Genomic DNA, 56445 nt, shown 5'->3' on the forward strand with positions numbered 1-56445 from the left:
GCCATCCAGGGCCTCCCGCTTCCCCGTGCCCCGCTGGGCGGAACACGAAAGAGCGGAATTCTAGCGGGACCGGATACGACTTGCAAGTACGAATTCAGGGTTTTCCTTAGCGACCCTTGCCGAGGCCAACTGCTTCGTCGAAACAGCCGGCGTCCTCCTCAAAAATCAGTACCCGCTCAGCCGCGCACTCATATAAACGACATCGCTCAACTCACGCCGCCACATGCCTACGCATTACCCGCTCGACCAGATTCAGATAGTGATCGAGATCGGGTGTCGCGCGATCTTTCACCTTTGCGCGATCGTCCCAACGACGCAGCCTCAACGCATCTTCCGCGTAGGGCTTTTGCAGAAATGCCTCGGCATCCTCCCTGCTGAAGATGCCGCCCTGCAACTCGAGACTGCGTACCGAATCAGCGGAAAGCTGGCCGAAGTAGGTAGCATCGATTGCGCAGAGGCAGCGCTTCGCGTCGACGTGCAGGCGAATCGGCTCCAGCACCGCGTCCGACAACACCGGCCGCAAAAAAGGCAGCGCGTAATACTGATGCAGATCGTCGATGCCGTGCTGCGTCGGCGTCTCCCCCTGCAGGTTCAGCAGATGTCCAAGATCATGCAAAAACGCCGCCGCGACCAGTTCCTCGCTCGCGCGCTCTTCCTCGGCAAGCGCGCCGCTCTGCAACGCGTGCTCGAGTTGCGTCACCGGCTCGCCGCTATATGCGAGGCGGCCGTGTCGCTCGAACAGCGAACGGATATCGTCCAGATTCAATGCCATCCGTCACTCCCACGGTAATGAATACGTCTTCTGATTGGTAAAGCGCTTCGTTGCTTCCTGCCCTCCTTGTGGCCAGGCTCCGAGTCCCTGATGCTGCCGAACAGCATCAGCTCGATCCGGCAACCCGGCAGGCTCCATACGTTGACTGCCCGCGCACTTCGTTGACGATGAAACACGTGATCGCGTCCTGCCGGTTCGCACAATACGCACGACGACAAACCGAGTGGCATCCCGTTGCTGATTCCGATCGCTTCGTCGAGCGTATCGAATGCGATGACCAGCGACGCCGGGCCAAATGGTTCCTCCCGCACGAGCCTCATCGACCAATAGACGTTGTCGCGCAGGGTCGACGCGTATACCGCGCCGCTACGTTCGTTGCTGATGTGCAAACGCGCGCCTTGCCTTGCACCACCGCTTCCATGCCCACACGCCCCGAGCAGCTACGCGGCAGCAGCGGTGGCATCGATCACCGTACCGATCCTAAATCGACGCCTCGAACGGATCGCCCTACGCCCAGGCACACGCTACCCCGACGACCGACGCCCGCAACTCCACCGCGCCGCGCTCACGACAACGACGCCACCCCATTCAGCGCGACATCGAAAACATCGAAGTTGCGCAGCCTCGCCGCACCGCGGCCGTCATCGGAAACCGGCCTCCCGATGCGCCGGTTGAACAGCAACGGCACCTCCTGCTCCGAGATCCCGCCATGCGAGCGCAACGGCACGGTCAACCCGGACAGATCGTGCTCGTCGCGGCGCGTGCCGAACACAACGTGCTTCGCGCCGATCACCACGAGGTCGCCGACACGATCCTCCGGCAATTCGAAGCGCGCGCATGCGGCGCGCCGGTCGAGCACGACGTCGATTCCCGGCAGACGGCCAATCCGCGCCATCACGGACTCAACCTCGACATCGCGCGGCAGATAAACCGTCGCGAACGAACCGAGCGCGCCATGATGCACGACGTACGGATCGGTAATCGGCAGAATCACGCGCGCCGTATTCGCGCCGAACCAGTCGTCGAGCAGGTCCTGCAGATAAATCACGTTCGGCTCGCCGGTTTGCGAATCGTGCTTGGCGTTCATGCCGTGATCGGCAGTGAGGCCGATCACCCAGCCAAGCGCGTCGAGCTGCGCGAGATAGCGGTCCATCATCGCGTAGAACGCGTTCGCGCCCTCGGTGCCGGGCGCGCATTTGTGCTGGATGTAATCGGTGGTCGACAGATACATGAGGTCGAGCCTGCGCGTCTGCGCGAGCCGCACACCGGCCGCGAACACGAATTCCGACAAGCCGGCGCTATACACGTCGGGCAACGGCAAGCCGACCAGATCGAGCACGTCCTCGATGCCGTTTTCCTCGCGCGTCACCTTGTCGGCCTTTTCGGCCGAAAAGCAGATGCCCTTCAGTTGCCAGCCGAGCAGGCCGCGCAACTTGTCCTTCGCGGTAACGACCGCCACCGCGGCGCCTGCCTCGGCGGCCGCCGCGAGCAGCGTGGGCGCGCGCAGGTACGCGGGGTCGTTCATCATCACCGCCGCGCCCGCGCCGCCGTCGGCGTCCGGGTTCCAGAAGTAATTGCCGCAGATGCCGTGCACGGACGGCGGCACGCCGGTCACGATCGAGAGGTTGTTCGGGTTCGTGAACGACGGAATCACGCAGTCGCCGCGAAAAGCCGCGCCGCCTTCGAGCATCGAGCCGATAAACGGCGCGACGCCGGCGGCGACCGCGGCTTCCAGATACGCGAACTCGCAGCCGTCGACGCAGACGACGACGGTCGGTTGCGAAGGCAGCCGATAGCGGCGCCCATTGACGTCGATCGTACGTTGTCCGGAATGTGTCATTGCAGGGATTTCCATCGGCGGGGATTTCGTTGTGGGTCAATCGTTGCAAGAACCGGCATGGCCGCTGTGCCGCTACCGCTTCGCCATCATTTTCCGCGTGCACCGGACTCGCACCCGGCCGCCATGCTCCCGGCCGTGCGAACCTCGCCCGCTCCACACGCCGCATGCGCACGCAGCCGCCCGTCATGCACATGAGCATGCATCAACGCAGCCGCGCGCCCGGCGTCGCGCGATGCGAGCGCGTTCAGAATCGCGCGATGCTCGGCGAGCGAGCGCTCCATCGCGTCGGCTTCCACCGCGAGCGCCGCGCGGCGAAACAGGCTCAATTCGCTGACCAGCCGCCGATACGTCTCGTACAGCTTCGCGTTACCGGCCGCCGCGACGATCGCGTCGTGAAACGCGACGTTCGCGCGGCCATACGCGTCGCGATCGTGCGACGCAAGCGCGGCGCGCATCGCATCGAGCCAGTCGCGCAGCACCGCGAGCCTGCCCGCGTCGATGCAGGTCGCCAGCATCCGGCATGCGGCCTCTTCGAGCAGCGCGCGCACAGCGTAGATCTCGTCCGCCTCGGCGAGCGACACCGTGCGCACGAACACGCCGCGATTCTTCTCCGTGCGCACGAGGCCCGCCTGTTCGAGCGCGCGAAAGGCTTCGCGCACCGGTCCGCGCGACACCTGCAGCCGCGCCGCCCAGTCCGCCTCGTTGAGCTTGTCGCCCGGCGCCAGCGTGCCATCGACGATATGCCGCTCGATTTCGTCGCGCACCAGCGCCGTCAGCGAATGCCGGCGCACGACCTCGATGGGATCGACGGAAGCAGACTGCATATTTTCGGTCATTTTGACAAAATTTGCCGCCTCACCTGGGCGCTGCGCTACGCTAGTCGGCATACCGCACGGGCTCGCCTCCGTCAGATCACGACTACGGCCGCCGGCCAGTCCAATCAGCCTCCGAGCCGAACCGGCAATCAGCCGCCCCGCCGACGCGGCGCACGCGCCGCGATCAGCAGCAACGCAACCAGCGAAACCAGCAGCAGGATCAGCGACAACGCCGAAGCCGGCAGGTAGTAGCCGCGCTCGACCTGCCCGACCACGACGATCGGCACCGTCGCGAAACCCGGCGGATACACGGTCAGCGTCGCGCCGAGTTCGCCGAGCGACAGCGCGAAGCCGAGCGCGAGGCTCGCGCGGATCGCCGGCACCAGTTGCGGCAACACGACGCGGCGCAGCACCATCGACGGCGGCGCACCGAGGCTCGCCGCCGCTTCGCGCAGCACCGTCAACTCCGGGCGCAGCGCCGCCGCGGCGCAGCGGTAGCAGAACGGCAGCACCAGCGCGAGCTGCACGAACACGACGATCGCCGCCGAACTCGACAGATCGATCGGCCGCTTGTGATACGCGATCAGCACCGCGAGGCCGAGCACCACGCTCGGCACGCCGTTGGGCATCATCGCGATCGTGTCGACGAGCGCGCCGAGCCCGCGCCGGTCGCGGCCCTCGAGCGCGAGCGCAAGCCACAAACCGAGAATCGTGCCGAGCACCGCGACGCCCATGCCGACTTCGAGACTCGTCGTCAGCGCGTCGAAGTCGCTCGAACCGAGGCGTTCGAACCAGCGCATGCTGAAGCCGTCGGGCAGGATCGTGCCGGACCAGTGCGAGGCGACGCTCGACAGCGCGACCACCAGTACCGGCAGCACGAACAGCCAGAAGCACAGCAGCGCGGCGAAGCCGAGGAACAGACTGCCCAGCACGCGCACCGCGAGGTTGTGACGCACCGGCCGCGCCTTCTTGTGCATGACCGGCAGCACGGTCGGATCGAGTTCAACGGCCATGACCGGCTCCTTTCTCCTTGCGGCTATTGACGCGCCGGTACAACGCGTAGAGCGACAACGACATCAGCAGCATCACCACGGCGCCGGCGGCGGCGGTCGGCAGATCGAGATCGACGGTGGCGGCGCTGTAGATCGCGACCGGCAGCGTAATCAGATGCGCGCTGCCGAGCACGAGCAGAATGCCGAACTCGTTCAGGGTCAGCAGAAAGCACAGGATCGTGCCGGCCGCGATGCCGGGCCACGCGAGCGGCAGGATCACCCTGAACGCCACCATCATGCCGTTCGCACCGAGGCTGCGCGCGGCCTCGATCAGACGCTGGTCGAGCAGCGCGAACGACGCCAAAGTAGGACGCACGACGAACGGCGTATAGAACACCACTTCCGCGAGCACCACGCCGCCGATGCCGAACAGGAAATCGAGCGGCGGCGCCTGCAGATTGAAGAGCCGCTGCAAGCCGATGCTGACCGAACCCTGCGAGCCGTACAGAAAGATCAGCGTGAACGCGACGAGAAACGACGGAAACGCGACGAACAGTTCGAGAAACCGCGTGACCATGCGTGCGCCCGGAAACGGCTTGAAGAACAGCAGCGCCGCGAGCGCCACGCCGAGCAGCGAGGCGAGGCTCGCGCTCGCGAACAGGATGCCGAGCGTCGTGCCGATCACGCCGCGCGTATCGGGATTGCCGAAGAACGTCGCATAGGCCTGCCCCGAAAAGCCATGCGCACCGCTCAGGCTCAGCAGCACGAGTCGCACGAGCGGATAGATGACGAGCGGGCCGAGCACCACCACGACGATAAACAGCAGATGCCATTGCGCGAGGCGTTCGCGCCGCTTCACCGCAGCCGCGTGTGCCGCCGCGCTCGCGAGACGGCGCGCGGCGGCGGCGTCGTTCGGGACACCGAGCGAATTGGGCGTATCAGGGCTTGATAAGGACGACATCGTCAGCCTCGTAACGCAGGGAAACACGCGCGCCCTTCTCCGGCATCATGCCGTGACCGCGCTGCATCGTGACGAGCACGGGTTCGTTCGGCAACGCATCGAGCACGACCGACACCGACACCACCGCGCCATACCACTCGACCGACGCGATCGCGCCGTGCAACTGCCCTTCGCCGAGCGGCACGATGCGCAGCGCCTCGGGACGCAGACAGGCGACCCGCTCGCGCTCGTTGTGGCGCGCGTCGTCCATGCCGAACGCAACCTGCGGCGGCAGCAGATTGGCCGCGCCGAGATAACGCGCGACGAAGCCGTCGGCGGGCGTGTCGTACAACTGCTGCGGCGTGCCGAGCTGCGCGATGCGGCCCTCGCGCATCAGCAGCGTGCGGTCGGACAGCACGAGCGCGTCGTCCTGATCGTGCGTCACGCAGACGATCGTCAGATTCGGCAGGCGCTCATGCAGCGCCTTCAGTTCGGAGCGCACCGAGGCGCGCAGATTGGCGTCGAGCGCGGAGAGCGGTTCGTCGAGCAGCAGCACATCGGGCTCGATCACGAGCGCGCGGGCCAGCGCCACGCGCTGCTGCATGCCGCCCGACAGTTGCGCGGGCATCACGTGGCCGGCGTCGCCGAGCTGCACGAGCTTGAGCGCATCGGCGACGCGGCGCGCGACGTCGCGCGCTGGAACCCTGCGCGCGCGCAGGCCGAACGCGACGTTCTCGAACACCGTCAGATGCGGAAACAGCGCATAGCTCTGGAACAGCAGACCGAGATTGCGCTTGTGCGGCGGCACGTGCGTGAGGTCGTGGCCCGCCACGGTCAGCGTGCCGGCAAGGCCGTCCGCCTCGATGAAGCCCGCGATGAAACGCAACAGGGTCGTCTTGCCGCAGCCGCTGCGGCCGAGCACGGTGAGCAGCTCGCCGCGCTGGATGGTCAACGACAGATCGTCGAGCACCGTGCGCGTGCCGAAGCGCACCGTCAGATGATCGATCTGCACGCCGCCGGACGCATCGGAACGCGCGGCGTCGAGCGCATCCGATGAAGCGCCAGGCGCATTGGGGTGAGCGAGACTGGCCGTATTCACCGGGTCTTCCTCCAACAAGATTAAAGCTGATGCGGCGCCACGCGCGACACCCGGGCCATTGCATCGGCCCGGCCGCCGGCACGGCGCCGCCTGAATCCAGGCAAGTCCGGCTGCGCCGAGCACGGCGCGCGACCGGACGTACTTCAAACGCGGCCCGCTTCGGCCGCTTATTGCGAGCGACTCTTTCAGCCGCCCGGTTCAGCCGCTGATTGCGGCCGCTGAGTGAGACTGCTTATTGAAACCGCTTACTGCGGCTTGACCACTTCGAGCTGCTTGCCCGACGAACCGATTACGTCGTTCTTCCAGCGCGTGGTCCAGTCGGCCTTCTTCGCCATCACCTGGTTCCAGTCGACCGGAATCAGCTTCACGCCCGTGATCGCCTGCTTGACCGCCGCGCCGTTCTTGCCGGCGAGCGGCACGTCGGTGCGGCCCGGAATGCCGAAAATGTCCGGCACCTTCGACTGCACTTGCGTCGACATCAGGTAGTCGATCAGCTTCTTGCCCTCGGCCTGGTTCGGGCCGTTCTTGATCAGCGCGATCGCGTACGGCAGCTGGAACGTGGTCGGCTGGCCGCCGGGCGCGGCCGCGAGGAACACCGGCTTCAACGACAGGCCGCCGTTGGCCGCGTCGTCGAGGTCCATCTGCAGGTCGCCGTTGGCGACCGCGATTTCGTTGCGCGAGAGCAGCACGTCGAGGTAGCCCGTGCCCTTGGTGTGGAACTTGGCGCTCTGCTCGAGCTTCTTCAGATAGTCGAACGCCTTGTCCTCGCCCATCAGTGCCGAGGTCAGGATGATCACGGCCATGCCGTCGCCGGCGGTCGCCGGGTTCGAGTAGGCCACCTTGCCGCTGAAGTCCGGATGCAGCAGGTCCGCGAAGGTCTTCGGCTGGGTCTTCGTGACTTCGGGGTTGATCGCGAACGAGAAGTAGTTGTTCACGAAGGTCGCCCACGCGCCGTTCGGCGCCTTGGCGATGGCCGGCACGTTCTTGTAGTTGGCGCTCTGGTACGCCTGCAGCAGCCCGCCCTGGTCGGCCTGCTGGATGAACGGCGGCAGCGTGACGAGCACGTCGGCCTTCGGCTGATCCTTCTCGATGGTCGCGCGGTTCACGACTTCGCCGCTGCCCGCCGTGACGATATTGACCTTCACGCCTTCCTGCTTCTCGAAGCCCGGCAGCACGTCCTTGTACAGATTTTCGAGGCCGTCGGCGGTGTACAGCACGACCGCGCCGGCCGCATGGGCCTGCATTGCCATGCCGCCGAACGCCGCCGCGGCGACCAGCGCCGGCAGCAGTTTGCGCGCGAGGCCGGCCGTGGCGTGAAGGGAATTCGTCTTTTTCATGTCGCTCTCTCCGAAAGGCAAAAAACCAGACGGTCGGGATAACCCATACCTGTAGTGATTGAATGGCGGCACGCGCCGTTTGCATGTTGCCCGCAGCCGTTGCCGCGCCGGTCTCCATCGATTGCAGATTGCCGACAACTTTGCCGCATCCCGCTCCGCCTGACCGCCAGCCCGTCTCCGATACTCGCGCTGCCTGCCATGCCTGAACGGGCACGGCAAGAATCACAGGTTTCGATGACAACGCCGTGACTATTCCGCCGAATTCCAAAAAACGACACAATTTGCCAACTCAGGCCAACTCGCGCGAACCACGGCGCGACCGGCGCACGAGCGTCCGCGCACCGCATCCATGCCGATCGTACGTGGCGAAAATGACGCTGTGTGCAGGATGCGCCGCGAAACCCGGGTGACGGCAGCGGCGCCGGCTTACGCCGGTTCGCGCGGTGCGCTGAGCGGATTCGTGGCATTTGCCGGTTTCGGCGGCACTCGCCTCGCCCGTAACGGGCGGACAGGCGTTCGGACAACGGCGCCTAGTCGGACAACGGCGCGTATTGTGCACGCCCACCCGGAATCCTGCAGCGAGCCGGGGAGCCTTTTTATCGAGCTTTTGGCGGATAAGGAACGAGATCCGTCGCGTTGCCTCGGGCAAGGCCGGCGAGCGGGCCGGCAAGCGCAACACGGACCGCCGCCGCGCCGCTCGCCGCCGGCGACCGGACTCAGGCGATCAGAATCTCCGGCCCATGCGCCGTGATCGCCTTGCCGAGCGCGCGCTCGGGCGCCAGCTCGGTGACCAGATAACGCGCCGACTCGATACCGTTGATGCGCACCGGCGTCACGCGGCCGAACTTCGAGTGATCGGCGACGATCACGACCATGTCGGCCGCGGCGATCATGCGGCTGCGCACTTCGGCGGCCATGCGGCTGTAGTCGCTCAGATAGCCATCCGGCGAAATCCCGCCCGCGCCGATGAACGCGAAGTCCGCGTGGTACTGCGTCAGCTGGTGGACGGTGTCGAGGCCGAACGTGGCGTCCTCGATATCGGACAGCTCGCCGCCGAGCAGCGTCACGCGGTTGTCGTTGCGCCGGCCGAGCAGCAGCGCGATACGCCAGTCGTTCGTATAGACCGTCAGCCGGTGCCGGTCGAGCAGCGCGCGCGCCACGGCCTGGGTCGTGCTGCCCGAATCGATGATCAGCGATGCGCCGTCCGGCACGAACTCGGCCGCGCGCTCGCCGATCGCGCGCTTGGCGCCGGCATTCTCGGCTTCGCGTGTATCGAGGTCGGGCTCGCGCCGCTCGTTCGACAATGCGCCGCCGTGCGTCGTCACGAGCAGGCCGCGGCCGGCCAGGGCGTTGAGATCGCGGCGGATCGTTTCGCGCGATACGTTCAGTTCGCGCACCAGTTCGGCAACCGAAAGCGCGCCGCTTTTTGCGACTTGAGCGAGGATGTATTGATGACGTTGTTCTGCAAGCATCGGTGAAGGGCCGCGAGCGGCACGCCTGGGTTTCGTCGTAGTTGAGGAAGGCCGCTGTATTGTATTACGCGTGTCATGCATCATGGCCCGACGAACACGCCAACCGGCGCCCCGACCTGCTAACCTTGACGCGCCAGGACCGGCCATCGGGCAGACGCGCGGCACGCAGCGCCGCTGCCGTTGTCGTCGTCACCGTCGTCACCGTCGCCACCGTCGTCATCGCCCCGACCGCGTCCGGCACCACGCACCCCGCCTTGCCGTCAACCGAACTACCGATGCCGCCACTGTTTCGCCGTCTACTGCTGCTATCCCACGCGCTGCGTTACGGCGCGCGCCTGATCTGGCTCGCCGCTCCGCGCGAGCACAAACTGCACTGGATGATCGAGCTGGTCAGCCGCGTGCATGCGTCGGAGCGCGGTGGCGCCCAGCTGCACGGCGTGCTGCCGGCGCTCGGACCGCTCGCGAGCCGCTTCGCGCAGACGCTCGCCGAGCGTCCCGAACTCGCGGCCGGCACGCTGCACGACGCGCTCGACGCCATCGATCACATGGAAGAGCCGCTCGCGCCGTCCGCGTCGCAGGAAGCGCTGGCGAAAGCGTTCGGCCGCCCGCTCGCCGAACTGTTCAGCGCGGTCGACCTCGTGCCGGTGCGCAGCGGCTTCGGCGAGCAGACGCATTTCGCGCGGCTCGCGACACCGGTCAAGGGCCACCACGAGGTCGCGATCAAGCTGGTGCGCACGCAGCAACTGCAACAGATCGGCGACGAACTCGCGCTGCTGCGCTGGGCCGCGCGCTGGCTCGAAAAGCTCTCGCGCACGGCGCGCCGCCTGCAACTGCGCGCGCTTGCCCAGACCTTCACCGACGACATCCTGCGCCGCTTCGATCTGCGCGCCGAAGCGGCGAACCTGAGCCAGACCGGCCATCATTTCGACGGCGACAAGCGCATCGCCGTGCCCGACGTGATCTGGGAACTGTGCACCGCCCACACGCTGACGATGCAGCGCATCAACACGCTGCCGGCGAGCGACCTGCCCGGCCTGCACGCGCATCGCATCAAGCTCGCGCCGCTTGCCGCGCATATCGTCGAGGTGGTCACCGAGCAGGCGTTCGAGCACGGCTTCTTCCACGCGACGCTCGATGCGCGCCGCGTACGCGTCAGCATCGAGCCGGACACGCTCGGGCGCCTCGTGCTCGCGGAGTTTTCGATCATGTCGACGCTGTCGAGCGGCGAGCGCGAATTCTTCGTGCACGGCGCGACCGCGCTGTTCGACCAGGATTACGGGCGCCTCGCCGGCATGCATCGCGATGCCGGACACGTGTCGCACGACACGCGCGCGGAAATCCTCGAAGCCGAATTGCGCACGCGCGCCGAAGCGCATTTCGCGGCCGCGCCCGAGGACCGCTCGGCGGGCTCGCTGTTTCATCATCTGCTGCACGGCGTGCTGCCGTTCGACGGCCACGTGCCGGGCCGGCTCGCCACCGCGCAGCGCTCCTTCCAGCAGGCGGAGACGCTGGCGCGCGCGCTGCATCCGGGCGTCGATACGTGGAACATCGCGCGCGGCGTGCTCGCCGATATCGCGCGGCGCGACCTCGATCATCGCGGCTGGCTCAAGCGCATCTCGCACGAGCTGCCGCATCTCGCGCACATGCTGCCGCGCGTGCCGCAACTGGCGGTGCGCTATCTGCAGCAGCAACACGATCGCGCGCGCACGCCGCAGCAGAACGCGCAACTGCTCGCGGAAATCGCGCGCGAATGCCGCCGCACGCGCTGGCTGCTGTGGGGCTGCGTCGTATGTGGCGGTGCAATCGGTGCGGGGGCGGTGTTGCTGATGTGGTGAGACGGCACGGGGAGCGGGGTTCCGGTGCGTACGCCGGGGCGGCCTGGGCGGCCGTTTCGGCACATCTTTGGGTGAGCCGTTTCGACAGCCGGCCGCTGCCTCGGCCAACGCAACGACCGCTGCCAAGGCCGCCACGCGCGGGCGTTCATTACCTCGCCCGCATCCGTTCAGTTGCAGCCTCGAACAAGACGCGCGGCACGTCCGCCGGCAAGATGGCGGCTTTTTCACGCCGCCGACCTTCGCCTCGGCACGTCGCCATGCTCGCATCCCTTATCGCCGCCGTCTTCGTCGTGCTGTGGTCAACCGGCTTCGTGGTCGCCCGCGCGATCACGCCTTACGCCGATCCAAATCTGTTCCTGCTTGCCCGCTTCGGCGGCACCGCGCTCGTCTTCACGCTTGCCGCGCTCGGCGCGCGCGCGACATGGCCTCGCGGCCGCGACCTCGGCAAGCATCTGGCCGCGGGCGCGCTGCTGCAAGGTGTCTATCTCGGCGCCGGCTACTGGGCCGTCGCCCAAGGGCTGAGCGCTGGCGTCATGGCCCTGCTCGGCGCGCTGCAACCGCTCGCGACCGCCGCCGTCGCCGCGCCGCTGTTCGGCGAGCGACTCTCGCGGCGCGGCTGGAGCGGCATGGCGCTCGGCCTCGCCGGCGTCGTGCTGGTGCTCGCGCCGAAGCTCGCCGCGGCGACGCCGCCGACGCACGGCAACGCGCCCGCGTGGCTCGTCGTGCTCGTGTCGATCGTCGCGGTTGCCGCGATCACGGCGGGGACCCTGTTCCAGAAGACCTCGCTCGCGAGAACCGACATTCGCAGCGCGAGCGCGGTGCAAAACATCGGCGCAGCAAGCGTCGCGGGCATGCTCGCGCTTGCGCTCGGCGAACATCGCTGGATCGCCTCGGCGACGCTATGGGTCTCGCTCGCGTGGGGTGTCGTGATGCTGTCCGGCATCAGCGTGACGCTGCTCGTGTGGATGGTCAGGCGCGGCGACGCGGCCCGCGCGACCGCGCTGATGTTTCTCGCGCCGCCGCTTGCCGCGCTCGAAGGCTATCTGGGATTCGGCGAGACGCTGTTGCCGGTGCAGATCGCCGGATTTGCCGTGGCGCTGGTGGGCGTGGTGCTGGCGCGGTCGTGAGATGCGGCTGCGCGGCGCCGAAACCATCCGCACGGCGATGCGGACCACGATGCACCCCGCCGCGCCGGCGGGGCGATGGCACGGCAACACAGCAGCACGGCGCAAGAAAACGACAATAGGGCGCGCCGTGCCCTGATAAAGGCCTGCAGCGAAAAAACCGAGCGCCGCCTCAGTGCATCAACTCAATGCATTCATTCAATGCATCAACTTACTGCATCGCCTCAATCCGCCGTATCGGCATGTGCCGGCATCTTCGCGCGCGCACTCGCGCCCGGCGCCGGCGACCACGCCGGACGCCCCTTGCGCTGCGAATCGACGACGACGATAAAACGCCCCGCCCACGGCATGATCTGCCGATCGCTTTTCAGCACCCACAGCGATTTGCCCGAATCGACGAGCGCCGCGTATTCGGCGTCGAGAATGCCGTAGTGATCGAGAAACGCGTTGAGCGACGCGGGAATCCGCACGCAGCCCTTCGAATGGCGGATGCCGAGCAGCGGTTCGAGCCGCTCGGGATCGGTCGCGTGCATCTGGAAACGCATCTGCGAGATGCCGCCCTTGCCCCAGCCGCGCTCGCCCTGCGCCCAGCCGAGATCGAAGATGCGCATGTCGCGCTTGCCGTAGCCGCGAATATGGTTTTCGTTCTGCGTGCCCTCGGAGCGGAAATCCATGTTGTCGGGTGTATGTTCGAATACGCCAAGCGGCGTGATGAAGTGGTCGTATTCGCCGGGCCGTCCGGTCGAGACCGGCGACGCGCCGATCATCTCCCAGGCGTCGCCCGGCGTCGCGCGAAAATAGATGAAGAGCGCCTGCACGTTGGCGTTGCGATCGACCAGCACGACGTATTCGCCCGACAGGCTGCCGAGCGCGTGCGCATCGAGGGCCGCCGCGAGCCGATCGGCGTACGCGCGCTGCTCGGCGGCCGGCACCTTGAGCCGGCGCGTCACGTCCCGCGCGAACACGTCGCGCAGCAGGAACGCCCGGCGCGGATCGACGACGCCGGCCGCATCGGGCGCGGCCACCTCGGCCGCGTTGATCGGCGTCGACGGCCGATTGGCGGGATGCGCCGCCGCGACTCGCGACGCCGGGGGTTGCGCCTTCGCGGCAGGCGTTGTCGCCTTCACTACCGCAGGCGTTGCCGGCACGGCCGACACCGCATGCCCCGGCGCCGCACTTGCGGCACCCGGCGCACTCGCCGCCTGCGCCGGCAACGCGCACATCCCAACACACGTCCCTGCGCACGCCAACACGCCAACGGCGCGCGCCAGGCTGCGACGAGCAGCATGCGCAACACGACTCGCACCTAGCGTGCGGTATGAAAACGGCATCTCGATCATCTCGCGTCGACGCACCACCGGGACGGAAGCCGCATGTTCCAGTTCAGGCTGGCCAGGCCAATCCCGGTCGTTTATCGCGTATCAGAGCAAACATGATTATTATTGATTGCCCGCCGCTTTAGCGCAGCGCGCGGAACGACGATATTACTCAGCGCATGGCTGCATGTCGATGAAAATACAGCCGATTTTCGAATTCTGCGAAGCGGCTGACAAATTTCGGCAAGCGGTGTGTGAAGCGGAAAATCGCCATGACCTGATTTAAATCGAATCCCTGAAATAAAACCGTGGAACGATCGGCCGGTTCATCCGCTAAAAAACCTTTCCGGGCCACCGTGATGCGGCTCGATACTTAACCGTTGCGCGAGGAGTCAGAACAATCATGGTCCAACACGATCCAGCCGCCCGCCAGGCAAGCATTGCAGCCGAAATGCACATTGCCGCGGAATTCGACGCACAGCATGAAATCGAGCGCCGGATCGATTTTCTCGCGAACTATCTGCGTAGCAGCGGCCTGAAAACTTATGTGCTGGGAATTAGCGGCGGAGTCGATTCGACAACGGCCGGACGTCTCGCCCAACTCGCGGTCGAACGTTTGCGCGCGAATAATTACAATGCGCAATTCGTCGCAATACGTTTGCCTTACGGCATACAGCGCGACGAAGCCGATGCCCAGCAGGCATTACGCTTCATTCGCGCCGACGAAAATCTCACCATCGATATCCAACCCGCCGCCGATGCGCTGCTCGCATCGCTCGATAAAAGCGGCGTGTTATTCAAGGATGGCGCACAGCAGGATTTCGTGCACGGCAATATCAAGGCGCGCCAGCGCATGATCGCCCAATACGCGGTGGCCGGCGCGCGGGCCGGCGTCGTGATCGGCACGGACCACGCGGCCGAATCGCTGATGGGCTTCTTCACGAAATTCGGCGACGGCGGCGCCGACGTGCTGCCGCTCGCGGGCCTCAACAAGCGCCGCGTGCGCGCGGTGGCGCAAGCGCTCGGCGCGCCCGAGGCGCTCGCGCACAAGGTGCCGACCGCCGACCTCGAAATGCTGCGTCCGTTGCGCCCCGACGAAGACGCCTACGGCATCCCCTACGATGCGATCGACGACTTCCTCGAAGGCAAACCGGTCAGCGATGCGGCGCGCGCGGTGATTCTGCGGTTCTACGAAGCGACGCATCACAAGCGGGCGCTGCCGTATACGCCGTTCGACTGGCCGACGCGGCACGACGAGAAATAACGTCTGGCGGCTGAGGCGCGGGGCGCTTGATGCGCGGCAATGAAAACGGCGGGGATGCGCGATTGGCCGCGCATCCCCGCCGTCGTCGACGCTATCCAGGAAGCCCGCCGGGAATCGGGGTACCGGGTGACGCCCTTAGCGCTCGGGCGGCGGTTCGTCGCTGAACAGATCGGCGCTCGCTTCGAGCGGCTGGCCGCCCAGATGCTTGCCCTGAATCTGCCGCGCGATCACGTCGCCGACATACGGCACGTTGGCGTCCAGTTCGACCATTGCGTAGGCGCCGGGTTTGCCGGCGTCCACGACTTCGACGTTTTTCGCGTAATGCCCGAGTTCGCGCTTCAGAAACTCCCGTACTTCCTGCTCGCTGCACGATTCGGCGATATTGCGCACGGTCAGGTTCATGTGGCCTACCCTCGACGCGCGTGGCGACCTGTCCGGCGATCCGCGCTTTCGACGCGCACCGGCCGCAGCGCCGCGCTCTGTTTCGCCCGAGCGGCGGCGAGTTCGCGGATCAGGACCGCGCCCGCGACAGCCAAAGCGAGCAAGGACAAATAGAAGGCCATCATTCAAATCTCCTCTGCGAATTTCGTCCTGTTGTCAGGATTGCCATCTTCGACACCAGCGGCGCGGCGCAACCGTGCTGCGGGAAACGGTGAAACGTCGCCGTCAATGCACTGTACCTGAATCGGCCGCGCCAACAACAGAAAAACATCGGCGGATTCAGCACGGTGCATGCCCGGCCGGCGCGACTGCTACGGTTCAGCCAAAGATCGGCCGCTATCGACGGCTACTGGCTGCCACCGGCTGCTACTCGCTGCGGCAAACACGCACCGCCACGGCGCGGCGCAAAGCAAAGCGTGTCGCGGACGGCATCCCGCGGGGGACGTGCGCAAAAGGCGGGCTGATCGAGCCGATCAGTCCGCCGCTTGCACGTTGGTCGCGTTCACCCACCACGCATTCTTGCCTTTCGGCAGGCGGACCAGCACCGCGGACGGATCGTCGACACCGTCGTCGACGATCTGGCACACCGGCAGGCCATCGGGCAGATGCTTCACCTGGCCGGCCGCCTGGAACAACGCGATGCGCTGCGCGCTCAGCGGATGCAGTTGCCGGTACACGTCGAAGCTGATCGCCGCGGGCACGTCGCCGCGAATCACGAGCGAGTCGGCACGCGCGCAATGAGCGGGCTCGGCGGCGAGAGCAGCGGCGCTGCCGCACAGGCCGGCGATGCTGAGCGCCACGGCGGCGAGACGGGAATGGGTCATGGTGTTTCTCCGAAAAATTGGGGATAGCGAACCGCGAACTGTCGCTCGCACGGGCAACTCGCATGGACGTGCGCACGGCGGATTCTCGCGAAAGCGCGCGCAACCGGACGATGCAAACCGATCCGGCCTGTCGGCCACGCGCACGCGCGGCCTCGAACCCTGCGCTCAGGGCGCGCGTTCGTGCGCCTCGCCGCGCCGGTCGGCGCTGTCGTTTTCGCCTGCGTCGTCGTTGGCGTCGCCGGCCGCGACGTCGAGCCGGCTCACGTCGCACGAGGCCCGGCCGAAGCCCGAATAAAGCGCCGACCAGTTGCCGACGATCGCCGTCTGCGCCTGCGCGAGACTCAGTTGGCCCGTGCAAACGCAGTGCTTGAGCATGACCGCCGCGCGCGCCTTGCGACGCTCGCCCTGCGGACCGGCCCACGGCCGAAGATCGAGATTGGCCGGCGCGTCCGGCGAACCGCCGAGCACGACCGGCACACGCCGGTCGAGCGCGAACGCGACGCCGTCGTCTGCATCGATGCCGCGCGCGGCCAGCATGCGATCCTTGTGCGCCATCAGTTCGTCGAAAGGCGGCGCGACCGCATCCGCGTAACCGGCGCGGCAAATCGTTTCACCGATCGATTGCTGCGTGACGCGCTCATCGAGCATCGTGCCGCCCTGCGCGGCGGCGTCGCCGATATGCAGCGCGCAGAGCGCCACGATAAAGCTCGCGCCCAGCCGCGCTGCGCGCCGAGCCTTCGGAGCGGGGTGGACAACACCGCTCGCGCGCGCGAGTAGCGGCGCGCGAGCGTCGTCGTTGCTGCGGGTCACGTCGCGGAAAAAACGGCTGCGACGCGTGTCTGCCATACCTGCATTCATTCGTCGGCGCGCCGGCGGAGGCGCGCGGTAGTTCAATTCGCAGGGCAATTAAAACATATTCAATATGCTTAGGTACAAAAGCCCGGCACACGCCTGCGACGCGAGCCGGGATCATGAGCCCATTAACGTGCGCGGCAACAGGCGGCCAGGCCGACTGGAAGCCCCTGTTTCATGGCAGTTCCTGCGCGAGGCGAGCAACGACGAAAATCGACACGCCCCACTGCGGCAGCCCCCGCCGCTACTTCTCGACCCGCGCCTGCAACGCGCGAATCCGGCCGAGCGCCGGTTCATTCGAGAGCGTCTGTTCGTACATCTGCGCGAGGTCGGCCTTCAGCGCGGTGCGCGAGCCGCCGTCGAGATAGACCATGTGCCCCGACGGATAGAACCGCGCCGACAGGTTCTGCCGCACCTGCTGGCTGAGCAGCGGCATCTGCTGGAGATCGAGCACGGTCTGATAGAACGGCGTCACGAAGTCGAAGAAGCCGTTCGCCGACAGCACCTTCAGGTCGGGATTGAGCGCCATCACCGCCGCGAGGTCGCCCGCCGTGTACAGGATGATGTTGCCCTTCGGGTCGACGCCCTTCTGCGCGCCGGTCGGATCGATATGGCTGAAATCCCAGTACTTGAACGCCTGGTCGTTGAGGTCGGTGAACGACGAATTCGACGTGTACTTCAACTGCTCGTTCAGGTACACGTTCCACATCGTCGTGTAGACGCCGGTCACGGCGGTCATGGTCGGATCGTTGCCGCCGGAGTTCGGATCGATCTTGCCGGCAATGCCGGTCTCGATCGCGGTCACGCGGCCGTCGTATTCGCCGAGCGCGAGACCTTGCGCCTTGAGCAGCGTGGTCAGGAACAGCGAATTGCCGCGGCTGTCGTAGCCCGCGATGTCGAGGCTCCACGCGAGCAGCGTCGTCTTGTCGATGCCGGTGTATTCGCTGAGCTTTTCGACGGTCGCGGAATCGGTGGTCGGAAACTTGCGCAACGCGGCCAGATAGTCGGTGCGCGAGAACTGCGCGACCTCTTCGGCAAACGCGCCGAGATCGGTCGGGCGCGGCGCGACGCCGAGCTTCCGGTGATACCAGGCGTCCGCTGCCGCGGTGGGCAACGCGCCGACCGGATTGCCGGCCTGCGTATAGTCGAGAATCGACGATTGCAGCGTGATGCCGTTCAGATCGACGCCGTCCTCGTGCAGGCGATACGCGAGCACGCAACTACGCGCCGTGCCATACGATTCGCCGAACAGATACTTCGGCGAATTCCAGCGGTTGTTCTTCGTCAGAAAGCGCTTGATGAACTGCTTGAGCGAATCCGCGTCCTGATCGACGCCCCAGAAGTCGCGATTCTTCTTCGGCGCGATGGCCGCCGAATAGCCGGTGCCGACCGGATTGATGAAAACGAGGTCGCTTTTGTCGAGCAGGCTGTCCGGATTGTCTTCCATCGCATACGGCGCGGGCGGCGTGAAGCTCGGCATCGACGTTTTGATGCGGCGCGGCGCGAACGAGCCGAGCAGCACGAACACCGACGACGACCCCGGTCCGCCGTTATAAAAGAACGTGACCGGCCGCGTTTCTTCCTTCTGGTTGTCCTGCGTGAACGCGACGTAGAACATCCGCGCTTCGGGCTGCGAGCTGCTCGGATCGACGATCACGAGATGCCCTGCCGTCGCCGTGTAGTTGATTTTCCTGCCGCCGATCGTCACCGCGTGATGCGTAACCGCGGCGGTCTCCGCCGTCTCGGTCACCGAATCGTCCGGCCCGTTCCCGTAGGCGACCGGATCGAAGAACGGCTGATCGCCGGACTTGGCCTTGTGCGGCTCGCTGGTGGTGACCGCAGCCGCCGTGGCCTCGGTGGATGCGTTGTGCGACGGATGCTGACTACCGGAAGCAGACTCTGTGTTCGTCATGATCGCTCCATGGGTTCGATTTAACGTGCCGCGTCTTCGCTTTACGTCCTCGCCATACGTCTTCGTTTCGCGTCCTTGTTTCGCGTATTCGCCTTGTATCCTCGGTTTACATCCGCGCTTCTTCACTTCCGCGCTTCATTTGCCCGCTTCATTTGCCCCACTTCACTTCCTCGCCTCACGTCCTCTACCGGCGGTCCGCCACGTATCGCGAACCGTTGCCGACTGTCGCCGCCAGCCTGTTGACTATAGTGCGGCCGCCACCTTCTGGCCAATCGGACTGCCCAGTCCCGTGCAAGCGTCCCAGCCCACCGATGCCGCGAAACTGCCGTTGTTGCCCTGCGTGATGTCGTTGCAGACGCCCGGCGCCTTGTAGAGCTTCGCGTTGACAAAACCGGCCGGCTGCCCGTTCGCCGCGTTGATCCGCGCGATCAGCGCCGCCCATAGCGGCGCGACCGCGCTCGTGCCGCCGATCACCGTCTGCGTGCCGTCGATCAGCACGCTGTAGCCGGTGACGGGCGACGCATCGCCCGCGACGTCCGGCACGCCGCGCCCGCCGAGCGCCACGCTGCCGCCGCCCGGCGACGTCACCGACAAGCCCTTCTGCCACACCGGCACCGCAAACGCCTGGCTCACTCCGCCGCCGCTCGCGCCGCCCTGTTCGCCGTCGTTCCACACCACCTCGCGCGTGATCGACGAGCCCGACGCGGTGAGCTGCGTGCCGCCGCACGCGAGCACGTACGGGCTCGATGCAGGGAAGTCGACCTGATCGCCGCCGCCCGAGCCATCGCTCGAACCGCTGTCGCCCGACGCCGCGCAGATCGTCACGCCGAGCGCCGCCGCCGACTGCAGCACGCTGTTGAACGCCTGCATCGACTGGCTGGTCCAGACCGACTCGGGCGCGCCCCAACTGATCGAAATCACCGAGGGCTTATTGGCCGTGTCGTGCACCGCGCGGCTCACCGCGTCGATAAAACCGGCGTCGCTGTTCTGCGTGAAGTACACGGCGATGGTCGAGCGCGGCACAATCGCGCCGACGATCTCGATGTCGAGCGTGACCTCTCCGTCGGGCCCGTTCGGGTCGCCGCTCGGCCGATTGCCGCCTTGATCGACGCCGACCGCTGTCACGTTGGGCGAGGCCACGCCGAGGCTCGAAAAATACGCCGTGAGATCGGACGTGTTATAGCCGCCGCCGAGTTCGATGATGCCGACACACTGGCCGTCGCCATCGCCTTGCGGAAACTGGTAGAGCGAGGCGAGCTGCAGCGGCGTGAACGACGCCTGATGCGCGCGCGCCGGCACGAACGGCGGCCGGATGCGGAAGTGCGGCCGCGCCTGTGGCCGGTTGTCGAGCCCGAGCACCGCCTCGACGACGCCGTGCAGATCGTCCGGCACGCTGATCGTGCCGGTGCGGCCGCGAAACTGCCCGGCCGTGTGATGCTGATAATGCGCGAGTGCGACCTCGAACGCGCTCTGGAACTGCGCGATCGTGCCGCTCAGCAGGACGAGGCGCGCCGCCGGGTCCTCACGCACAACCGTCAGACCATGCGCGGCCGCGAACGCCCCGACCTTCGCGATATCGTCCGGCGCGGCGCCGTAGTCTTGCGCGAGCGCTTCACGCGAAAGCGGTTTGACGCTCGGGTCGCCGGCCTCGATCCGGCTCATCAGCGCATCGAACTGCGCCTGCTGCCGGCGGCGCAGCATCACGAAAACCTCGATCCGCTCCGTCGGATCGCATTGCCCGACGACCTTTACGCCTTGCTCGACCGTGCGCTCGCTGCCCGGCAATGGGTGCCTGTTGACCATGGTGTCGACTCTCCTGTTAGCGTGGCGGGCCCGCACGGTGCGCGCACGGCCCGGTTGCACCTCAGCACGCCACGCGCCTGCGCGCGCGCCGCCTTGCCGCCTGGCCTCGTTTCACGCAGCGGCGGCAAGTTGCTGTTCGAGGACTTCGTTCAACCGTCCGACCCGGGCATTCGAGCACAGTTCCGGCGCGCGCGGCAGTTGGCCGAATGGCTAATGTGCATCGCACGTGCGGCGCGCTATGATGCTTCAGCGGCATTCCAGCCGCTTCATTGTTGCCTCGCGCGCCGGCCCGCGCGCACGATCGAGAAAATCAGAGGAACCCATGTCAATTTCGATGTATCAAGCATCATTGCCTGTGCTGATTCGCGGTCTCACGAACCTGCAAGCCATCCTCGGCAAAGCCGAGGCGCACGCGGCCGCGAAGCAGATCGAGCCCTCGGTGTTCACGAACGCCCGGCTCGCGCCGGACATGCTGCCGCTCGTGCGTCAGGTCTATATCGTGAGCGACACCGCGAAGGGTTGCGCCGCGCGGCTGGCCGGCGTCGAGCCGCCGAAATTCGAAGACGTGGAACAGACGTTCGACGAATTGCAGGCCCGCCTTCAAAAGACGATCGATTATCTGAAGGAGTTCAACGCCGCGCAGATCGACGGTTCCGAAACGCGCGCCATCACGCTGAAAATGCGGGTGGGCCCGCTCGAATTCACGGGCATGTCGTATCTGTTCGGCTTCGTGCTGCCGAACTTCTATTTCCACGTGACGACCGCGTACGACATCCTGCGCCACAACGGCGTCGAACTCGGCAAGCTCGATTATCTGGGTACGATGCAATAAGGAGGCGGGCCGCCGGGTCCCCGCCTGAAGCCGGTCGGCATCGGAGCAGCAGCGGACCGGCACCAAGCCAACCCCGGCCAAGCCGCGCCGCGCGCCGGCGCCCTATGCAGCGAGGCGCTATGCGTGGATGCGCGGCTGGAACGCAATCACCGCCATGCCGGCGAGCGTCAGCGCGACGCCCGCCGCATCCCAGAGCGTGGGCCGCACCTTGTCCACGCCCCACAGCCACGCAATCGCCACCGTCACGTAGACACCGCCGTAAGCCGCATACACGCGGCCCGCGGCGGTGCCGTGCAGCGTCAGCAGCCATGCGAACAGCGCGAGGCTCAGCGCCCCGGGCAGCAACAGCCACGCGGAGCCGTCCTCCTTGAGCCAGCGCCACGGCAGATAGCAGCCGAGAATTTCGGCGACGGCGGTCACGACATACAGCAGGAAGGTTTTCATCGATGAAGGGAAGCAAGCCATTGTGTCGCCGCGCGCGGCGCGGCGGGGTATCCGTGAAGCGCGGGCAAGTAAGACGGCCCGCGCCGCTATCGGCTTTATTAACACAATCACTTGGCGCCGCGAACATGGCGCATGCGACAGTCGCGCTACCTCAACCCTGACGGCTATCGGTTATGAGCATCGAGTCACCCTGCATCGACATCTGCAAGTTCGACGACAAAACCGGCTTTTGCATCGGCTGCATGCGCACACGCGACGAATGCAAAACCTGGAAGAAGATGAAGGACAAGCATCGCAGGAAGATTATCGAGGACCAGCCGCGGCGCGAGCGCAAGCTGAAGAAGTGAGCGACAGTGAACGGCGCCGCGGGGCATCGGCGTCTTCGCTTCGCTGCCCCGCCGCCCTCGCGACACCGCCTCAATCGAGCGAAAGCCGCAGCGCAAATCCGATCAGCGCAGCCGAGAACGTCCAGCGCTGCAAGGTCTGCGCGAGCGGATGAGCGCGCATCCAGCTGGCGATGCGCGCGGCGCCGGTCGCATATAGCGCGTCGAAGCATGCGCCGGTCACGAGCAGCACGACGCCGAGTTCGATCATCTGCAGCGCGACCGGCCCCGCCTCCGGCCGTACGAATTGCGGCAGCAGGACCGAACAGAACAGCAGCGCCTTCGGGTTCAGCAGATTCGTCAGCAAGCCTTTGATGAACGCGGTCCGCAACGGACGCGCCGCAGCGGCATTGGACGCCACGGCAGCACGCCCCTCGTCGGGCAGAGCGAAGCCCGGCGAGCGGAAAATCTGAATCCCGACCCACGCAAGATAAACCGCGCCGACGTAGCGCACCGCGTCGTACAGCCACGGCGCGTTGCGCAACAGCGCGGCCATCCCGCATGCCGAGAGCGTCACGTGCGTGGCGCGCGAAAGTCCGAGCCCGGCCGCCGCCGCGAAGCCGCTGCGCACGCCGCGCGCGATGCTGGTTTGCAGAATCAGCGCCATGTCCGGCCCGGGCACCGCATAAACGACGAACAACGCCGCGATATACACGGCCAGCAGGTGAGCGGAAATCATGGAAGCCTCCTTGTTTTTAGAGGCTCTATCTTGCTATCGGCGGCAGAGTGTTTGCTGGCGAATTGCCGATCCCAAACCTTCATTTGAAGCGGAATGCGCTAATATTTGTTCACTTTACCGAGCTTTCCCCCACCCCTCGCCGATACTCCGAAACCATGCCCGCCGCCGATCTCGACAAAACCGACCGCGCCATCCTCGCCGCGCTGCAAAACGACGGCCGCATGCCGAATGCGCGGCTCGCCGAAACGGTCGGCCTCAGCGAAACGCCGTGCGCGCGGCGTCTGAAACGCCTCGAAAACGACGGCTATATCGATCATTACCGCGCGATGCTGTCGCGCGCCGCGCTCGGCCTTGGCGTGGTCGCGTTCGTCTACGTGCGCTTCGCGGTGCACGACCGCGCGACCGCGACGCGCTTCGAGCGCGAGGTGCAGGCGATCCCGCGCATCCTGTCGTGCCACAACGTGTCGGGCAGCGCCGATTACATCCTGCAGGTCGTCGCGCGCGATCTCGACGACTACGGCGCGTTCATGCGCGACGAGTTGCGCAGTCTGCCGGGCGTGACCTCGGTGGAGTCGTCGTTATCGTTGCGCGAGGTGAAGCCGTATGGCGGCCTGCCGCTTTCCTGATGCCGCTTTCATCAACGCGAACGTGGCATAGTCACGCCTTTGAAGCCCTCTTGCGAAGCGGCGCGAGCCGCTCCGATGCAACCCGACGAACCGGAGTTTTCATGGATCACGACAAGGCGCGAGCCGAAGAAACCGCCGCGATGGAACGCGTGCTGACCGCGACAAAGCGGGTGCAGACGGCGTTTGCGTCGCTGCAGACACAATTCCCGCCGGCCGGCGCCGGCAAACCCTCGCAGTTTGCCCTGCAAACGTTCGACGCCGCCTTGCAGGAACTCGAAGACGCGCAAGCCGCCTTCGACGAAATGCTCGGCGATCTGCTCGACGGCAATCGTTGAGCCGGAGCCGGCCGGCCCGGCGCCCCGCGCGACGCTATCTGAGCGGCGCCGCCCTGCCGCTCACGTTCGGCGCGCGTGGATCGGGGTTCATATAGAGGGCCGTGCCGTTGGCGCGCATGTCGTTGAGCACGGGGCCGGCGCCGGCTGAACCGGTGCCGTACGCCGTGCCCGGCGACGTTCCCACGCCCGGCGCCGGGCCGCCGCCGACACCCGTGCCGAGGCCCATGCCGGCCGCGCCGTGCCCCGTGCCGCTGCTCCCGCCCGATTCGCCGGATTGCGCGCCGCCGCCCGGGTTGCCCAACTGCTGGGCCCATCCCACCTCCGCGGTTCCCGCCATCAGCACCACCGCAACCATCACCGCTCGCGCGATCCCACCTGTTCCGCTTCTCATGACTCACCCCTGGCTTCGATTTCATCGACCCCACGGCACGACGCCGATAGCGCCGCACGCTCCCCTCCTATTCTGAGCCCGCCGCCCAACGCGTGCAGCGGCGCTGCCCCCGCACGGAGCGTGCCCGCGCGCGTTATGATCGGTCGTAACAGCAGACCGGCCGAGCGCGCACGCGCGGGAGCACGACGCAGCACGATGGAGCACGCCTACATCCACCTTTTGCATCTGCTTGCCGGCCACTCGGCGTGGATGCTCGCGGTCGTGTTCCTGGCGGCTTTTCTCGAAGCGATCGCCGTGATCGGCACGTTCGTCCCCGGCAGCACCGCGATGTTCCTCGCCGGCGCGCTAACGGGCACCGGCGCGCTGAGCCTCGCCTGGGTATTCGTCTGGGCGATCCTCGGCGCGGTCGCCGGCGACGGCATGAGCTTCTGGCTCGGCAGCCGCTACAAGGAGCACATCGCCCAGATGTGGCCGCTGAGCCGGCACCCCGAGCTGCTTGTCGCGGGCCAGCGCTTCTTTCTCAAACAGGGCTCGAAAAGCGTCGTGCTCGCGCGCTTCATCGGCCCGTTGCGCGCGATCGTGCCGGTCGTCGCCGGCATGATGGACATGAGCCCGCTGCGCTTCTACGCGATCAACGTGCTCTCGGCGCTGCTGTGGGCGCCGGCGCATATCCTGCCGGGCGTCGTGTTCGGCGCGTCGGTGCTGCTCGCCGGCGCGGTGTCGTTCCGGCTCGTCGTCATCATCGCGATGCTCGTGTGCATCGTCTGGCTCAGCTTTCGCGGTGCGAGCTTTCTCGTCTCGCACGCGAACGCGTGGTCGAGCGCGGCGGGCCGCCATCTCGGCAACTGGGCCTGCCGCCATCCCGGGCCGCTCGGCCGCGCCGCGCGCCGCATGCTCGATCCCGATGCGCCGGACGCGACCAGCATCGTCGTGACCTCGCTGCTCGTGCTCGTGGCCGGCGTGCTTTTCTTCGGTATCCTTGGCGATGTCGTCAGCGGCGATCCGCTGACCACCGTCGATCTGTCGGTCTATCGCTTCCTGCAATCGGTGCGCACGCCCTGGGGCGACACGGTGCTGGCCCATCTCGCGACGCTCGGCAGCGGCATCACGCTGAGCGCGCTGATCGTCACGGTCACGCTGTGGATGCTATGGGAGCGGCGCTGGCGCACGATCGGCTACTGGCTCGCGGCGGTCGCGTTTTCGCAGCTGCTGATTCTCGGCCTGCAACTGGCGATGCGCCGCGCGCCGCCCAACGAACTGATGACGAGCCACTACGTGTTTCCGAGCAATCACGTCGCGGCGACGGTGATCGTCTACGGCTTTCTCGCGTTTCTGCTCGCGCGCCGGGTCGGCAAGATCGAGGGCGTGCTGGTCGCGGGCGCGAGCACGCTCGCCGTGATCGTCGTCGCGTTCGCGGGCGTGTACTTCGGCCGCTACTGGGTGTCGGATGCGATCGGCGGCGCGGCGCTCGCCTGCGGCTGGGTCGCGATCGTCGCGCTGACGGCGATCTGGCGGCATCCGCAGCCGCCGCCGCAACGCCGCTTGATGCCGCTCGTCATGCTCGCGGTCGTGGCGTTCAGTGTGGCCGCGCAACTCGGCGTCGAGGCGCCCACGCCGCCCGACAGCACGCCGCGGCCGCCGCCCGTGCGGCTCACCGAGGCGGCATGGCGGATGTCCGAATGGAAGCGGCTGCCCTGTTTTCGCTCCGACATGGGTGGCGACCGCAAGGAGCCGTTCACGCTGCAATGGGTGTCGGAGCCCGCCACGATACGCGACCGGCTGCGCGCGCAGGGCTGGATCGAGGGCACCGACATATCGGCGCGCAGCCTGCTCTCGCTTGCCTCGCCCGACGTCGCGGCGGTGGCGCTGCCGGTCTTGCCGAAGCTCGACAACGGCGTGCCGTCGTCGCTGGTGTTCATGCGGCCGGGCGAGTCGCGCGAGGAACGCTACGTGCTGCGCTTCTGGCCGAGCGGCTATGCGGTCGACAACGGCACCTCGGCCGCGCCGCTGTGGGTCGGCGCTTTGGCGCACGAACGGCTGTCGCGGCCATCGTGGCCGATCAACATTCTGCGCATCGACAAGGACACGACCGCGCTCGCGGCAAGCGCGAAATCGGGCGCGGCACTCGGTGCGACGGTTCTCGCGGAAGTGGCATGTCACGGCGTGCCGGTGTCGCTGCTCGTTTCGCCGGGAAATTGAGTTCACGGACAAAGCGGCTGTTGCGTCATATGCGGCGCATAGACGATATGCCGTGCGTAGACGAACGGAAAAACATGTCGGCGCCCGAGCGCCATTGGAAATTCGCGTATTGCAATCGGTGACCTCAGCATGGGCTTTTCCGATCGATCACGATCGGCACGATTTGCCACAAGTCATTAACCGCAAGTCATTTGCCGCAATTGATCGCGCAATGAATGGCCGCGAAAAAACCAGAAAGCGAATTACGCGGTAATTGCCATACGGGGAATGACTCGTGCCGCGATTCGCGCGTACCGATTGCAAACCGACAGCCGCATGCGACATATGTCACGCGAATCTCCGTTGCACAAATGCAACGAAAAGACGCAATGAAAAGCAGTGAGAAACCATTACCGCTGCTGTCCCGCGCTTTCTCCCATTCCATCGTTTCCACCCGGCTCTTTCCACCGCATGGCCCATTCTTATTCACTCGCGCAATTCACAATATAGTGAGAAAAAATCAAACTGATTCCACAGATACCCACCCTATTTTTTTGCCCAATTGCACACTTTGACGTTATCGTCTCGAAGCGACCTGAATTCGTAGATCAATAGGAGTCCCGTGTGCGGAATCGATTGACGTCCAGCATGAAGAAAGACCGCAAATCCGCAGTACTCGGCAGCCACCGCTCGCGTATTTCCAGACTCACTCCCAGGCTATCTCTTTGCATCAGCCTGCTGATGTTCGGCGCCGGCTACTCCGCTTATAGCGTTGCCGGCGTTTCGGTATTGCGTCCGCCGCGAGAAGCGCTCGCGAATAGTCCGCTCGAAGTCACGATCGTCTATTCCGGCGACACACCCAACGGCACCGAGGTCGACGTTCCGGCACAACTGAATATCTCGCTCAGCAATCCGGACGTGATACCGAGGCCGCTGGCGCTCGCGCGCGAAAGCGGCGCGCCCGATCATCTGAAGCTCGCCGCGGGAGAACTCAAGGCGGTCCGCTATATCGGCGCGTGGCCCGAATGGGCGCGCGGCGCGATGAAGATCGACGTGCCCGATCTCGACGTGTCGCCCTCGTTCGTCCTGCTCACGCGAGCGCCGCGCGGCAGGGGCACGGCGCTCGCGTCGGCTGACGGTACGCCGGACGCTGCGGCAAGCGTTTCGAAGAGCGAACCATCCCAAACCAGCCTGATCGCATCGTCGCCGGCACCGGCGCGCCCCGCCGCGCCGGTGCCCGAAATCAACAGCTTCCTCAGCCGCTTCTCCGCCTACGAGCCCATGTATTTCGCCGACGGCTCGAATGGCGAGAACCTCGCGAAATTCCAGCTGAGCTTCAAGTTCCGCCTCGTCACGCCGGACGATCCGCGCTCGCGAGGCTTCGCCGACAATCTTTATTTCGGCTATACGCAAACTTCGCTGTGGGATCTCGGCGCGTACTCCGCGCCATTCCGCGACACGAGCTATATGCCTGCGCTGTTCTATTACCTCGAAGACACGGGCTGGAAGAGCAAGTGGTGGAGCAAGATGGGGCTGATGGCCGGCTACGAACACGAGTCGAATGGACGCGACGGTCCCGAATCGCGCGGCATCGACATCTTCTTCGTCAAGCCGATCTGGGATTTCGGCGACCTCAACGGCAACCATCTGACCGTGGCGCCGAAGGTCTACTACTACGCCCATATTGCCGGCGAGAACCACGACATCACCGACTATCGCGGCTATATGGACCTGCTGCTCAAATACGGCAGCACCGACAGCTGGCAAATCGCGACGACGCTTCGCAAAGGCATGAAGGGCGGCAAAGGCAGTATCGATACGCAGTTCACCTATCCATTGGCGAAGCTCATCAATAACCGCTGGGGCGGCTTCCTGTGGGTCGGGTTCTTCACAGGATACGGAGAAGACATTCTCGACTACAATCAGCACCGCTGGATTGCGCGCATCGGCTATAGCATTACGCGCTAAGCCGGCGTTGTTCAGCCATGCAGACGAAGGGCCGCACGCGGCCCTTTTCTTTCGTCGATAACGGCGCCACCTCGTGCCGGAAGCTGATCGAAAGTTCTCCCGGGTTCTTCCCCGATCCCAACTCAAGCCCGACCGGAAGCTCACCAGAAGCTCACTTGAAGCTCATTCAGCCCGACCGAAGTTCGCCCAAAGCGAATTGCAATCTTCCGGGGCACGTCAATAATTAAGTAGCTTGTGAATCCTGTGTGCACGAACAGACGGGCACACTGCCGCGGATTTCTCTAGAGTTGAAGGGTCGCCGGTCAATCCGGGCTGGCCACGCCGCGCTGATTCGCCAGCGTACATTCAAACTCCAAGGAAAAACCAATGAAAACTGCTCTCCTTAAAGACGTGTCGACCATTTCCAACGGGCAAGCCGGGTTAGTCGTGCATCGAAATAGTGCACCGCTGATCCTCAAGAACGAAATTCACCCGGAACAGATCCGGGACAATCTGCCGGGCCGCCAAGGCGGCGTCGGCTTTCTGTTTCACGCCACCGACTGGGAAACGCTTTCATTTTCTTTTCACAACGTTCGTCCCCGGAGCGAATCGTTCGAAGAGGAACTCTGGAATACCAAGCCCTTTATCGCCTCGCCGATCTATTCGGGCTCACAGGTGATCGGCGCCAATATCGCGTGCCCGGTGCCGCTCGAAATGTGGCTGGGCAGTCCGCGCGGCATCAAGCGTTTCCGCGAAACGCAATTTTTTCCGGCACTCGAACTCGCCCGTGAAGCGGGACTCGGCATGATCGCGATGGGCGCCTCGACGCCGTACGCGTGCAATTACGGCGCGCTGCCGCGTCCGATCAAGCCGCCTCACATCACGACCGGCCACGCGGCCACCGCCGCGATGCTCAAGGACTGGGCGATGCACTGCTGCGACCAGCTCGACCTCGAATTCGGCAAGACGAAGCTCGCGCTGTTCGGCGCGGCCGGCCGGCTCGGTACGACGGTCGCCAAGTACCTGCTCTACAAGGACGCGCCGCGCGAACTGATCCTGATCGACCTGCCGGACAAGATGAACCTGCTGATCGACCAGGCGAGAGAACTGCTCGCGTCGGACCTGCTCGGCAAGTCGAAGGTCTCGGTGCATACGTTCAGCCCCGATACGCAACTGCCCGCCTTCGACGGCGCGATTCTCGCGAGCAGCACGAGCGTCCCCTACCTCACCGCCGCCGATCTCAAGCGCGCGCAGTTCTGGATCGACGACTCGCATCCGCGCGCGGCGAGCGTCGAGGCCGAACTCGCTTCGCGCGGCCATACGCTCTATATCGAATGCTTCGCCCGCGGCCCGGCCGGACTCGATACCGCGTTCCCGTTCCGGCTGCCGTCCACGCGCGACTGCTACACCTGCTTCGCCGAAGGCTATTCGGCCTGGCAGGAAGGTATCGCCTCCGATTTCATCATTGGCAGCCCGCCCGTGTGGTCCGTCTCTTATACTCACAGTCTCCTCAAGAAAAACGGCTTTTCGGTCGGTCCGTTCCACGGCAAGAACGGCGCGCCGGTCAGCCTCGAGGGACTGGAAGCGCATCGATTCAATACGCATGAATTGATGGGGTCGTAACGTGAACGGAGGCCTGATGGCGATATCACGCGAAACGATGCGGGATATGCTCGAAAGAAGCAGGTTTGCGATCCGGTGGGGAGGCGCACTCGGCCTCCTGTGCCACCCCATCTATTACGTCGTCTGGACCTACATCCTTCCGCAGCCCTACGACAACCTGATGCTGCGGCTCAGCGCGGCGGCCGTGTGCATTCCGCTGCTGTTCCAGTCGCGCTGGCCGAAGCGCGACAACCACTATCTGCTGATCTACTGGCATTGCTGCCTGATCTACGTGCTGCCGTTCGTCTGCACGTTTCTGACGGTCAGAAACGATTTCTCCACGATGTGGATGATGACCGAGGTCATGATGATCTTCATTCTGGCCTTGTGCATCGACAATCCGCTGCTGCTGATGGCCTGCATCGGCATCGGCGTGTTCTCCGGCGGCTTCGCCGCGGTGCTCAGCGCGCCGCACCCGGTCGTGCTCAGCGCCGAAGACAAATCGAATATCGCACTGCTGCCGGTGGTCGTGCTGTGCAGCATGGCGTTCAGCCACGCCATCAGCAAGGGGCGCATCTTCGTCGAAAAGAATCGCGCGCTGCAGGCGCTCGCGGGCTCCATCGCGCATGAAATGCGCAATCCGCTGAGCCAGCTGCGCCATGTGCTCGACCGCGTCCAGGAAGCGCTGCCCGCCGTGACCGAGCCCGGCGAAGCGACGACCCTCACGCACGGCCGGGCGTCCGTGCTGTACAACCATCTCGCCCAGGGGCAGTTGTCGATCGAGCGCGGCCTGCGCATCATCGCGATGACGCTCGACGAAGTCAGCGCGAAATCGATCCGCTCCGACAGCCTGAGCTACCTGCACGCGGCGGCCACCACGCGCAAGGCGCTCGAGGAATACGGCTTCGACAACGACAACGAGCGCGCGAAAATCAGCATCGCCGTCAGGAAAGACTTCATCTTCAAGGTCGACGAAACGGTCTATCTGTTCACGCTGTTCAACCTGATCAAGAACTCGCTCTATCACATTGCCCCGTATCCGCAGGCCACGCTCACGCTGATCGTCGAGCGCAATAAGGTGATCGTGCGCGACACTGGCGCAGGCATCGCCGCCGAGCTTATTCCGCATCTGTTCGAGCCGTTTCGCACGGCCGGCAATTCGGGCGGCACGGGGCTCGGGCTCGCCTACTGCCAGCGCGCGATGCGCGCGTTCGGCGGCAACATCGAATGCCAGTCGGAAGTCGGCAAGTTCACCGAGTTCACGCTGAGCTTTCCGGCCGTGTCGGCCGAGGAAGTCGCGGACCACGAGCGGCGGATCTTCGAGCGCGCGATGCCGGTGTTCCGCGGCAAGCGCGTGCTCGTCGTCGACGACGACAACACGCTGCGTGCCCGCACCCGCCGCGTGCTGACCAAGGCCGGTGCCTACGTGAGCGAGGCGCAAAGCGGCGAAGTCGCGCTCGCCACGCTGCGCCGCGCGTCGCCCTACGACCTCGTGCTGATGGACATCAGCATGCCGGGCCTGGACGGCTATGCGACGACCGAGCGGATTCGCGCCGAGCGCGAATGTCCGAACCGCAACGTGCTGATCGCGGCCTATACCGCCGAGCCCGGCAACGCGGTGCGCCTGCGCTCGCGCCGCGCCGGCATGGACGAGATCATCAGCAAGACGTCGAGCGTGCAGGAACTGATCACCGCGCTGCAGGCGCTGTTCGAGAACGGCACGCGGCACGATGCGGGGCTGCGGCCCGACGGCCTGATCGGCCGCTCGATCCTCGTCGCCGACGACGACACCTACAGCCGGCTCGTCGCGAAGGCCTATCTGGAGCGCTGCGGCGCGAGCGTGGTCGAGGCCGAACACGGCCAGGCCGTGCTGACGCGCCTGCAGGAAGACGGCTTTATCGACGCGATCCTGATGGACATGAACATGCCGGGCATGAGCGGCATCGACACGACGAAGGCGATCCGCGCGCGTACCGACGCCTACGCCACGGTGCCGGTCATCGCGCTCACGAGCCATTCCGACTCCGAATCGATCCAGGCCTGTCTCGCAGCCGGCATGAACGAAGTGATGATCAAACCGGTGCAGGCCGGCGCGCTCTATGCATGTCTCGCGCGCCAGTTCGGCACGCATGGTCAAGGCGCCGCGCAAGCGGCGGCGAGCCTCGCCGCAGCCACGCAGACGGAACCCGCGGACGCGCCGCTCGCGCCGACGATGCCAGATGCATCAATCACTCCCGCGAGCCCGCTTGCGGCCGTGCCCGAAGACAACCTGCTCGACGAGGAACATCTCGAAGAACTGGCCGCGCTCGATCTGCTCGACGAATCGTTCATCAACGGTATCGAGCAGATCCGCACGCTCGTGACGCAGCTCGTGGCGAGCACCGCGGCCGTCGACCTCAAGGCGACGCACGTGGCCTTGCATGCGCTGCTCGGCGTCAGCGGCAACATCGGCGCAAAGGCGCTGCATGGTTATGCGCGGCAGATCTATCCGCGCGTGATCGCGGGCGAGTGGCCGCTCGAAACCGACTGGCTCGCGCAAATCCGCGTGCTGAGCACGCGTTCGGCCGATGCGCTGCAGCGCCACCATGCAGCGGCGAACGCGCGGCACGATCATCGCGATGCGATGAGCGATTGAGCGTGCCCGAGGGTGAGCGGCGCGTGATGGTGCGCGATGGTGCGTGACGCGTGCGTAGCGTTGCCGGGTTGTGCCCAGCTCAACCCGGCACACCCCCCGCTCATTTCAATCGCCCGCGCCCTCGGCACGGCTCGTCAGGCTGGCAAAGCCGAGGTTCGGAAAGCCCATCGTGACCGTGGTGCCCTCTCCGACCGTCGATTCGACGCCGAGCCGCCCGCCGAACGACTGCATGATGCGATTGCAGAAGATCATCCCCATGCCATGCCCGCCGGCTCCAGCATAGGTCGTCACCGGGTCCTGCAGCAGCCGCGCCTTGACCTCGGGCGCGATCCCGGGGCCGTTGTCGCGCAGGCGGATCTCGGGCTCCGGATTCTCGACCACTTCGAGCCACAGCGACGGTGCGGCCGTGTCGCCGAGCGCGCGCAACGCATTCGACATCAGCGACGACAGCACGAGCGCGACGCAATTGGGCATCGCGCGCACGACGAAATCGCCCTGCACGTCGACCCGAATCCAGTCGCGCTGCGTGCCGACGAACGGGTAGGTGTCGAGCAGCGACGCGATCAGCCGGGTCGCCTTGATCTCGCGCCCGCCCGTCTCCGAGGCCGACGGCTGGCCGCCGCTCTTGTGCACGGTCGCCCAGAACGACGAGATCAGCGTGAGGCAATACTGCGCGTTGTCGAGCATCGAGCGCGCCGCGTCGCCGATCTCCTTCTGCCGGTCGGGATCGTACTGCTCGGCGACGTCGTTCTCGACCGAGCGCGCGAACAGCGAAATCGCCGCGAGCGGCGTGTTCAGTTCATGGGCGAGGAAGGCCAGCGTTTCGTCCATCGCGAGCAGACGCTGTTGCCGCGTTTCGCGTTCCGCGTAGCGCGCGATCGCCAGTTGCAGCACCTCGCGCACCTTCTCCGTGCGCAGCGGCTTTTCGAGAATGCGGAAGACGTCGCCGGTATTGACCGTTTGCAGCAGCATGTCCTTGTCCGCATAGGCGGTCACGAGGATGCGGATGATCTGCGGATACTCCTGCGCGACCTGGCGCAGCAGGTCGTCGCCGTCGCGGCCCGGCATCCGGTAGTCGGTCACGAGCACGGCGATCTCGGCGCCGTGCGTGCCGAGCAGCTCGATCGCCTCGTCCGCGCTCTGCGCGACGTGCACGCAGTAATCGGCACGAATCGCACGGGAGAAATGGTTGCGCGACATCTCCTCGTCGTCGACGAACAGAACGGAAAACGGTGGCTGCGTCGTGTCACTCATTGCTTTCCCAACGAATAGCGGTTGTTGCCGCCGATTATTGAACAGGTGTCCCCGCGAGGATCATATACAAAGCGGCGGCGCGGCGTGAACCCATGCGTGCCGTGCGAATCGCCCCTCTATGCGAGGCGCATCGATGCCTGGTGCAATGGCACCAGGGGCCGCCGCCCGTTGGCCCTTAGGCATCCCCATTGGCAGTAGTGGCTTCATGCATATCGTCGAATTACGATATATAATTCGTCCAGTAGCGATGCAATCGCGCGGGCGCCCTTCGGCGTTCCGTGTGCCGGTTGTCGAATCAGCTTGAAAACGATCCAGATGACGCCCGATTTCGACGCGATCCACAAAGCGCTGGCCAATCCGGTCCGCCGGGAGATTCTCGGCTGGCTGCGCGAGCCGGGCGTGCATTTCGCCGATCAGGAGTTCCCGCTCGAGCACGGCGTGTGCGCGGGCATGATCGACGAACGTTGCGGACTGTCGCAGTCCACCGTGTCGGCGCACCTCGCCGCGCTGCAGCGCGCGGGGCTCGTCACGTCGAAACGGGTCGGCCAATGGGTGTTTTTCAAGCGCAACGAGCCCGTCATTCAGGCGTTCCTCGAACACATGAACGCGCAGCTCTGAGCAGCGTATTCGCATCGCCGCGCTTCCTTTTTCACGCAGTCTTTCAAGGCGCCGGGCCCGGCCCGCCGCCAAAGGTGAACTCTCATGCCGACTCTTTTCGATCCGCTGCAAATTGGCGACCTTACGCTGTCGAACCGCATCATCATGGCGCCGCTCACGCGTCAGCGCGCCGAGGAAATCCGCGTGCCGAACGCGCTGATGGCGCGCCACTACGCCGAGCGCGCGAGCGCCGGCCTGATCCTCAGCGAAGCGACCTCGGTGACGCCGCAGGGCGTCGGCTACGCGGAAACGCCGGGCATCTGGTCGCAGGAACAGGTCGAAGGCTGGAAGCTCGTCACGCAGGCCGTGCACGATGCGGGCGGCAAGATCTTCCTGCAGCTGTGGCACGTCGGCCGCATTTCGGACCCGGTGTTCCTGAACGGCGAACTGCCGGTCGCGCCGAGCGCGATCGCGGCCGGCGGCCACGTGAGCCTCGTGCGCCCCGAGCGTCCGTTCGTGACGCCGCGCGCGCTCGAACTCGACGAAATCGCCGGCGTGGTCGAAGCGTTCCGCAAGGGCGCTGAAAACGCCAAGGCCGCCGGCTTCGACGGCGTCGAAATACATGGCGCGAACGGCTATCTGCTCGACCAGTTCCTGCAGGACAGCACCAACAAGCGCACCGACGCTTACGGCGGCCCGATCGAAAACCGCGCGCGGCTGCTGCTCGAAATCACCGACGCGTGCATCGGCGTGTGGGGCGCAAACCGCGTCGGCGTGCATCTGGCGCCGCGCCGCGATTCGCACACGATGGGCGATTCGGACCCGGCCGCGACGTTCGGCTATGTCGCGCGCGAACTCGGCAAGCGCAAGATTGCGTTCATCGCCGCGCGCGAAGCGCTCGGCGAGGACCGCCTCGGCCCGCAATTGAAGAAGGCATTCGGCGGCCCGTACATCGCGAACGAAAAGTTCACGAAAGAAACCGCGCAGCAGGTGCTCGACGCCGGTGAAGCGGATGCGGTGGCGTGGGGTCAGCTGTTTATCGCGAACCCGGACCTCGTGCGCCGCTTCGAGACCGACGCGCCGCTGAACAAGCCGAATCCGGCCACGTTCTACGCGCGCGGCGAAGTCGGCTATACCGACTATCCGACGCTGGAAGAAGTGCAGTAAGCAGCAGGTGGCATCAGCGGCAGCGCGGGCCGACCGCCGCTGCCGTCAAACCCGTATGGCAGGCGTGACCGGAGATCGCTTCGGTCACGCCCGCCGTTTTTTTGCGCCGGCAACACGCGCCCTCCAACGCGCCCGCCCCAACATGGCCGCGCGCGAGGCTACACTCGTGGCATCCCGCCACCTACCTCGCCGCTGCCGCCGATGAACCTGATGAACGCCTTGCAGATCGCGCTGCACCTCGACCAGCACCTGAGCACGCTGATCCTGCAATTCGGCTCCGCGGTTTATGCGCTGCTGTTCGTCGTCGTATTCGTCGAGTACGGTTTTCTGCCGCTGTTCTTCCTGCCTGGCGATCCGCTGATTTTCATCTGCGGCGCGCTGGCGGCCACCGGCGCGCTCAACGTCTGGATCGTCGCGCCCGTGCTGTTCGTCGCGACGGTGGGCGGCAGCATCGTCGGCTATGGGCTGGGCCGCGCGGTCGGCGAGAGGGTCTATACCTCGAACTACGCATGGCTGAACCGCGCCGCGCTGCAACGCGCGCACGCGTTCAGCGAAGCGCGCGGCCGCCTGACCTTCCTGCTGTCGCCGTACATCGCCGTGGTGCGCACGTTCGCGCCGTTCGCCGCCGGCGTCTCGCACATGACCTTCGCGCGCTTCGCGACCTATGTCACCGCCGGCGCCGCGCTATGGGTCGTCTCGCTGATCGCGGCCGGCTATCTGTTCGGCAACGTGCCGGTGGTCCACGAGCATCTGAGCACGCTGGTGCTGCTCGGCATCGTGCTCGGCGCCGCCATGCTGGCCGGCGGCGCGCTCTGGCGTTTTCTCGGCCGCCGCGCACGTGCCCGCTGATGTTGCTTGCTGAAGTCTCCCGCTCGCGTCGCCATGAGACTCGCCGGCCGGGTCATGCTCATCGCCCCTGGCTTGACCCGAACAAGATGTGAAGGTAACCTTCATAGTTAACCTTCACCTCATCTCGCCGCATGAGCACTCCCCCCTCGCCGGTAACACCGGAAGCGCTGCATGCGCTGGCCGAAGACCTGCGCGTGCTGAACAGCAAGCTGCGCCGGCGTCTGCGCGAAGAAGCCCACGTGGGCGACTTCACGCCGTCGCAGGTACAGGTGCTGACGCAGCTCGAACGCGAAGGCCCGGCGACCGTCAGCGCGCTCGCGCGTGCGCACGGCATGCGTCCGCAGTCGATGGGAGAAACGCTCGCGGCGCTGAAAGCCGCCGGGCTCGTGAGCGGCACGCCCGATCCCAACGACGGGCGGCAGACGGTTCTCTCGCTCACGCCGAGTTTTCGCAGGAAGGTCAAGGCAAGCCGCGCGGCGCGCGAAGACTGGCTGTATCGCACGATACAGACGCACTTCTCGCCGGCCGAGCAGCAACAACTCGCGACGGGCGTCGATCTGCTCAAACGCCTCGTCGATTCATAACGCGCGACCCGCATTCGCGCTCACCCTATTCGCCACTCGCAGGAGCACTCCATGGCACTCACCACTCTCGACGCCAGAACCGCACTGGTCGTCGTCGATCTGCAGCGCGGCGTCGTCGCGCTGCCCACCGCGCATCCGGCTGGCGAAATCGTCGAGCGTTCGGTCACGCTGCTCGACGCGTTCCGCCGCCACGGCCTGCCCGTCGTGCTCGTGAACGTCACGGCCGGCGCCCCGGGGCGCACCGAACAGGGCCGTCCCCCCGGCGATTTCCCGGCCGGTTTCGCGGACCTGCTGCCCGAGCTGAAGCAGCAGCCGTCGGACCACGTCGTGACCAAGCGCACCTGGGGCGCGTTCACGAACACGGACCTCGCCGCGTATCTGGACGGCCAGGGCGTCACGCAGGTGGTGCTCACCGGCATCGCGACCAGCATCGGCGTCGAATCGACCGCGCGCTTCGCGAGCGAACTCGGCCTGAACGTGACGCTCGTCGTCGACGCAATGACCGACCTCAACGCCGACGCGCACGTCAACAGCATCACGCGCATCTTCCCCCGCCTCGGCGAAACCGGCACGACGCAGGAAGTGCTCGCCCTGCTCGAAAGCTCACGCGCCTGAGCGGGGATCATCGAGCGGGTCAGCAGGCAGCTGTCGTAAGCAAGAGTCAGTCGTAAGCAGGTGCCGTAAGCAGGAGTCGTAAGCGGGCGCCATGAGCCCGTGCCATGAACAGCCGTCAGCGGCGGCCGTTCATGGCTCACATGTATGCACGCATGCGCGCCCACCATCCGGCGCCAAGGAAACCTTGCCGTGAGCTCCACGTTCCGTTCGCTGCGCAATTTCAACTACCGCGTCTGGGCGAGCGGCGCCATCGTCTCGAACGTCGGCACATGGATGCAGCGCACGGCGCAGGACTGGCTCGTGCTCACCGAACTCACGCATCACAACGCGACGGCGGTCGGCATCGTCATGTCGCTGCAGTTCGGCCCGCAGATGCTGTTGCTGCCGCTCACCGGCTATGCGGCCGATCACTTCGACCGCCGCAAGCTGCTGTTCGCGACCCAGGCGGCGATGGGCACGCTGGCGCTCGTGCTCGGTCTGCTCACCGTGACCGGGCTCGCGCAGTTGTGGCAGGTCTATCTGTTCGCGGGACTGCTCGGCTGCGTGACCGCCTTCGATTCCCCCGCGCGTCAAACCTTCGTCTCCGACCTGGTCGGCGAGGCCGATCTCGCCAATGCGGTCGGGCTCAACTCGACCTCGTTCAACGCCGCGCGCATGATCGGGCCGGCCGTCGCGGGCCTGCTGATCGCCTCGGTCGGCACCGGCTGGGTGTTCCTGATCAACGCGCTGTCGTTCGTCGCCGTGCTCGGCGCGCTGCGCATGCTGCGCCTGCACGAACTGCACAGCAAGCCGCTCGCGGTGCGCACGCGCGGCAGCTTCGTCGAAGGCTTCAAATACGTCTGGAAGCGCCCCGATCTGAAGGCGGCGCTGCTGATGCTGTTCCTGATCGGCACCTTCGGCCTGAACTTCCCGATCTTCATCTCGACGATGGCGGTCACCGCGTTTCATGCGGGCGCGGGCGAGTACGGCGTGCTCAGCTCGACGATGGCGATCGGCTCGGTCACGGGCGCGCTGCTCGCGGCGCGCCGCGCGCGGCCGCGCATGGCGCTGCTGCTCGGCGCCGCCTCGGTGTTCGGCGCCGGCTGCACGGCGGCTGCGCTGATGCCGAACTACGTGCTGTTCGGCCTCGTGCTCATCATCATCGGCGTCTCGACGCAAACCTTCACGACCTCGACCAACAGCCTCGTACAACTGACCACCGAGCCCGCGATGCGCGGCCGCGTGATCGCGATCCTGCTGGCGCTTTCGCTCGGCGGCACGCCGCTCGGCGCGCCGGTGGTCGGCTGGGTCGCCGATCATTTCGGGCCGCGCTGGGCGCTCGGCGTGGGCGCGGCCTCGGGCTTCAGCGCGGCGCTGGTCGGCCTCGCCTATCTGATGCGGCATCGCGGGCTGCGCTTTTACCTGGCAGGCGGGCGCCTGCGTTACAGCATCGACGACCCGCGCCCGGTCGCCGCCGCGGTCATGACGGATGCCGTGGCGACGGTGCAGCGCGGCACGCTCGACGCAGCCGAAGAGGATGCGGCTTCGAGCGTGTAAAACGCGCCGCGCCATGCAGTGGCCGAACCTCGGCGCTTCGACGCCTCAGAACCCGCCCACGCCGCGCGTGACGAGCGCATAAGGTCGCTCGTCAACTGCTCCCTGAGAAACTCGATGCACACCTGAATCCGCGCCGACGACGACAACCGCTCGGCCGTCACGGCCCACACGTCGGCCGGCTGCAGATACGCCGGCAGAATCCGCACGAGTTCGCCCGAGCGCAGGCTTTCGGCGACGTCCCAGATCGACACCATCACGATCCCGTAACCGTCCCGCGCCCATTGCACGACGATGTCGCTCAGATTCGACGCGACCGTGCCCGTCACCTTCACGCTCTTCTCGCCATGCGGCCCGGCGAGACGCCACACGCCGAAGCGGTCGTCGCGGCCGCGAAACAGCAGGCAGTCGTGCTGCGCGAGGTCGGCGGGGTCGAGCGGCACGCCGCGCCGCTCCAGATAAGCCGGCGAGGCGCACAGAATGCGCGCGCTCTCCACCATCTTGTGCGCGATCAGATGCGGCTCCTGCACTTCGCCGACGCGCACGTCGATGTCGAAGTTCTCGCCGACCACATCGGCGCGCCGGTCCAGCAGTTCGAGCCAGATTTCGAGGTTCGGGTGGCGCTCGCGCAGCATCGTGAGAATCGGCGAGACGTGCTTGCGGCCGAGCCGCAGGCTCGTGCTGATGCGCAGCACGCCGCGCAGCTCCGTGCGGCGATCGGCGAACGCGTCGGTCATGCCCTGCACGTCGTCGAGAATTTTCTGCGCCCACTGCAAAGCGGTTTCGCCATCGCTCGTCACGCTCACGCTGCGCGTGGTGCGCTGAAACAGCTTCACGCCGAGACCGGCCTCGAGCATCGCGATGCGCTTGCTCACATGCGACGGCGACAGGCCCATTTCCGTCGACGCCGCGACGAAGCTGCCGCGCCGCGCGATATGGCAAAACAGCTGCAGATCGCGCAGGAAGGATTCATTCGTGGCTGTGAGCGCATTCTGATTTGACATCTGGTCGCATTGTGTCAGGACGGAACTCTATTACCCTAGTCGTAACGGCTGAGTTGAGCAAGCGCCGGTCGGCAAGCCCAGGCGATTCATGCCGCACCGCGGCAACGCCCACCAGGAAAGTCCTGGCTTGCGAAGTCCTGCATTACAGGCGCCAATGATCCAGCCATAGAAGCTGACAAAAACACACTCTGATCAGGAGACGATATGGAAACGAACGCATCGGCAAGCGGCGGGCACGGCTCGCAGGCTCGCAAGGCAACCGCCAGCGGCTGGATCGGCTCGGCGCTCGAGTACTACGACTTCTTCATCTACGCTCAGGCCGCGGCCCTGATCTTCCCTCAGTTGTTCTTCCCTTCCGGCAATCCGAAGATCGCGATCGTCGCCTCGCTCGCCACCTACGGCGTCGGCTACGTGGCGCGGCCGATCGGCGCGCTCTTTCTCGGGCACTGGGGCGACACGCACGGCCGCAAGAACGTGCTGCTCCTCTGCATGTTCCTGATGGGGCTCTCGACGATGGCGGTCGGCCTGCTGCCGACCTATCACCAGATCGGCTTCCTCGCGCCGGTGCTGCTCGTCGTGCTGCGCCTGATCCAGGGCTTCGCGGTCGCCGGGGAAATCTCGGGCGCCAGTTCGATGATTCTCGAACACGCGCCATTCGGGCGGCGCGGCTACTACGCAAGCTTCACGCTGCAAGGCGTGCAGGCCGGGCAGATTCTCGCCGCCGCGGTGTTCCTGCCGCTCGCCTATTACATGGACGACAGCTCGTTCAACTCGTGGGGCTGGCGCATCCCGTTCCTGCTCAGCTCGGTCGTGCTGATCGCCGGCTACATCATCCGCCGCGAAGTCGAGGAAACTCCGGCGTTCGAGAAGGAAGACGCGAGCGGCGGCGTGCCGCGCTCGCCGATCGTCGAGGCATTCAAGTACAACTGGGCCGACATGCTGCGCGTGGTGCTGTGCTCGCTGATGAACGTGATCCCGGTGGTCGCGACGATTTTCGGCGCGGCCTATGCGGTGCAGGCGTCGTACGGGATCGGCTTTTCGAAGAGCGTGTACCTGTGGATTCCGGTGGTCGGCAACATCGTCGCGGTGCTCGTGATTCCGTACGTCGGCAATCTGTCCGACCGTATCGGGCGGCGTCTGCCGATCATCGTCGGCGCGCTCGGCTCCGGGCTGCTCGCCTTCGGCTACCTCTACGCGATCAGCATCCGCAACGTGCCGCTCGCGATGGTGATGTCGATCCTGATGTGGGGCGTCATCTACCAGGGCTACAACGCGATCTTCCCGAGCTTCTATCCGGAACTGTTCCCGACCCGCTCGCGCGTCTCGGCGATGGCGATCGGCCAGAACGTCGGCACGACGATCACCGCGCTGCTGCCCGCGCTGTTCGCCTACGTCGCGCCGCCGGGATCGAACAACGTGCCGCTCACGATCGGCGCGATCACGTTCGGCATCACGATCGTCTGCGCGATCACCGCGTGGAACACCCGCGAAAACTTCCGCGTGAAGCTCAGCGACCTCGGCGAGAAAGACGCGGTGCCGATCGACAAGCAGAGCTACGAGACGATGCGCGCACAAAGCATGGCCGACGCGAAAAAGGCCGTTGCCTGAGCCCCGGCTTGAACCTGAACTCGAGCCCGAGCTTGAACCTGAACCTGGGCTCGAACGGATTTTTTTAAACCCACTTCATTGCACCGACTTCAGAGGAACCGCTTCATGAACAGCACCCGGATCGCCGTGGCCGGCGCGGGCTACATCGGCCGCGCGCATATGGCCGTCGCGCAACGCAGCGCCACCGGCATGCTCTCGGCGATCGTCGACCCCTCACCCGCCGCCGCCGCGATCGCGGCCGAGGCCGGCGTGCCGCTCTACCGCACGCTCGACGAACTGCTCGAACGCGACCGTCCCGACGGCGTGATTCTGGCGACGCCGAACCAGTTGCACGTCGAGCACGCCTCGCGCTGTCTCGCGGCCCGGGTGCCGACGCTGCTCGAAAAGCCGATTGCGCCGAGCGTCGAGGAAGCCGAGGCGCTCGTGGCCGAAGCGGACGCGAGCGGCGTGCCGCTGCTGATCGGCCATCATCGCGCGCACAGCCCGATCATGGCGCGCGCGCGGCAGCTGATCGACGAAGGCCGGCTCGGCCAGCTCGTCGCGGTCATGGGCAGCGCGGTGTTCTTCAAGCCCGACGAGTATTTCGCCGACGCCGAATGGCGGCGCCAGCCGGGCGGCGGCCCGATTCTGCTGAACATGATTCACGAGGTGCACAACCTGCGCATGCTGTGCGGCGATATCGTCGCGGTGCAGGCTTTCTCGTCGCATGCGACGCGCGGCTTTCCGGTCGAAGACACGGTGGCGATCAACCTGCGCTTCGCCAACGGCGCGCTCGGCAGCTTCATGCTGTCCGACACGGCCGCGAGCGCGCGCAGCTGGGAGCAGACCTCGCAGGAAAACAAGGCGTACCCGTCGTATGCCGATGAAGACTGCTACGTGATCGCCGGCACGTTCGGCTCGCTCTCGGTGCCGACGATGCGCCTGAAAACCTACGGCAAGGCCGAGGACCGTTCGTGGTGGAAGCCGTTCGACGTCAGCGTTGCCGAAATGACGCGCGACGATCCGCTCAAGCTGCAGCTCGAACACTTCGTGCGCGTGATTCGTCGCGAGGAACCGCCGCTCGTCAGCGCGCGCGACGGCTTGCAGAATCTGCGCATTACCGAGGCGATCGTCGAGGCGGCCAGAACGGGCTCGGTCGTCGAAACGGTGTCCACGGCGGCGGCCGCGCATTAAAATGCGCAGGCAGGCTGCAACCCTTCAATTCACCATTCAGATACGCTAAAGCTAAATGAAAACCTTCGTGATGTTGCACGGTATCAACCACAACATGTTCGGCAAGCGCGACCCCGCGCAATACGGCACGATCACGCTCGCCGAAATCGACGAGCGTCTGCGCGTCCTCGGCGACGAACTCGGCGTGCGCGTCGAGAGCTTTCAGACCAATAGCGAAGCCGAGATGTGCGAGCGCATCCACAAGGCGTTCCTCGACAACGCCGACGGCGTGATGATCAATGCGGGCGCGTGGACCCATTACAGCTACGGCATTCGCGACGCGCTCGCGATCCTGACGGTGCCAGTGGTCGAGATCCACATGTCGAACATTCATGCGCGCGAGCCGTTCCGCCATCTGTCGGTGTTCGCAGAGATCGCCAAGGGACAGATTTGCGGGTTCGGCGTGGACAGCTATCTGCTCGGGCTGCGCGCGGCGGTGTCGGCGGCGGCCTGACGTTGCACGGTCGCGCGGTTGCCCTGAGCAAGTTGCACTGAGCGGCCGCACAAGCCTACGGACGGGTTGACTCCACGCTTAACGCCACGCTTCGGTCAGCTCGTTCGCCAGCACCATTTTTTCGCGGACCGCTTCCACGAAGCTCGCGTCGATACCACCCTGCGCCTTCAGGAATTTCAGCGCGGCCGAATGCACGACCCGCATCGCCCCACCGTCGATGCCTTTCATCCGTGCCGCGCCGCGCCGCGTTTCTTCGACCAGATCGCGCGCACTCGTGAAATCGGGCGCCAAACCGCATTGCGCGTCGAAGCCGGCGCGCAAGCTCGCCGCGTATTCGCGCGACTGGCCGAGCCGGTCCATGTCGATCAGCAGATCGACACCCTCCCCCATGCGCAACGCGCAAAGCATCCACAACGCGACGAAGGCGCGATACGCGTTCTCGCCTTCCACCGTGCGCGCGTATTGCTCGCAGGCCATCGCATAGGCGTCGTCCGGCATCGACGCCATGAGCGGCGGCAGACTCGCGCCGCAGAGCCCGAGCACCTCTTTCACGAGCGGGTCCGACTGATTCAGTCCGAGCACGCGAAACGGCGCCGCGACGAAAAACGGATTGCTCCACTGCTGCCTGAGCAGCCAACCCGACGCGAATTGCGATGCGGGATTGCGCAGCACGCCCACGTGCATGGCGTCGGCAAACGCCTGCCTGAACCACGGCAGGCGTCCGCCCGAGCGACAAAACTTGAAGACCGGCACGCGCCGCTGTTCGGCGGTGCGCTCGCACAGATTGCGCAGATACGTGTGCAGGGCCGGAAATTGCGCATCGGGCGCGTGGCCGAAACGGTCGAGACTGAAGCGCCGGTCGTAGCCGGCCACGCCGCGCGCGTTCTCACGCAGAAACGGGCGGTATTCGTCGAAGTATGGCGTCGAGAGCGGCGGATGCCCCGAGGTCAGCGTGGGGCGCGACGCCGCGACGTCGGCGAGACTCAGTTCGGCCAGCACGTTGCTGAGCGGTTCGTAGAAGCCGGTCGCGCGCTCGAGTTCGCGCAAGCGCGACCAGACCCACGTTCCCGCGCTGCGCCAGCCCGTGTGCAGAAATACCGCCTGTTTCAGCGGGTTTTGTTGCGGCGTGGCGTCGTTGATCGATGAGTTCATCGTCGAATTCGTCGATGACGTAGCGGGCAATTCAGAAGGCAACTCGGGAGGCAACGACATGGGACTTCTCTTCCGGAAATCGAATGAAAGCGGCGACGCATCGGCGCAAATGCAGAACCAACGCGGCAGAAGCCGCCACTTTACCTCGTACGGCAGTAGCGTCGATTAGAAACGCGATGACGACCGGTACCGCGTGGGCAGCGACTCAACCGTACAGTACCGTCACTCGTCCTCTTCCGACAAACCGGCGAGCAGGTCGTCCACCGCGCGATACACGCGCTCGACGATCTCCGGCCCCACCTTGCGTTCGAGTTCGCGATAGTGCGCCTCGAGGTCCTTCGAAATCACGCGCACGAGTTCGACGCTCGTATCGGTCAGCGACACGAGCACGCGGCGCTGATCTTCGGCAAAACGCTCCTTGGTAATGAGCTCCATGCTCTCCATGCGCGCGAGCACGCCGGCCATGCTCGGGCTCGAAATCGTGCAGATATCGGAGATATGGCGCGGCTCCATCGGACCATGCTCGTTGAGTGCGCGTATCACCCGCCATTGCTGTTCGGTCAGCCCATGCGCGGTGATCAGCGGACGAAAGCGCTGCATCATTTTTTCGCGGGCGCGTAGCAGCAGCATCGGCAGATTGCGGTGCAAAACTCGGATGGACGCAGCGGACATATTGACGAGGAATTGAGAGCGGTTCTCGAAGCTTAAGGGAAAACCCGCGATCAACCAACAGCCTATTGACCGTGCATCATATCAAGCACGATACTGCTAACATATTAGTGTTTTCGTCGAACGACCGCCAGAACGTTCGCCGGGATTTCTTCCACGAGGCCGCGCATTCATGTTTGCCCTTGCCGATCATCTGCTGCATCCCGAAGGCGACGCGCTGCCTCGCGAGATGGACGCCCACGCCGCAGCCGCGCTGCTCGCGCGTGGCATCACATGCCGCGCGCCGGTGGGCGGCGCCGTCTACGGCACGCTGCTGAACGACCGCGCCGCGCTCGCGGCGCTCGGCGATGCGGTGAACGCCGCGCCTTACAAGGCGCCGCCCCAAGCGCCGGTGCTCTATCTGAAACCGCGCAACACGTTCGCCGGTCATCGCGCGCGCGTCGTCGTGCCGGACGATGCGCCCGGCGTCGAAGTCGGCGCGTCGCTCGGCATCGTGATCGGCCGCACCGCGACGCGCGTGAGCGCCGAACACGCGGCGGACTATATCGCCGGCTACACATTGATCGGCGATCTGAGCGTGCCGCATACCAACGTGTACCGCCCGAACGTGCGCCTGCGCGCCCGCGACGGCTTCTGCGTGATCGGCCCGGCGCTCGTTGCCGCACGCCACGTCGCAACGCCCGATGCGCTCGAGATCAGCGTGTCGCTCAACGATGCGAAGCCGCCGTTCACCGCGAACACTGCGTCGTCGCTACGCAACGTCGCGCAACTGCTCGCCGACGTCACCGACTTCATGACGCTCGATGCGGGCGACGTCATCACGCTCGGCGTGCCCCACGGCTCGCCGGTCGCGCGCAGCGGCGACACGGCCACCTTGTCGATCGGCACGCTGCCGCCGCTCGTCGTCTCGTTCGTCGGCGCGCATCGTCACAACGGAGAACCGTCATGATGCGCGGCCGGGTTGCCTACGCGGGAGCGATTCACCAAGCCTATCCGTATGAACATGGCGTGCGTCTCGCCGACGGCCGCGTGCGCCGCGAAGACGAAGTGGTCTGGCTCGCGCCGATCGAAGTCGGCACGATCTTCGCGCTCGGCCTCAACTACGCCGAGCACGCGAAGGAATTGCAGTTCGGCAAGCAGGAAGAGCCACTCGTGTTTCTGAAGGGACCGGGCACGGTGCTCGGCCATCGCGGCGTCACGCGCCGTCCCGCCGACGTCGCGTTCATGCACTACGAGTGCGAACTCGCGGTCGTGATCGGCCAAACCGTGCGCAACGTCGAGCGTGAAAACGCCATGCAGCACGTGGCCGGCTACATGATCGCGAACGACTACGCGATTCGCGATTACCTCGAAAACTACTATCGCCCGAACCTGCGCGTGAAGAATCGCGACGGCGGCACCGTGCTCGGCCCCTGGTTCGTCGACGCGGCCGACATCGCCGACGTCAACCAGCTGGAACTGCGCACCTTCGTGAACGGCACGCGCCAGCAATGCGGCAACACGCGCGATCTCGTCACCGGCATCCCCGCACTGATCGAATATCTGAGCGGCTTCATGACGCTCGCGCCCGGCGACGTGATCCTGACCGGCACGCCCGAAGGCATCGTCAACGTCGACGTGGGCGATGAAGTCGTCTGCGAAATCGACGGCCTCGGCCGTCTCGTGAATACGATCGCATCCGACGCGGACTTCGGCCGCGCGTGATCCGCAGCGAACAGGAAAAGGACAACGCAATGACGATCGACCATCTGATCAACGGCGAAGCGTGCGCCTCGAACGAGTACTTCGAAACCGTCAATCCGGCCACCCAGGATGTGCTCGCCGAAGTCGCACGCGGCGGTGCGAAGGAAGTCGACGCGGCCGTGAGCGCCGCGAAGAACGCGTTCCCCGCGTGGGCCGCGAAGCCCGCCGCCGAGCGCGCGAAGCTGATCCGCAAGCTCGGCGAACTGATTACGCAGCACGTACCGGAAATTTCGAAAACCGAAACGAAGGACACCGGCCAGACGATCTCGCAAACGCGCAAGCAGCTCGTGCCGCGCGCCGCCGACAACTTCAGCTATTTCGCCGAGATGTGCACGCGCGTCGACGGCCATACGTACCCGACCGATTCGCATCTGAATTACACGCTGTTCCATCCGGTCGGCGTGTGCGCGCTGATCTCGCCGTGGAACGTGCCGTTCATGACGGCCACGTGGAAAGTCGCGCCCTGCCTCGCATTCGGCAACACGGCCGTGCTGAAGATGAGCGAACTGTCGCCGCTCACCGCGTCGATGCTCGGCCAGCTCGCGCTCGAAGCGGGCATTCCGAAGGGCGTGCTCAACGTCGTGCACGGCTTCGGCAAGGAAACGGGCGAACCGCTCGTCGCGCATCGCGACGTGCATGCGGTGTCGTTCACGGGTTCGACGGCAACGGGCAATCGCATCGTGCAAACCGCGGGCCTCAAGAAGTTCTCGATGGAACTCGGCGGCAAATCGCCGTTCGTGATCTTCGACGACGCCGACTTCGAGCGCGCGCTCGACGCCGCTGTATTCATGATCTTCTCGAACAATGGCGAGCGCTGCACGGCGGGCTCGCGCATTCTGGTGCAGCGCTCCATTTACGCGCGCTTTGCCGGGCGCTTCATCGAGCGTGCGAAGCGTCTGAGCGTGGGCGATCCGCTTGCCGACAGCACGATCGTCGGCCCGATGATCAGCCAGGGGCATCTCGCGAAAGTGCGCAGCTATATCGAACTCGGCCCGAAAGAAGGCGCAACGCTCGCCTGCGGCGGGCTCGATACGCCCGCTCTGCCCGCCACACTGCGTCAAGGCAATTTCGTCATGCCAACCGTATTCGTCGACGTCGACAATCGCATGCGCATCGCGCAGGAAGAAATCTTCGGACCGGTCGCCTGCCTGATTCCGTTCGACGACGAAGCCGAGGCGATCCGTCTCGCCAACGATATTTCGTATGGCCTGTCGAGCTACATCTGGACCGAGAACACGGGCCGCGCGCTGCGCGTGGCCGCCGCCGTCGAAGCCGGCATGTGCTTCGTCAACAGTCAGAACGTGCGCGATCTGCGCCAGCCGTTCGGCGGCACGAAAGCCTCGGGCGTGGGCCGCGAAGGCGGTACCTGGAGCTACGAAGTGTTTCTCGAACCGAAGAACGTCTGCGTGTCGCTCGGCTCGCATCACATTCCGCGCTGGGGCGTTTGACCACGGCGGCATCCGCGCAGGCACACGCCGCGCGACGCCAGGCCGACAAAGGAGATCGCGATGGGCAAACTCGCGTTGGCAGCAAAAGTCACTCACGTACCGTCGTTGTATTTGTCCGAACTCGACGGTCCGCACAAGGGCTGCCGCCAGGCCGCCATCGACGGTCATCATGAGATCGGCCGGCGCTGTCGCGAACTCGGCGTCGATACGATCGTCGTCTTCGACGTGCACTGGCTCGTGAATAGCGAATACCACATCAATTGCGCGCCGCAATTCGAAGGGGTGTACACGAGCAACGAACTGCCGCACTTCATCAGAAACATGCCGTACGCCTACCCCGGCAATGCCGGGCTCGGCCATCTGATCGCGGACGTCGCCAACGAAATGGGCGTGAAAAGCCGCGCGCACAGCGAGACCACGCTCGAACTCGAATACGGCACGCTGGTGCCGATGCGCTACATGAATAGCGACCAGCACTTCAAGACCGTGTCAGTGGCGGGCTGGTGCATGTGGCACGACCTCGCAACGAGCGCGCGTTTCGGTCTCGCGGTGCGCCGCGCGATCGAGGAGCGTTACGACGGCACGGTCGCGATTCTCGCGAGCGGTTCGCTCTCCCACCACTTCGCGAACAACGGCACGGCCGAACAATTCATGCACAAGGTATGGAGCCCGTTTCTCGAACAGATGGACCGCAGCGTCGTGCGTCTGTGGGAAACCGGCGACTGGAAGACGTTCTGCGACATGCTGCCGCTCTATAACGAAAAATGCTGGGGCGAAGGCGGCATGCACGACACCGCAATGCTGCTCGGCGCGCTCGGCTGGGATCGCTACGACGGCAAGGCCGAGGTCGTCACGCCGTATTTCGGCAGTTCGGGCACGGGGCAGATCAACGCGATCTTCCCGGTTACGCCGCTACCCGTCTGACACTCGCAAAGGAATCGCCATGCCCCATCTGACACTCGAATACAGCGCCAATCTCGCCGACGCACAACGCATCGGCCAGTTATGCAAAGACCTCGCGCAGTGCCTCGATGCGCAGCGCGAGAACGGCGAGCGCGTGTTTCCGCTCGGCGGCATTCGCGTGCGCGCGTTGCGCTGCGAGCAGTACTGCATCGCCGACGGCCGGCCCGACGCCGCGTTCCTGCACGCGAACCTGAAGATTGCCGCGGGCCGTTCGGAAGCGGTCAGGAAGGCGAGCGGCGATGCGCTCTTCGCGCGGATCAAGCAGCACTTCGCCACGGAGTTCGAACAGCACGGGCTCGCGTTGTCGCTCGAAATCAGTGAGTTCAGCGAAGCGGGCACCTGGAAGCATAACAATCTGCACGCGCGGTTGAAGGGTTAGGAGCGGAGTTAAAAGCGCGGGGTTAAACGCAAGAGCTAAAAGCAAAGAGCCGAGAATCTCACCATGCTAGACGAACAGACCATCCGCGATCTCGCGGCGCAACTCGATCGCGCGGAGAAGACCCGCACGCAATTGCGTCATTTTTCCGCGCAATATCCGCAGATGACCGTGCAGGACGGTTATGCGATCCAGCGCGAATGGGTCAGGCTCAAGCTCGCCGAGGGCCGCGTAATCAAGGGCAGAAAAATCGGCCTGACCTCGCGCGCGATGCAGCGCTCGTCGCAGATCGACGAACCCGACTATGCACCGCTGCTCGACAGCATGTTTATCGAAAACGGCCAGGACATTCGCGCGGACCGCTTCATCGCGCCGCGCGTCGAAGTGGAACTCGCGTTCGTGCTGAGCAAGCCGCTGAAAGGCCCCGGCGTCACACTATTCGACGTGCTCGACGCGACCGCTTACGTGAGCCCGGCCGTCGAGATCATCGACGCGCGCATCGAGCAGTTCGATCGCGAGACGCACGCACCGCGCAAGGTCTACGACACGATCTCCGACTTCGCCGCGAACGCGGGCATCGTGCTCGGCGGCCGGCCCGTACGTCCGCTCGACGTCGATCTGCGCTGGGTCGGCGCGCTGCTTTATAAAAACGGTGCGGTCGAGGAAAGCGGACTCGCGGCAGCCGTGCTCAACCATCCGGCCACCGGCGTCGCCTGGCTCGCGAACAAGATTGCTCCGTATGACGAATCATTGAACGCGCACGACGTGATCCTGAGCGGCTCGTTCACGAGCCCGATTCCGGCGCGCGCCGGCGACACGTTTCACGTCGACTATGGTCCGCTCGGCGGCATCGGTTTGAATTTCATCTGAGAGCATCGACATGGTCCTGCCGAACAACCCCTTCAAACGCGCGCTCGCCGAGGGCAAGCCGCAATTCGGCCTGTGGGCCGCGCTCGCCGACGCGTACGTGACCGAATTGCTCGCCACCGCCGGCTTCGACTGGCTGCTGATCGACAACGAGCACGCGCCGAACGACGTGCGCAGCACACTGTCGCAATTGCAGGCGGTGGCCGCGTACCCGTCGCATCCGGTCGTGCGACCGGTGCGCAGCGACGCCGCGCTGATCAAGCAACTGCTCGACATCGGCGCGCAAACGCTGCTGCTGCCGATGATCGACACGACCGCGCAGGCACTCGACGCGGTCGCGGCCACGCGTTATCCGCCGCAGGGCATTCGCGGCGTCGGCAGCGCGCTCGCGCGAGCGTCGCGCTGGAATCGCGTGCCCGATTATCTGCACACCGCGGGCGAGGAATTGTGCGTGATCGTGCAGGCGGAAACCGTGCAGAGCCTCGACAATCTCGCGGAAATCGCGCGTGTGGAGGGTGTCGACGGCGTGTTTTTCGGGCCGTCGGATCTGAGCGCGTCGATGGGTCTACTCGGCAAGCCGGGCGACGCGCGCGTGCGCGACGCGATTCGCCACGGCATCGATACCGTGCGCGGCGCGGGCAAGGCAGCAGGCGTGCTCGCGCCCGACCCGGCGCTTGCCGCCGAATATCTCGCGGCCGGCGCGAGCTTCGTCGCAGTCGGCACCGATACGGGTCTGCTGAGCCGCGCGGCCGCGGATCTCGCGGCGTCGTATAGAAATGCGCCGGCTGTGGCGGCGGCGGTTAAGGGTGGGTATTGAACGGGATATTGCGCAGATACAGAGCGGCTACGGGCAGGCACCCAACGTGGACTTGAGCATGCATCGGGTATCCAAGGCGTTAATCCCGCCCCGGCCACGGCAACCCGCGCGCCGACCAGTCGAGCTCGACACCGATCACACACCGCCCGGCAGCAAGATGCTCGGCCAGCGTCACCGCGATACAGGGCCGTCCCCCGCACGCGAGCGATAGATACGGACTGCTCGTGATCTCCTCGCCCGGCATCAGCACCGCATTGCGGAAGTACGGCCGATGGTCCCAGCGCGCATCGTACGGATTCGCGACCGGCTGCAGCGACGCCATGGCCTCGCTCCATGCCGGCCCGCGCACTTCGTGGCCGATCTGCCGGCCGGTCTCGTCGAGCACGAAGCAACTGATGCTGTGTTCGAGGCGCGCGAGCGCCTCGAACGCGTCGGCCATCGCGGCGCCGGCGAGCAACGCATCGGCGGCGCGCCGCAGTTCGCGCCGGTACGGCTCCACCTCGGATTCGAACAACGCATGCTGATGCGCGCGCCCCTGCGCGATCACGTCGAATGCATCGTCGATCTGCCGGCGCACCGACTCGGGCGACGCAATCTCGCTCGCGGGCCGGCCAAGCAGATAGCCCTGCGCGAAATCGACGTTCGACTCGACCGCGAGAATCAGCTCGTCGGCAGTCTCGACGCCCTCCACGACGACGAGCATGCCCGCCTGATGCAGCAGCGACACGAGCGTCGGCAGGATCGGCTGCTGCGTATGCTGCATGGTCGCGCGGATCAGTTCGCCGTCGAGCTTGACGAGGTCGGGGCGAATCCGCAGCAGCCGGTCGAGATTCGATTGCCCCGCGCCGAAATCGTCGACGGCGATCAGAAAGCCGTGCCGCCGGTACAGCGCGGCCGCGCGCGACATATCGTCGACGCTGCCGCCGTGCGATTCGAGAATTTCGAGGATCACGCGCTCGGGTTCGAGCCCCGCGCCGCGCACGATCTTCGTCAACTGATCGGCGTAGCCGTCGGCGATGAAGGTGGCCGGCAGGATGTTCAGGAACAGCCATGCGCCGCCGGGCAACTGGCGGCATGCGTTGCCGAGGTGTACCGCATGGCTCGCGCGATCGAGCGCGCCTTCGTCGCTCGACGGTTTCGGCGCGAACATCACGACCGGCGGCACGAGCGTGCCGTCGTCCCGCTCGCCGCGCAACAGCGCCTCGAAGCCGACCTGCTTCTGATGCGAGAGGCTGTAGAGCGGCTGGAAGTGCGAGATCAGATGGAAGCCGTCCCAGCGATAGCGCGGCGCCTCGCCACTGCCTTGTTCGCTGCCCTGACTATCTTGCGCACCATCCCGCGCGCCGTCCTGCGCCGAAAGCCCGCCGAACGTCGGCTGCCGCGCGTCGAGCGGCAGGGCACGTTCCGCGCAAACGCGGTTCCTGCCCGAATGCTTCGCACGCAGCAGCGCTTCGTCCGCGCGATCGAGCAGCACCATGAAGCTTTCGCCGCGCCGATATTCGGCAACGCCGAAGCTCGCGGTCAGAAGACCGTCCGGCCGCTCGATCGCGCCAATCGCGCCGCGCAGCCGCTCGGCCAGTTGCAGCGCGCCGACGAGATCGGCGTCGAGCAGCACCGCGAACTCCTCGCCGCCGACGCGGCTCGCGCCGTCGCACGGCGTCACCTGCCCCATCAGCACCTGCCCGACCTCGTGCAACGCCCGGTCGCCGACCGCATGGCCGAAGCGGTCGTTGAGCGACTTGAAGCTGTCGAGGTCGAGAAAGATCGCGCTGATGCGCGCGTCCGGCGCGAGCATCGCAAGCCGCTCCTCGGCGCGCTTGACGAACGCGCGGCGGTTTTGCAGGCCGGTCAGCGGATCGGTTGCGGCGAGCTGCGCCAGTTGGCTCTCGAGCAGAAAGTGATTGCGCCGGAACCGGTAGAAGCCGAAATGAAACACCGCCGCGGTCGGTGCGCCGACCGCGACGACCCATGCCCACACGGCCGCGTCGATGTCGCGCGGATGGCTCTTGCCGAGCAGCAGTAGCGCGACGGCCACCGCATAGAACAATGCGCTGCCGGTGAAAAAATGCACGGGCGTCAGCCACAGCGGCGCCGCGCAGATCGGGATCACGACGAGCGCGGGCAACAGCCACATCAACGGATGCGCGACGCCACTGGCATTGAGCACGAGTCCGCCGATCAGCACCTGCATGTACACGACGCCGATCGCGCCGAATAGCCACGTCGACTTCGTGCCCGGGATCGCCAGCACCAGCAGCGCGAGCACGAGCGCGCAAAGCAGCCGATAGCCGAGCGGCGCGACGGTGCCGCCCGCGAGATCGCGCGCCGCCACCATGCACAGGAACGCGATCACCGTGAAAGCCATCGTCACGGTGGACAGCGGCCGCTGATGTTCGAGCGAGCGCCGATGAAAGCGCTCGCGCAAACCGGGCTCAGGCTGGTGCTGCGTCGGGATGGCAGACATAGAACGGTATCGGACTGGGGTTCGGGTGACTCCGCCAACGGTTAACGGCAAACATCTTACAAATATTTATGGCTCACTTCACGGCGGCGCGCAGCGAGGTGACGATGCGGGCTCGTCCCGCGAGCGGCCGCTCCGCCTACATCGCCTACGCCGCCATCACGCGGTTGCGCCCCGCCGCCTTCGCCGCATAGAGCGCACGATCGGCGCGGCTCATCAGTTGCTCGAGCGATTCGCCGCGCCGGTGCTGGTCCACGCCGACGCTGAACGTATAGCGCAGGCCGCGTGGCAGCGCACCCGGCGCGCTCGCCGCGAGCCGCGCGCGCAGCCGTTCGAGCAGCACGACCGCCTCGGCGACCGAAGTCGCCGGGCACAGCACGCCGAACTCCTCGCCGCCGAGCCGCCCGAACACGTCGCCGACACGCAGCTCGCGCGCGACGAACGCCGAGAAATGACCGAGCACCTCGTCGCCGGCCGCATGACCGTGCGTATCGTTGACCGACTTGAACGAATCGATGTCGACGATCGCGAGCGCGACCGGCGAGCCGCTGCGCAGCGACGCGTTCAGCAGCGCGCCGCCGATCTGCAGGAACGCGCGGCGCGATAGCGCGCCGGTCAGGTCGTCGACGTTGGCGAGCCGTTCGAGCCGCTCGGCGAGACGGTCGTGCGCGAGCATCACGACGCCGATCGACAGGAACGGCGGCGCGAGAACGCCGACCGCGAGAAACACGATATTGGACGGCGTGACCTGCATCAGATCGGTCTGCGCAATCAGGCCGAAGCCGTAGAGGATGCCGCGCGAGGCGTGCCCGGCGCCCAGCAGCAGCGCCACGGTCGCGATGAAGTAATAGCTGTAGCGCGGCCGGTGCTCGGGACGCCCGCCCATCATCAGCACGAACAGTTCCGCATAAAGCACCGCGTGATACACCGACACGACCGTCACGCGCGCGTTGAAATTCGGCGCGACGAAGGTCCAGTAGCCGATGGCGGCGAGCAGCGCCACGAGGCCCGCATAGGCGCACCACGGCCGCGTGTTCCGCCCCAGAAAACGCAACGCGCCTTCGAGCACGAGCAGCAGGGCGAGGGCAAGCAGTCCGTTGGCCGCGACGAAGGTCAGCCAGCGCGACGCGTGCCCCTGCGAGGCAAAGGCGAGCAGCGCGACGATCGCGCACACGTTTGCCACAATCCAGCAACCGACGCCCGGAATCGCCGCGCGCCATAACGAGCCGAGCACGGCCATTGCCATCGCGCCCGACAAGACCGTGACCAGCAGAATCGTAAGTGGATTGAGCATTGCAATCTGTTTGAATCGAACAACGTCGCAAAGCATTCGGCGTGCTTTGCGCTGGCCTCTTTGATCGGCTCGCGCCGATTATTTCCTGCAACGCGTACGGACGATTCATACATCGAGCCTCGAGGCGGCTGTTGGTCCGCGCCTGTCCGCTTTCATGTCGCCCCGCTCGCCCGACGAGCCTGCGGAAAAAAATTCCGCTACCGGCGCATCCCCATGCGCGTGGCCCTATTGTGCCTCATGCCTGTGACAGCGATCGTCGCGCGGCCTGCGCCGGCGCGGCAGACGTTGTTCCGGCGCGACCCCGATACCGCATCCGGCGCGCAATGCGAAGACGCGAAACAGGCCGTCATGGTCGGCCGATATGCCGAAGGCGAATCAGGCACCATGCGGCGTCCAGCGGGAGAAAACGTTTCAATAGAACGTCACAGGCAAAAATTACGCTGTTGCGTCGCCGCCAATCCAGGTCAATCAATGTACAAGCTGACGATTGGAAAGTAGCTAAAAGTCAGTGCCTTCAGTAAACTTCGTCCGAAGTGTGCCGGACAGACTAGACAGCGCGGTAAAAGAGACGTAAGGCACGCAATGCGCGAATTTCCGAAATGCCTTTCAACCTGCCCGACCGTTGTATCCGCTCATGCGGATTGAACGACGATCGCTTCCGGAAAACATGGTCCCAATTCTCGACTACCTGCTGCAACGCCAAATCTCGCCGCAGTGGCGCGGCATGCTGAGCGCGCTCGCCAGCGAATTCGAGGCACAGATCGGGCATGACGAACTGCGCCAGTTGATGCATCGCGTCGGCAGCCGCTTCGCCGCCGCGCATCCGCTGCCCGAATGCGCGTCGACGGTCGAGCTGGAGCAGGCGCTGAATCTCTACTGGCACGAGATGGATTGGGGCTACGTCGAACTCGCCGACGAAGCCGAGGCGCTGCGCATCGTGCACTACTGCGCGCCGCTCCAGGCATTCGGCGACGCGGCGCTCGCCTGGACGCCGGCGTTTCTCGAAGGCGTCTACCAGACGTGGATGTGCGCGTTGGGCGCACAGGGCCTGTCGGTCGCGCAGACGAGCGCGTTCGGCGCGGACAGCG

At 65.7% G+C, this 56445-nt stretch carries 53 protein-coding genes and 1 pseudogene (1 of these 54 only partly in view); 28 read left to right on the top strand and 26 right to left on the bottom strand.

Annotation, left to right across the window (positions count from 1 at the left end):
• Nucleotides 1-211: 211 nt before the first annotated feature.
• The 9 genes from F3J19_RS29605 to F3J19_RS29645 form a co-directional block, all read right to left on the bottom strand.
• The gene (locus tag F3J19_RS29605) at nt 212-772 is read right to left on the bottom strand and encodes a phosphonate degradation HD-domain oxygenase (RefSeq protein ID WP_167049580.1); all 561 of its coding nucleotides are present in this window, start codon (nt 770-772) and stop codon (nt 212-214) included.
• Nucleotides 763-1161 carry an aldehyde dehydrogenase family protein gene (locus F3J19_RS29610; protein ID WP_167049582.1) on the bottom strand — a complete coding sequence of 133 codons (399 nt, stop codon included), beginning with the start codon at nt 1159-1161 and terminating at the stop codon, nt 763-765. Before F3J19_RS29610 ends, F3J19_RS29605 begins: the two co-directional genes overlap by 10 nt.
• Before the next feature lie 176 nt (nt 1162-1337).
• Nucleotides 1338-2612 carry a phosphonoacetate hydrolase gene (gene phnA / locus F3J19_RS29615; RefSeq protein ID WP_167049584.1) on the bottom strand — a complete coding sequence of 425 codons (1275 nt, stop codon included), beginning with the start codon at nt 2610-2612 and terminating at the stop codon, nt 1338-1340.
• A gap of 86 nt (nt 2613-2698) precedes the next feature.
• Entirely contained in the window at nt 2699-3448 is a 750-nt protein-coding gene (locus tag F3J19_RS29620; protein WP_167049585.1) for a phosphonate utilization associated transcriptional regulator, read from the bottom strand.
• Nucleotides 3449-3576: 128 nt separating this feature from the next.
• The gene (gene phnV, locus F3J19_RS29625) at nt 3577-4440 is read right to left on the bottom strand and encodes a 2-aminoethylphosphonate ABC transport system, membrane component PhnV (protein ID WP_167049587.1); all 864 of its coding nucleotides are present in this window, start codon (nt 4438-4440) and stop codon (nt 3577-3579) included.
• On the bottom strand, nt 4430-5380 hold the full coding sequence (locus F3J19_RS29630; RefSeq protein ID WP_167049589.1) for a 2-aminoethylphosphonate ABC transporter permease subunit: 951 nt from the start codon (nt 5378-5380) through the stop codon (nt 4430-4432). Before F3J19_RS29630 ends, phnV begins: the two co-directional genes overlap by 11 nt.
• The gene (phnT, locus tag F3J19_RS29635; RefSeq protein WP_167049591.1) at nt 5358-6458 is read right to left on the bottom strand and encodes a 2-aminoethylphosphonate ABC transport system ATP-binding subunit PhnT; all 1101 of its coding nucleotides are present in this window, start codon (nt 6456-6458) and stop codon (nt 5358-5360) included. The genes F3J19_RS29630 and phnT overlap by 23 nt, the downstream gene beginning before the upstream one ends.
• Nucleotides 6459-6703: 245 nt before the next feature.
• The gene (gene phnS / locus F3J19_RS29640; RefSeq protein ID WP_167049593.1) at nt 6704-7795 is read right to left on the bottom strand and encodes a 2-aminoethylphosphonate ABC transporter substrate-binding protein; all 1092 of its coding nucleotides are present in this window, start codon (nt 7793-7795) and stop codon (nt 6704-6706) included.
• A gap of 716 nt (nt 7796-8511) precedes the next feature.
• A complete protein-coding gene (locus F3J19_RS29645) occupies nt 8512-9267 on the bottom strand; it encodes a DeoR/GlpR family DNA-binding transcription regulator (RefSeq protein WP_167049595.1) in 756 nt (251 codons plus the stop codon).
• 275 nt (nt 9268-9542) lie between these two features.
• Here F3J19_RS29645 and F3J19_RS29650 point away from each other — a divergent pair, with 275 nt between their 5' ends.
• Nucleotides 9543-11102: an AarF/UbiB family protein gene (locus tag F3J19_RS29650; RefSeq protein ID WP_167049677.1), complete on the top strand. Its 1560-nt coding sequence runs from the start codon at nt 9543-9545 to the stop codon at nt 11100-11102.
• 257 nt (nt 11103-11359) lie between these two features.
• Nucleotides 11360-12229, top strand: coding sequence for a DMT family transporter (locus F3J19_RS29655; RefSeq protein WP_167049597.1), 870 nt, complete (start codon nt 11360-11362; stop codon nt 12227-12229).
• A 221-nt stretch (nt 12230-12450) separates the two neighbouring features.
• On the opposite strand, the gene F3J19_RS29660 is transcribed toward F3J19_RS29655, so the two are convergent.
• Both F3J19_RS29660 and F3J19_RS29665 read right to left on the bottom strand, forming a co-directional pair.
• Complete coding sequence (locus F3J19_RS29660) at nt 12451-13449, bottom strand: L,D-transpeptidase (protein ID WP_240159345.1); 999 nt, start codon at nt 13447-13449, stop codon at nt 12451-12453.
• Between the two features lie 265 nt (nt 13450-13714).
• Nucleotides 13715-13897, bottom strand: coding sequence for a hypothetical protein (locus tag F3J19_RS29665; protein ID WP_167049599.1), 183 nt, complete (start codon nt 13895-13897; stop codon nt 13715-13717).
• 48 nt (nt 13898-13945) lie between these two features.
• On the opposite strand from F3J19_RS29665, the gene nadE reads away from it, so the two are divergent.
• A complete protein-coding gene (gene nadE / locus F3J19_RS29670; RefSeq protein ID WP_167049601.1) occupies nt 13946-14806 on the top strand; it encodes an ammonia-dependent NAD(+) synthetase in 861 nt (286 codons plus the stop codon).
• Nucleotides 14807-14941: 135 nt separating this feature from the next.
• Here the strand turns inward: nadE and F3J19_RS29675 are convergent, their stop codons facing one another.
• The 6 genes from F3J19_RS29675 to F3J19_RS29700 form a co-directional block, all read right to left on the bottom strand.
• Nucleotides 14942-15208 (bottom strand): RNA-binding protein, encoded by a 267-nt coding sequence (locus F3J19_RS29675; protein WP_167049603.1) that lies wholly within the window; start codon nt 15206-15208, stop codon nt 14942-14944.
• Between the two features lie 5 nt (nt 15209-15213).
• On the bottom strand, nt 15214-15372 hold the full coding sequence (locus tag F3J19_RS29680; RefSeq protein ID WP_167049605.1) for a hypothetical protein: 159 nt from the start codon (nt 15370-15372) through the stop codon (nt 15214-15216).
• A gap of 348 nt (nt 15373-15720) precedes the next feature.
• Nucleotides 15721-16071 (bottom strand): hypothetical protein, encoded by a 351-nt coding sequence (locus F3J19_RS29685; RefSeq protein WP_167049607.1) that lies wholly within the window; start codon nt 16069-16071, stop codon nt 15721-15723.
• Nucleotides 16072-16236: 165 nt separating this feature from the next.
• On the bottom strand, nt 16237-16929 hold the full coding sequence (locus F3J19_RS29690) for a hypothetical protein (protein ID WP_167049609.1): 693 nt from the start codon (nt 16927-16929) through the stop codon (nt 16237-16239).
• A 238-nt stretch (nt 16930-17167) separates the two neighbouring features.
• On the bottom strand, nt 17168-18835 hold the full coding sequence (locus F3J19_RS29695) for a peptidase S1 (RefSeq protein WP_167049611.1): 1668 nt from the start codon (nt 18833-18835) through the stop codon (nt 17168-17170).
• A 243-nt stretch (nt 18836-19078) separates the two neighbouring features.
• Nucleotides 19079-20638, bottom strand: a complete 1560-nt coding sequence (locus tag F3J19_RS29700; protein WP_167049613.1) for a S53 family peptidase — start codon at nt 20636-20638, stop codon at nt 19079-19081.
• 322 nt (nt 20639-20960) lie between these two features.
• Here F3J19_RS29700 and F3J19_RS29705 point away from each other — a divergent pair, with 322 nt between their 5' ends.
• Nucleotides 20961-21470 (top strand): DUF1993 domain-containing protein, encoded by a 510-nt coding sequence (locus F3J19_RS29705; RefSeq protein WP_167049615.1) that lies wholly within the window; start codon nt 20961-20963, stop codon nt 21468-21470.
• Nucleotides 21471-21587: 117 nt separating this feature from the next.
• On the opposite strand, the gene F3J19_RS29710 is transcribed toward F3J19_RS29705, so the two are convergent.
• Nucleotides 21588-21914, bottom strand: a complete 327-nt coding sequence (locus F3J19_RS29710; protein WP_167049679.1) for a YnfA family protein — start codon at nt 21912-21914, stop codon at nt 21588-21590.
• Nucleotides 21915-22087: 173 nt separating this feature from the next.
• Here F3J19_RS29710 and F3J19_RS29715 point away from each other — a divergent pair, with 173 nt between their 5' ends.
• The gene (locus F3J19_RS29715) at nt 22088-22261 is read left to right on the top strand and encodes a DUF1289 domain-containing protein (protein ID WP_167049616.1); all 174 of its coding nucleotides are present in this window, start codon (nt 22088-22090) and stop codon (nt 22259-22261) included.
• Nucleotides 22262-22331: 70 nt separating this feature from the next.
• Here the strand turns inward: F3J19_RS29715 and F3J19_RS29720 are convergent, their stop codons facing one another.
• Nucleotides 22332-22976, bottom strand: a complete 645-nt coding sequence (locus tag F3J19_RS29720; RefSeq protein ID WP_167049617.1) for a LysE family translocator — start codon at nt 22974-22976, stop codon at nt 22332-22334.
• 155 nt (nt 22977-23131) lie between these two features.
• Between F3J19_RS29720 and F3J19_RS29725 the strand changes: the two genes are divergently transcribed.
• On the top strand, nt 23132-23602 hold the full coding sequence (locus F3J19_RS29725; protein ID WP_167049619.1) for an Lrp/AsnC family transcriptional regulator: 471 nt from the start codon (nt 23132-23134) through the stop codon (nt 23600-23602).
• A 101-nt stretch (nt 23603-23703) separates the two neighbouring features.
• On the top strand, nt 23704-23937 hold the full coding sequence (locus tag F3J19_RS29730; RefSeq protein ID WP_167049621.1) for a hypothetical protein: 234 nt from the start codon (nt 23704-23706) through the stop codon (nt 23935-23937).
• Nucleotides 23938-23971: 34 nt separating this feature from the next.
• Here the strand turns inward: F3J19_RS29730 and F3J19_RS29735 are convergent, their stop codons facing one another.
• The gene (locus tag F3J19_RS29735; RefSeq protein ID WP_167049623.1) at nt 23972-24328 is read right to left on the bottom strand and encodes a hypothetical protein; all 357 of its coding nucleotides are present in this window, start codon (nt 24326-24328) and stop codon (nt 23972-23974) included.
• Between the two features lie 195 nt (nt 24329-24523).
• Here F3J19_RS29735 and F3J19_RS29740 point away from each other — a divergent pair, with 195 nt between their 5' ends.
• The 4 genes from F3J19_RS29740 (at nt 24524) to F3J19_RS29755 (ending at nt 32690) form a co-directional block, all read left to right on the top strand.
• Nucleotides 24524-26527 (top strand): bifunctional DedA family/phosphatase PAP2 family protein, encoded by a 2004-nt coding sequence (locus tag F3J19_RS29740; protein ID WP_167049625.1) that lies wholly within the window; start codon nt 24524-24526, stop codon nt 26525-26527.
• 603 nt (nt 26528-27130) lie between these two features.
• Nucleotides 27131-28474 (top strand): phospholipase A, encoded by a 1344-nt coding sequence (locus F3J19_RS29745; protein ID WP_345891076.1) that lies wholly within the window; start codon nt 27131-27133, stop codon nt 28472-28474.
• A gap of 366 nt (nt 28475-28840) precedes the next feature.
• Nucleotides 28841-30076 carry a hypothetical protein gene (locus tag F3J19_RS29750; protein WP_167049627.1) on the top strand — a complete coding sequence of 412 codons (1236 nt, stop codon included), beginning with the start codon at nt 28841-28843 and terminating at the stop codon, nt 30074-30076.
• Between the two features lie 16 nt (nt 30077-30092).
• A complete protein-coding gene (locus F3J19_RS29755; protein WP_167049629.1) occupies nt 30093-32690 on the top strand; it encodes a hybrid sensor histidine kinase/response regulator in 2598 nt (865 codons plus the stop codon).
• A 105-nt stretch (nt 32691-32795) separates the two neighbouring features.
• Here the strand turns inward: F3J19_RS29755 and F3J19_RS29760 are convergent, their stop codons facing one another.
• Nucleotides 32796-33944, bottom strand: coding sequence for a hybrid sensor histidine kinase/response regulator (locus F3J19_RS29760; RefSeq protein ID WP_167049631.1), 1149 nt, complete (start codon nt 33942-33944; stop codon nt 32796-32798).
• Nucleotides 33945-34259: 315 nt separating this feature from the next.
• Between F3J19_RS29760 and F3J19_RS29765 the strand changes: the two genes are divergently transcribed.
• The 6 genes from F3J19_RS29765 to F3J19_RS29790 all read left to right on the top strand — a co-directional run bounded on the left by F3J19_RS29765 (nt 34260) and on the right by F3J19_RS29790 (nt 39292).
• A complete protein-coding gene (locus tag F3J19_RS29765) occupies nt 34260-34562 on the top strand; it encodes a helix-turn-helix transcriptional regulator (RefSeq protein ID WP_167049682.1) in 303 nt (100 codons plus the stop codon).
• A gap of 84 nt (nt 34563-34646) precedes the next feature.
• Nucleotides 34647-35708 (top strand): alkene reductase, encoded by a 1062-nt coding sequence (locus tag F3J19_RS29770; RefSeq protein ID WP_167049633.1) that lies wholly within the window; start codon nt 34647-34649, stop codon nt 35706-35708.
• A 201-nt stretch (nt 35709-35909) separates the two neighbouring features.
• Nucleotides 35910-36557: a VTT domain-containing protein gene (locus F3J19_RS29775; RefSeq protein ID WP_167049635.1), complete on the top strand. Its 648-nt coding sequence runs from the start codon at nt 35910-35912 to the stop codon at nt 36555-36557.
• A 131-nt stretch (nt 36558-36688) separates the two neighbouring features.
• Nucleotides 36689-37141, top strand: a complete 453-nt coding sequence (locus F3J19_RS29780) for a MarR family transcriptional regulator (protein ID WP_167049637.1) — start codon at nt 36689-36691, stop codon at nt 37139-37141.
• A 51-nt stretch (nt 37142-37192) separates the two neighbouring features.
• A complete protein-coding gene (locus F3J19_RS29785) occupies nt 37193-37756 on the top strand; it encodes a cysteine hydrolase (protein ID WP_167049639.1) in 564 nt (187 codons plus the stop codon).
• A gap of 189 nt (nt 37757-37945) precedes the next feature.
• Nucleotides 37946-39292 carry an MFS transporter gene (locus tag F3J19_RS29790; protein WP_167049641.1) on the top strand — a complete coding sequence of 449 codons (1347 nt, stop codon included), beginning with the start codon at nt 37946-37948 and terminating at the stop codon, nt 39290-39292.
• Nucleotides 39293-39337: 45 nt separating this feature from the next.
• Here the strand turns inward: F3J19_RS29790 and F3J19_RS29795 are convergent.
• Nucleotides 39338-40293 (bottom strand): annotated as a pseudogene (locus F3J19_RS29795) (LysR family transcriptional regulator).
• Between the two features lie 204 nt (nt 40294-40497).
• Here F3J19_RS29795 and F3J19_RS29800 point away from each other — a divergent pair.
• From F3J19_RS29800 to aroQ, 3 genes are all read left to right on the top strand, one after another.
• Nucleotides 40498-41901 (top strand): MFS transporter, encoded by a 1404-nt coding sequence (locus tag F3J19_RS29800; protein WP_167049643.1) that lies wholly within the window; start codon nt 40498-40500, stop codon nt 41899-41901.
• 105 nt (nt 41902-42006) lie between these two features.
• On the top strand, nt 42007-43074 hold the full coding sequence (locus F3J19_RS29805; RefSeq protein ID WP_167049645.1) for a Gfo/Idh/MocA family oxidoreductase: 1068 nt from the start codon (nt 42007-42009) through the stop codon (nt 43072-43074).
• Nucleotides 43075-43129: 55 nt separating this feature from the next.
• Nucleotides 43130-43567 (top strand): type II 3-dehydroquinate dehydratase, encoded by a 438-nt coding sequence (aroQ, locus tag F3J19_RS29810; RefSeq protein ID WP_167049647.1) that lies wholly within the window; start codon nt 43130-43132, stop codon nt 43565-43567.
• A gap of 78 nt (nt 43568-43645) precedes the next feature.
• On the opposite strand, the gene F3J19_RS29815 is transcribed toward aroQ, so the two are convergent.
• Both F3J19_RS29815 and hpaR read right to left on the bottom strand, forming a co-directional pair.
• Nucleotides 43646-44719, bottom strand: a complete 1074-nt coding sequence (locus F3J19_RS29815; protein ID WP_167049648.1) for a hypothetical protein — start codon at nt 44717-44719, stop codon at nt 43646-43648.
• 222 nt (nt 44720-44941) lie between these two features.
• The gene (gene hpaR, locus F3J19_RS29820) at nt 44942-45349 is read right to left on the bottom strand and encodes a homoprotocatechuate degradation operon regulator HpaR (RefSeq protein ID WP_167049650.1); all 408 of its coding nucleotides are present in this window, start codon (nt 45347-45349) and stop codon (nt 44942-44944) included.
• A gap of 211 nt (nt 45350-45560) precedes the next feature.
• Between hpaR and F3J19_RS29825 the strand changes: the two genes are divergently transcribed.
• From F3J19_RS29825 to hpaI, 7 genes are all read left to right on the top strand, one after another.
• Nucleotides 45561-46337, top strand: a complete 777-nt coding sequence (locus F3J19_RS29825) for a fumarylacetoacetate hydrolase family protein (RefSeq protein ID WP_167049652.1) — start codon at nt 45561-45563, stop codon at nt 46335-46337.
• The gene (locus tag F3J19_RS29830) at nt 46334-47092 is read left to right on the top strand and encodes a fumarylacetoacetate hydrolase family protein (RefSeq protein WP_167049653.1); all 759 of its coding nucleotides are present in this window, start codon (nt 46334-46336) and stop codon (nt 47090-47092) included. The genes F3J19_RS29825 and F3J19_RS29830 overlap by 4 nt, the downstream gene beginning before the upstream one ends.
• Nucleotides 47093-47121: 29 nt before the next feature.
• Nucleotides 47122-48579, top strand: coding sequence for a 5-carboxymethyl-2-hydroxymuconate semialdehyde dehydrogenase (gene hpaE / locus F3J19_RS29835; RefSeq protein WP_167049655.1), 1458 nt, complete (start codon nt 47122-47124; stop codon nt 48577-48579).
• A gap of 60 nt (nt 48580-48639) precedes the next feature.
• Entirely contained in the window at nt 48640-49503 is an 864-nt protein-coding gene (gene hpaD, locus F3J19_RS29840; protein WP_167049657.1) for a 3,4-dihydroxyphenylacetate 2,3-dioxygenase, read from the top strand.
• 19 nt (nt 49504-49522) lie between these two features.
• On the top strand, nt 49523-49921 hold the full coding sequence (locus tag F3J19_RS29845) for a 5-carboxymethyl-2-hydroxymuconate Delta-isomerase (RefSeq protein ID WP_167049659.1): 399 nt from the start codon (nt 49523-49525) through the stop codon (nt 49919-49921).
• 63 nt (nt 49922-49984) lie between these two features.
• On the top strand, nt 49985-50788 hold the full coding sequence (gene hpaH, locus F3J19_RS29850) for a 2-oxo-hept-4-ene-1,7-dioate hydratase (protein WP_167049661.1): 804 nt from the start codon (nt 49985-49987) through the stop codon (nt 50786-50788).
• Between the two features lie 10 nt (nt 50789-50798).
• Nucleotides 50799-51602: a 4-hydroxy-2-oxoheptanedioate aldolase gene (hpaI, locus tag F3J19_RS29855; protein ID WP_167049663.1), complete on the top strand. Its 804-nt coding sequence runs from the start codon at nt 50799-50801 to the stop codon at nt 51600-51602.
• A gap of 79 nt (nt 51603-51681) precedes the next feature.
• Here the strand turns inward: hpaI and F3J19_RS29860 are convergent, their stop codons facing one another.
• Together F3J19_RS29860 and F3J19_RS29865 are read right to left on the bottom strand one after the other, a co-directional pair.
• Entirely contained in the window at nt 51682-54066 is a 2385-nt protein-coding gene (locus F3J19_RS29860; protein WP_167049665.1) for a bifunctional diguanylate cyclase/phosphodiesterase, read from the bottom strand.
• 145 nt (nt 54067-54211) lie between these two features.
• Nucleotides 54212-55357 carry a GGDEF domain-containing protein gene (locus F3J19_RS29865; RefSeq protein WP_167049667.1) on the bottom strand — a complete coding sequence of 382 codons (1146 nt, stop codon included), beginning with the start codon at nt 55355-55357 and terminating at the stop codon, nt 54212-54214.
• 667 nt (nt 55358-56024) lie between these two features.
• Here F3J19_RS29865 and bcsD point away from each other — a divergent pair.
• On the top strand, nt 56025-56445 hold the 5' portion of the coding sequence (gene bcsD / locus F3J19_RS29870) for a cellulose biosynthesis protein BcsD (protein ID WP_167049669.1). The gene runs 35 nt beyond the window's last position; the window shows 421 of its 456 coding nt (coding positions 1-421); its start codon is at nt 56025-56027; its stop codon lies off the right edge, out of view.

It is taken from the genome of Burkholderia sp. Ax-1724 (assembly GCF_011752995.1).
GTDB lineage: Bacteria > Pseudomonadota > Gammaproteobacteria > Burkholderiales > Burkholderiaceae > Paraburkholderia.

Bases quoted from the DNA above. Each gene is read 5' to 3' on its own strand.
- F3J19_RS29710 (WP_167049679.1), bottom strand. From the start codon at position 21,914: ATGAAAACCTTCCTGCTGTATGTCGTGACCGCCGTCGCCGAAATTCTC.
- F3J19_RS29845 (WP_167049659.1), top strand. From the start codon at position 49,523: ATGCCCCATCTGACACTCGAATACAGCGCCAATCTCGCCGACGCACAA.
- aroQ (WP_167049647.1), top strand. From the start codon at position 43,130: ATGAAAACCTTCGTGATGTTGCACGGTATCAACCACAACATGTTCGGC.
- F3J19_RS29740 (WP_167049625.1), top strand. From the start codon at position 24,524: ATGGAGCACGCCTACATCCACCTTTTGCATCTGCTTGCCGGCCACTCG.
- hpaR (WP_167049650.1), bottom strand. From the start codon at position 45,349: ATGCTGCTGCTACGCGCCCGCGAAAAAATGATGCAGCGCTTTCGTCCG.
- F3J19_RS29725 (WP_167049619.1), top strand. From the start codon at position 23,132: ATGCCCGCCGCCGATCTCGACAAAACCGACCGCGCCATCCTCGCCGCG.
- F3J19_RS29765 (WP_167049682.1), top strand. From the start codon at position 34,260: ATGACGCCCGATTTCGACGCGATCCACAAAGCGCTGGCCAATCCGGTC.
- F3J19_RS29800 (WP_167049643.1), top strand. From the start codon at position 40,498: ATGGAAACGAACGCATCGGCAAGCGGCGGGCACGGCTCGCAGGCTCGC.
- F3J19_RS29750 (WP_167049627.1), top strand. From the start codon at position 28,841: ATGAAAACTGCTCTCCTTAAAGACGTGTCGACCATTTCCAACGGGCAA.
- F3J19_RS29705 (WP_167049615.1), top strand. From the start codon at position 20,961: ATGTCAATTTCGATGTATCAAGCATCATTGCCTGTGCTGATTCGCGGT.
- phnS (WP_167049593.1), bottom strand. From the start codon at position 7,795: ATGAAAAAGACGAATTCCCTTCACGCCACGGCCGGCCTCGCGCGCAAA.
- F3J19_RS29655 (WP_167049597.1), top strand. From the start codon at position 11,360: ATGCTCGCATCCCTTATCGCCGCCGTCTTCGTCGTGCTGTGGTCAACC.
- F3J19_RS29720 (WP_167049617.1), bottom strand. From the start codon at position 22,976: ATGATTTCCGCTCACCTGCTGGCCGTGTATATCGCGGCGTTGTTCGTC.
- F3J19_RS29770 (WP_167049633.1), top strand. From the start codon at position 34,647: ATGCCGACTCTTTTCGATCCGCTGCAAATTGGCGACCTTACGCTGTCG.
- hpaE (WP_167049655.1), top strand. From the start codon at position 47,122: ATGACGATCGACCATCTGATCAACGGCGAAGCGTGCGCCTCGAACGAG.
- F3J19_RS29715 (WP_167049616.1), top strand. From the start codon at position 22,088: ATGAGCATCGAGTCACCCTGCATCGACATCTGCAAGTTCGACGACAAA.
- F3J19_RS29700 (WP_167049613.1), bottom strand. From the start codon at position 20,638: ATGGTCAACAGGCACCCATTGCCGGGCAGCGAGCGCACGGTCGAGCAA.
- F3J19_RS29645 (WP_167049595.1), bottom strand. From the start codon at position 9,267: ATGCTTGCAGAACAACGTCATCAATACATCCTCGCTCAAGTCGCAAAA.
- F3J19_RS29735 (WP_167049623.1), bottom strand. From the start codon at position 24,328: ATGAGAAGCGGAACAGGTGGGATCGCGCGAGCGGTGATGGTTGCGGTG.
- F3J19_RS29680 (WP_167049605.1), bottom strand. From the start codon at position 15,372: ATGATGGCCTTCTATTTGTCCTTGCTCGCTTTGGCTGTCGCGGGCGCG.
- F3J19_RS29660 (WP_240159345.1), bottom strand. From the start codon at position 13,449: ATGTGCGCGTTGCCGGCGCAGGCGGCGAGTGCGCCGGGTGCCGCAAGT.
- nadE (WP_167049601.1), top strand. From the start codon at position 13,946: ATGGTCCAACACGATCCAGCCGCCCGCCAGGCAAGCATTGCAGCCGAA.
- F3J19_RS29630 (WP_167049589.1), bottom strand. From the start codon at position 5,380: ATGTCGTCCTTATCAAGCCCTGATACGCCCAATTCGCTCGGTGTCCCG.
- hpaD (WP_167049657.1), top strand. From the start codon at position 48,640: ATGGGCAAACTCGCGTTGGCAGCAAAAGTCACTCACGTACCGTCGTTG.
- hpaI (WP_167049663.1), top strand. From the start codon at position 50,799: ATGGTCCTGCCGAACAACCCCTTCAAACGCGCGCTCGCCGAGGGCAAG.
- F3J19_RS29865 (WP_167049667.1), bottom strand. From the start codon at position 55,357: ATGCTCAATCCACTTACGATTCTGCTGGTCACGGTCTTGTCGGGCGCG.
- F3J19_RS29675 (WP_167049603.1), bottom strand. From the start codon at position 15,208: ATGAACCTGACCGTGCGCAATATCGCCGAATCGTGCAGCGAGCAGGAA.
- F3J19_RS29860 (WP_167049665.1), bottom strand. From the start codon at position 54,066: ATGTCTGCCATCCCGACGCAGCACCAGCCTGAGCCCGGTTTGCGCGAG.
- F3J19_RS29730 (WP_167049621.1), top strand. From the start codon at position 23,704: ATGGATCACGACAAGGCGCGAGCCGAAGAAACCGCCGCGATGGAACGC.
- F3J19_RS29760 (WP_167049631.1), bottom strand. From the start codon at position 33,944: ATGAGTGACACGACGCAGCCACCGTTTTCCGTTCTGTTCGTCGACGAC.
- F3J19_RS29755 (WP_167049629.1), top strand. From the start codon at position 30,093: ATGGCGATATCACGCGAAACGATGCGGGATATGCTCGAAAGAAGCAGG.
- F3J19_RS29815 (WP_167049648.1), bottom strand. From the start codon at position 44,719: ATGAACTCATCGATCAACGACGCCACGCCGCAACAAAACCCGCTGAAA.
- F3J19_RS29690 (WP_167049609.1), bottom strand. From the start codon at position 16,929: ATGAATGCAGGTATGGCAGACACGCGTCGCAGCCGTTTTTTCCGCGAC.
- F3J19_RS29785 (WP_167049639.1), top strand. From the start codon at position 37,193: ATGGCACTCACCACTCTCGACGCCAGAACCGCACTGGTCGTCGTCGAT.
- F3J19_RS29695 (WP_167049611.1), bottom strand. From the start codon at position 18,835: ATGACGAACACAGAGTCTGCTTCCGGTAGTCAGCATCCGTCGCACAAC.
- F3J19_RS29805 (WP_167049645.1), top strand. From the start codon at position 42,007: ATGAACAGCACCCGGATCGCCGTGGCCGGCGCGGGCTACATCGGCCGC.
- F3J19_RS29775 (WP_167049635.1), top strand. From the start codon at position 35,910: ATGAACCTGATGAACGCCTTGCAGATCGCGCTGCACCTCGACCAGCAC.
- F3J19_RS29620 (WP_167049585.1), bottom strand. From the start codon at position 3,448: ATGACCGAAAATATGCAGTCTGCTTCCGTCGATCCCATCGAGGTCGTG.
- F3J19_RS29605 (WP_167049580.1), bottom strand. From the start codon at position 772: ATGGCATTGAATCTGGACGATATCCGTTCGCTGTTCGAGCGACACGGC.
- F3J19_RS29780 (WP_167049637.1), top strand. From the start codon at position 36,689: ATGAGCACTCCCCCCTCGCCGGTAACACCGGAAGCGCTGCATGCGCTG.
- phnA (WP_167049584.1), bottom strand. From the start codon at position 2,612: ATGACACATTCCGGACAACGTACGATCGACGTCAATGGGCGCCGCTAT.
- F3J19_RS29685 (WP_167049607.1), bottom strand. From the start codon at position 16,071: ATGACCCATTCCCGTCTCGCCGCCGTGGCGCTCAGCATCGCCGGCCTG.
- phnV (WP_167049587.1), bottom strand. From the start codon at position 4,440: ATGGCCGTTGAACTCGATCCGACCGTGCTGCCGGTCATGCACAAGAAG.
- F3J19_RS29830 (WP_167049653.1), top strand. From the start codon at position 46,334: ATGATGCGCGGCCGGGTTGCCTACGCGGGAGCGATTCACCAAGCCTAT.
- hpaH (WP_167049661.1), top strand. From the start codon at position 49,985: ATGCTAGACGAACAGACCATCCGCGATCTCGCGGCGCAACTCGATCGC.
- F3J19_RS29650 (WP_167049677.1), top strand. From the start codon at position 9,543: ATGCCGCCACTGTTTCGCCGTCTACTGCTGCTATCCCACGCGCTGCGT.
- F3J19_RS29825 (WP_167049652.1), top strand. From the start codon at position 45,561: ATGTTTGCCCTTGCCGATCATCTGCTGCATCCCGAAGGCGACGCGCTG.